Annotated in this window: 53 protein-coding genes, 1 other RNA gene and 1 riboswitch (2 of these 55 running past the window's edge); of the genes, 34 read left to right on the top strand and 20 right to left on the bottom strand. The window is 70.5% G+C overall.

The features are described from left to right. On the top strand, window positions 1–1,340 hold the 3' portion of the coding sequence (lepA, locus tag ABIE45_RS11200; protein WP_192706787.1) for a translation elongation factor 4. The gene continues 463 nt to the left of window position 1, outside the view; only the last 1,340 of its 1,803 coding nucleotides appear in the window; the start codon falls outside the window, past its left edge; the stop codon is at window positions 1,338–1,340. Between the two features lie 107 nt (window positions 1,341–1,447). Here lepA and ABIE45_RS11195 read toward each other — a convergent pair whose 3' ends face one another. The 3 genes from ABIE45_RS11195 to ABIE45_RS11185 form a co-directional block, all read right to left on the bottom strand. Beyond that, a complete protein-coding gene (locus ABIE45_RS11195; RefSeq protein ID WP_192706786.1) occupies window positions 1,448–1,765 on the bottom strand; it encodes a cytochrome c in 318 nt (105 codons plus the stop codon). 143 nt (window positions 1,766–1,908) lie between these two features. Then, window positions 1,909–3,192, bottom strand: a complete 1,284-nt coding sequence (locus ABIE45_RS11190) for a sorbosone dehydrogenase family protein (RefSeq protein WP_192706785.1) — start codon at window positions 3,190–3,192, stop codon at window positions 1,909–1,911. Between the two features lie 170 nt (window positions 3,193–3,362). After that, window positions 3,363–4,865 (bottom strand): NAD(P)/FAD-dependent oxidoreductase, encoded by a 1,503-nt coding sequence (locus ABIE45_RS11185; protein WP_192706784.1) that lies wholly within the window; start codon window positions 4,863–4,865, stop codon window positions 3,363–3,365. Window positions 4,866–5,108: 243 nt separating this feature from the next. Between ABIE45_RS11185 and ABIE45_RS11180 the strand changes: the two genes are divergently transcribed. Further along, window positions 5,109–6,896, top strand: a complete 1,788-nt coding sequence (locus ABIE45_RS11180; RefSeq protein WP_192706783.1) for a hypothetical protein — start codon at window positions 5,109–5,111, stop codon at window positions 6,894–6,896. A 3-nt stretch (window positions 6,897–6,899) separates the two neighbouring features. Here the strand turns inward: ABIE45_RS11180 and glp are convergent, their stop codons facing one another. The 7 genes from glp to ABIE45_RS11145 form a co-directional block, all read right to left on the bottom strand. Further along, window positions 6,900–8,129 (bottom strand): gephyrin-like molybdotransferase Glp, encoded by a 1,230-nt coding sequence (gene glp / locus ABIE45_RS11175; RefSeq protein WP_192706782.1) that lies wholly within the window; start codon window positions 8,127–8,129, stop codon window positions 6,900–6,902. Further along, window positions 8,126–8,617: a cyclic pyranopterin monophosphate synthase MoaC gene (gene moaC / locus ABIE45_RS11170; RefSeq protein ID WP_192706781.1), complete on the bottom strand. Its 492-nt coding sequence runs from the start codon at window positions 8,615–8,617 to the stop codon at window positions 8,126–8,128. Before moaC ends, glp begins: the two co-directional genes overlap by 4 nt. Window positions 8,618–8,620: 3 nt before the next feature. Then, window positions 8,621–9,523, bottom strand: coding sequence for an indole-3-glycerol phosphate synthase TrpC (gene trpC / locus ABIE45_RS11165; RefSeq protein ID WP_192706780.1), 903 nt, complete (start codon window positions 9,521–9,523; stop codon window positions 8,621–8,623). Beyond that, window positions 9,520–10,557, bottom strand: coding sequence for an anthranilate phosphoribosyltransferase (gene trpD / locus ABIE45_RS11160; RefSeq protein ID WP_192706779.1), 1,038 nt, complete (start codon window positions 10,555–10,557; stop codon window positions 9,520–9,522). Before trpD ends, trpC begins: the two co-directional genes overlap by 4 nt. A gap of 35 nt (window positions 10,558–10,592) precedes the next feature. Next, on the bottom strand, window positions 10,593–11,207 hold the full coding sequence (locus ABIE45_RS11155) for an aminodeoxychorismate/anthranilate synthase component II (RefSeq protein WP_192707357.1): 615 nt from the start codon (window positions 11,205–11,207) through the stop codon (window positions 10,593–10,595). Between the two features lie 227 nt (window positions 11,208–11,434). After that, the gene (gene trpE, locus ABIE45_RS11150) at window positions 11,435–12,955 is read right to left on the bottom strand and encodes an anthranilate synthase component I (protein ID WP_192706778.1); all 1,521 of its coding nucleotides are present in this window, start codon (window positions 12,953–12,955) and stop codon (window positions 11,435–11,437) included. Between the two features lie 3 nt (window positions 12,956–12,958). After that, complete coding sequence (locus ABIE45_RS11145; RefSeq protein ID WP_192706777.1) at window positions 12,959–14,860, bottom strand: peptidylprolyl isomerase; 1,902 nt, start codon at window positions 14,858–14,860, stop codon at window positions 12,959–12,961. A gap of 186 nt (window positions 14,861–15,046) precedes the next feature. Between ABIE45_RS11145 and tpiA the strand changes: the two genes are divergently transcribed. Then, the gene (gene tpiA, locus ABIE45_RS11140) at window positions 15,047–15,808 is read left to right on the top strand and encodes a triose-phosphate isomerase (RefSeq protein ID WP_192706776.1); all 762 of its coding nucleotides are present in this window, start codon (window positions 15,047–15,049) and stop codon (window positions 15,806–15,808) included. A 249-nt stretch (window positions 15,809–16,057) separates the two neighbouring features. On the opposite strand, the gene ABIE45_RS11135 is transcribed toward tpiA, so the two are convergent. Continuing rightward, on the bottom strand, window positions 16,058–16,504 hold the full coding sequence (locus ABIE45_RS11135; RefSeq protein ID WP_192706775.1) for a nuclear transport factor 2 family protein: 447 nt from the start codon (window positions 16,502–16,504) through the stop codon (window positions 16,058–16,060). A 251-nt stretch (window positions 16,505–16,755) separates the two neighbouring features. Between ABIE45_RS11135 and secG the strand changes: the two genes are divergently transcribed. The 13 genes from secG (at window position 16,756) to cobJ (ending at window position 30,759) form a co-directional block, all read left to right on the top strand. After that, the gene (gene secG / locus ABIE45_RS11130; RefSeq protein WP_192706774.1) at window positions 16,756–17,175 is read left to right on the top strand and encodes a preprotein translocase subunit SecG; all 420 of its coding nucleotides are present in this window, start codon (window positions 16,756–16,758) and stop codon (window positions 17,173–17,175) included. Between the two features lie 155 nt (window positions 17,176–17,330). Next, a complete protein-coding gene (locus ABIE45_RS11125; RefSeq protein ID WP_192706773.1) occupies window positions 17,331–18,959 on the top strand; it encodes a CTP synthase in 1,629 nt (542 codons plus the stop codon). Window positions 18,960–19,017: 58 nt separating this feature from the next. Further along, entirely contained in the window at window positions 19,018–19,470 is a 453-nt protein-coding gene (locus tag ABIE45_RS11120; protein ID WP_192706772.1) for a DNA polymerase III subunit chi, read from the top strand. Window position 19,471: 1 nt separating this feature from the next. After that, on the top strand, window positions 19,472–21,061 hold the full coding sequence (locus tag ABIE45_RS11115; RefSeq protein ID WP_373622300.1) for a S10 family peptidase: 1,590 nt from the start codon (window positions 19,472–19,474) through the stop codon (window positions 21,059–21,061). 75 nt (window positions 21,062–21,136) lie between these two features. After that, window positions 21,137–21,332: riboswitch (cobalamin riboswitch) on the top strand. A 33-nt stretch (window positions 21,333–21,365) separates the two neighbouring features. After that, on the top strand, window positions 21,366–21,548 hold the full coding sequence (locus tag ABIE45_RS11110; RefSeq protein WP_192706770.1) for a CbtB domain-containing protein: 183 nt from the start codon (window positions 21,366–21,368) through the stop codon (window positions 21,546–21,548). A gap of 16 nt (window positions 21,549–21,564) precedes the next feature. After that, window positions 21,565–22,302 carry a CbtA family protein gene (locus ABIE45_RS11105; protein WP_192706769.1) on the top strand — a complete coding sequence of 246 codons (738 nt, stop codon included), beginning with the start codon at window positions 21,565–21,567 and terminating at the stop codon, window positions 22,300–22,302. Continuing rightward, window positions 22,295–22,696, top strand: coding sequence for a DUF1636 domain-containing protein (locus ABIE45_RS11100; RefSeq protein ID WP_192706768.1), 402 nt, complete (start codon window positions 22,295–22,297; stop codon window positions 22,694–22,696). The genes ABIE45_RS11105 and ABIE45_RS11100 overlap by 8 nt, the downstream gene beginning before the upstream one ends. After that, entirely contained in the window at window positions 22,693–23,727 is a 1,035-nt protein-coding gene (gene cobW, locus ABIE45_RS11095) for a cobalamin biosynthesis protein CobW (RefSeq protein ID WP_192706767.1), read from the top strand. Before ABIE45_RS11100 ends, cobW begins: the two co-directional genes overlap by 4 nt. A 73-nt stretch (window positions 23,728–23,800) precedes the next feature. Continuing rightward, window positions 23,801–27,169, top strand: a complete 3,369-nt coding sequence (gene cobN / locus ABIE45_RS11090) for a cobaltochelatase subunit CobN (RefSeq protein WP_192706766.1) — start codon at window positions 23,801–23,803, stop codon at window positions 27,167–27,169. After that, entirely contained in the window at window positions 27,166–28,533 is a 1,368-nt protein-coding gene (gene cobG / locus ABIE45_RS11085; protein ID WP_192706765.1) for a precorrin-3B synthase, read from the top strand. The genes cobN and cobG overlap by 4 nt, the downstream gene beginning before the upstream one ends. Next, on the top strand, window positions 28,530–29,222 hold the full coding sequence (locus ABIE45_RS11080; RefSeq protein ID WP_373622298.1) for a precorrin-8X methylmutase: 693 nt from the start codon (window positions 28,530–28,532) through the stop codon (window positions 29,220–29,222). The genes cobG and ABIE45_RS11080 overlap by 4 nt, the downstream gene beginning before the upstream one ends. Then, window positions 29,222–30,001 carry a precorrin-2 C(20)-methyltransferase gene (locus tag ABIE45_RS11075; RefSeq protein ID WP_192706764.1) on the top strand — a complete coding sequence of 260 codons (780 nt, stop codon included), beginning with the start codon at window positions 29,222–29,224 and terminating at the stop codon, window positions 29,999–30,001. The genes ABIE45_RS11080 and ABIE45_RS11075 overlap by 1 nt, the downstream gene beginning before the upstream one ends. Continuing rightward, window positions 29,998–30,759 carry a precorrin-3B C(17)-methyltransferase gene (gene cobJ / locus ABIE45_RS11070; RefSeq protein ID WP_192706763.1) on the top strand — a complete coding sequence of 254 codons (762 nt, stop codon included), beginning with the start codon at window positions 29,998–30,000 and terminating at the stop codon, window positions 30,757–30,759. The genes ABIE45_RS11075 and cobJ overlap by 4 nt, the downstream gene beginning before the upstream one ends. Here the strand turns inward: cobJ and ABIE45_RS11065 are convergent. Next, entirely contained in the window at window positions 30,726–31,493 is a 768-nt protein-coding gene (locus ABIE45_RS11065) for a cobalt-precorrin-6A reductase (RefSeq protein ID WP_192707355.1), read from the bottom strand. The genes cobJ and ABIE45_RS11065 overlap by 34 nt on opposite strands. A gap of 28 nt (window positions 31,494–31,521) precedes the next feature. On the opposite strand from ABIE45_RS11065, the gene cbiE reads away from it, so the two are divergent. From cbiE to ABIE45_RS11045, 4 genes are read left to right on the top strand one after another with little or no spacing between them, the layout of a single operon-like run. Next, the gene (cbiE, locus tag ABIE45_RS11060) at window positions 31,522–32,754 is read left to right on the top strand and encodes a precorrin-6y C5,15-methyltransferase (decarboxylating) subunit CbiE (RefSeq protein ID WP_192707354.1); all 1,233 of its coding nucleotides are present in this window, start codon (window positions 31,522–31,524) and stop codon (window positions 32,752–32,754) included. Then, window positions 32,751–33,155 carry a cobalamin biosynthesis protein gene (locus ABIE45_RS11055; RefSeq protein ID WP_373622296.1) on the top strand — a complete coding sequence of 135 codons (405 nt, stop codon included), beginning with the start codon at window positions 32,751–32,753 and terminating at the stop codon, window positions 33,153–33,155. Before cbiE ends, ABIE45_RS11055 begins: the two co-directional genes overlap by 4 nt. Next, window positions 33,152–33,928 (top strand): precorrin-4 C(11)-methyltransferase, encoded by a 777-nt coding sequence (gene cobM / locus ABIE45_RS11050; RefSeq protein WP_192706761.1) that lies wholly within the window; start codon window positions 33,152–33,154, stop codon window positions 33,926–33,928. The genes ABIE45_RS11055 and cobM overlap by 4 nt, the downstream gene beginning before the upstream one ends. After that, on the top strand, window positions 33,925–35,250 hold the full coding sequence (locus ABIE45_RS11045; RefSeq protein WP_192706760.1) for a cobyrinate a,c-diamide synthase: 1,326 nt from the start codon (window positions 33,925–33,927) through the stop codon (window positions 35,248–35,250). The genes cobM and ABIE45_RS11045 overlap by 4 nt, the downstream gene beginning before the upstream one ends. Window positions 35,251–35,288: 38 nt before the next feature. Here the strand turns inward: ABIE45_RS11045 and ABIE45_RS11040 are convergent, their stop codons facing one another. Beyond that, window positions 35,289–35,696 (bottom strand): helix-turn-helix transcriptional regulator, encoded by a 408-nt coding sequence (locus tag ABIE45_RS11040; protein WP_192707353.1) that lies wholly within the window; start codon window positions 35,694–35,696, stop codon window positions 35,289–35,291. Between the two features lie 382 nt (window positions 35,697–36,078). Here ABIE45_RS11040 and ABIE45_RS11035 point away from each other — a divergent pair, with 382 nt between their 5' ends. Together ABIE45_RS11035 and ABIE45_RS11030 are read left to right on the top strand one after the other, a co-directional pair. After that, entirely contained in the window at window positions 36,079–36,426 is a 348-nt protein-coding gene (locus ABIE45_RS11035) for an antibiotic biosynthesis monooxygenase (RefSeq protein WP_192706759.1), read from the top strand. A gap of 369 nt (window positions 36,427–36,795) precedes the next feature. After that, window positions 36,796–38,301, top strand: a complete 1,506-nt coding sequence (locus ABIE45_RS11030) for an undecaprenyl-phosphate glucose phosphotransferase (protein ID WP_192706758.1) — start codon at window positions 36,796–36,798, stop codon at window positions 38,299–38,301. Window positions 38,302–38,385: 84 nt separating this feature from the next. Here the strand turns inward: ABIE45_RS11030 and ABIE45_RS11025 are convergent, their stop codons facing one another. Continuing rightward, window positions 38,386–38,871 (bottom strand): transcriptional repressor, encoded by a 486-nt coding sequence (locus ABIE45_RS11025; protein ID WP_192706757.1) that lies wholly within the window; start codon window positions 38,869–38,871, stop codon window positions 38,386–38,388. A gap of 126 nt (window positions 38,872–38,997) precedes the next feature. Between ABIE45_RS11025 and ABIE45_RS11020 the strand changes: the two genes are divergently transcribed. Genes ABIE45_RS11020 through ABIE45_RS11010 form a run of 3 tightly spaced genes read left to right on the top strand, consistent with a single transcriptional unit; the run spans window position 38,998 to window position 40,828 of the window. Then, on the top strand, window positions 38,998–39,132 hold the full coding sequence (locus ABIE45_RS11020; RefSeq protein WP_373622295.1) for a hypothetical protein: 135 nt from the start codon (window positions 38,998–39,000) through the stop codon (window positions 39,130–39,132). Then, a complete protein-coding gene (locus ABIE45_RS11015; RefSeq protein ID WP_192706756.1) occupies window positions 39,129–39,956 on the top strand; it encodes an ABC transporter ATP-binding protein in 828 nt (275 codons plus the stop codon). The genes ABIE45_RS11020 and ABIE45_RS11015 overlap by 4 nt, the downstream gene beginning before the upstream one ends. Before the next feature lie 47 nt (window positions 39,957–40,003). After that, window positions 40,004–40,828 carry a metal ABC transporter permease gene (locus tag ABIE45_RS11010; RefSeq protein ID WP_192707352.1) on the top strand — a complete coding sequence of 275 codons (825 nt, stop codon included), beginning with the start codon at window positions 40,004–40,006 and terminating at the stop codon, window positions 40,826–40,828. On the opposite strand, the gene ABIE45_RS11005 is transcribed toward ABIE45_RS11010, so the two are convergent. The 3 genes from ABIE45_RS11005 to ABIE45_RS10995 are packed head-to-tail and all read right to left on the bottom strand — an operon-like array spanning window position 40,829 to window position 43,553. Continuing rightward, entirely contained in the window at window positions 40,829–41,692 is an 864-nt protein-coding gene (locus tag ABIE45_RS11005; protein ID WP_192706755.1) for an SDR family oxidoreductase, read from the bottom strand. It lies immediately after the preceding gene. Beyond that, complete coding sequence (gene queG / locus ABIE45_RS11000; protein ID WP_192707351.1) at window positions 41,689–42,831, bottom strand: tRNA epoxyqueuosine(34) reductase QueG; 1,143 nt, start codon at window positions 42,829–42,831, stop codon at window positions 41,689–41,691. The genes ABIE45_RS11005 and queG overlap by 4 nt, the downstream gene beginning before the upstream one ends. Before the next feature lie 29 nt (window positions 42,832–42,860). Then, window positions 42,861–43,553 carry a glutathione S-transferase family protein gene (locus tag ABIE45_RS10995; protein WP_192706754.1) on the bottom strand — a complete coding sequence of 231 codons (693 nt, stop codon included), beginning with the start codon at window positions 43,551–43,553 and terminating at the stop codon, window positions 42,861–42,863. A gap of 255 nt (window positions 43,554–43,808) precedes the next feature. Here ABIE45_RS10995 and ABIE45_RS10990 point away from each other — a divergent pair, with 255 nt between their 5' ends. The 5 genes from ABIE45_RS10990 to ABIE45_RS10970 all read left to right on the top strand — a co-directional run bounded on the left by ABIE45_RS10990 (window position 43,809) and on the right by ABIE45_RS10970 (window position 48,423). Then, window positions 43,809–44,612: an undecaprenyl-diphosphate phosphatase gene (locus ABIE45_RS10990; RefSeq protein ID WP_192706753.1), complete on the top strand. Its 804-nt coding sequence runs from the start codon at window positions 43,809–43,811 to the stop codon at window positions 44,610–44,612. 150 nt (window positions 44,613–44,762) lie between these two features. Further along, complete coding sequence (locus tag ABIE45_RS10985; protein WP_192706752.1) at window positions 44,763–46,652, top strand: methylmalonyl-CoA mutase subunit beta; 1,890 nt, start codon at window positions 44,763–44,765, stop codon at window positions 46,650–46,652. A 40-nt stretch (window positions 46,653–46,692) separates the two neighbouring features. Further along, the gene (locus tag ABIE45_RS10980) at window positions 46,693–47,067 is read left to right on the top strand and encodes a hypothetical protein (protein ID WP_192706751.1); all 375 of its coding nucleotides are present in this window, start codon (window positions 46,693–46,695) and stop codon (window positions 47,065–47,067) included. 137 nt (window positions 47,068–47,204) lie between these two features. Next, window positions 47,205–47,654, top strand: a complete 450-nt coding sequence (locus ABIE45_RS10975) for a hypothetical protein (protein WP_192706750.1) — start codon at window positions 47,205–47,207, stop codon at window positions 47,652–47,654. A 49-nt stretch (window positions 47,655–47,703) separates the two neighbouring features. After that, window positions 47,704–48,423 carry a glutathione S-transferase gene (locus tag ABIE45_RS10970; protein ID WP_192706749.1) on the top strand — a complete coding sequence of 240 codons (720 nt, stop codon included), beginning with the start codon at window positions 47,704–47,706 and terminating at the stop codon, window positions 48,421–48,423. Between the two features lie 12 nt (window positions 48,424–48,435). Here the strand turns inward: ABIE45_RS10970 and ABIE45_RS10965 are convergent, their stop codons facing one another. Both ABIE45_RS10965 and ABIE45_RS10960 read right to left on the bottom strand, forming a co-directional pair. Beyond that, entirely contained in the window at window positions 48,436–50,196 is a 1,761-nt protein-coding gene (locus ABIE45_RS10965) for a bifunctional serine/threonine-protein phosphatase/kinase (protein WP_209578317.1), read from the bottom strand. After that, on the bottom strand, window positions 50,193–51,731 hold the full coding sequence (locus tag ABIE45_RS10960; protein ID WP_192706748.1) for a YifB family Mg chelatase-like AAA ATPase: 1,539 nt from the start codon (window positions 51,729–51,731) through the stop codon (window positions 50,193–50,195). The genes ABIE45_RS10965 and ABIE45_RS10960 overlap by 4 nt, the downstream gene beginning before the upstream one ends. Window positions 51,732–51,877: 146 nt before the next feature. On the opposite strand from ABIE45_RS10960, the gene ABIE45_RS10955 reads away from it, so the two are divergent. The 4 genes from ABIE45_RS10955 (at window position 51,878) to ABIE45_RS10940 (ending at window position 54,596) form a co-directional block, all read left to right on the top strand. Then, window positions 51,878–52,138 carry a PepSY domain-containing protein gene (locus ABIE45_RS10955; RefSeq protein WP_192706747.1) on the top strand — a complete coding sequence of 87 codons (261 nt, stop codon included), beginning with the start codon at window positions 51,878–51,880 and terminating at the stop codon, window positions 52,136–52,138. Between the two features lie 52 nt (window positions 52,139–52,190). Continuing rightward, window positions 52,191–52,289: signal recognition particle sRNA small type (gene ffs / locus ABIE45_RS10950), an RNA gene on the top strand. A 36-nt stretch (window positions 52,290–52,325) separates the two neighbouring features. Next, on the top strand, window positions 52,326–54,191 hold the full coding sequence (locus ABIE45_RS10945; RefSeq protein WP_192706746.1) for a DNA polymerase III subunit gamma/tau: 1,866 nt from the start codon (window positions 52,326–52,328) through the stop codon (window positions 54,189–54,191). A gap of 81 nt (window positions 54,192–54,272) precedes the next feature. Then, window positions 54,273–54,596 carry a YbaB/EbfC family nucleoid-associated protein gene (locus ABIE45_RS10940; RefSeq protein WP_192706745.1) on the top strand — a complete coding sequence of 108 codons (324 nt, stop codon included), beginning with the start codon at window positions 54,273–54,275 and terminating at the stop codon, window positions 54,594–54,596. Between the two features lie 240 nt (window positions 54,597–54,836). Here the strand turns inward: ABIE45_RS10940 and ABIE45_RS10935 are convergent, their stop codons facing one another. Next, window positions 54,837–55,551, bottom strand: the end of a protein-coding gene (locus tag ABIE45_RS10935) for a phosphoenolpyruvate carboxykinase (RefSeq protein WP_192706744.1). The gene runs 905 nt beyond the window's last position; only the last 715 of its 1,620 coding nucleotides appear in the window; its start codon lies beyond the right edge, outside the window; it ends in the stop codon at window positions 54,837–54,839.

The following is a 55,551-nucleotide window of genomic DNA, read 5'->3' as shown; positions in this document are numbered from 1 at the left end:
TCGGCCTCGACGCCTCCAACGCCGTGCCGATCTCCGCCAAGACCGGGCTCAACATCGAGGCCGTGCTGGAGGCGATCGTCACGCGCCTCCCGCCGCCGAAGGGCAAAAGCGACGCGCCGCTCAAGGCGCTCCTCGTGGACAGTTGGTACGACGCCTATCTCGGCGTGGTGGTGCTGGTGCGGATCATCGACGGCACCCTCAAGAAGGGTATGACCATCCGCATGATGGGCGCGGACGCGGTCTACGGCGTCGACCGGATCGGCGTGTTCCGGCCGAAGATGGCCGATATCGATGCCCTGGGCCCCGGCGAAGTCGGCTTCTTCACCGGCTCGATCAAGGAGGTGGCCGACACCCGCGTCGGCGACACCATCACCGAGGATAAGCGCCAGACCACCGAGATGCTGCCGGGCTTCAAGGAGGTCCAGGCCGTGGTGTTCTGCGGCCTGTTCCCGGTGGACGCGGCCGAGTTCGAGAACCTGCGCTCGGCTATGGGCCGGCTCCGGCTCAACGACGCCTCGTTCTCCTACGAAATGGAGAGCTCGGCCGCCCTCGGCTTCGGCTTCCGCTGCGGCTTCCTCGGGCTGCTGCACCTGGAGATCATCCAGGAGCGGCTGGAGCGTGAGTTCAACCTCGACCTGATCTCCACGGCGCCGTCGGTGGTCTACCGCCTCAAGATGCGCGACGGCGAGGTGAAGGAACTGCACAACCCGGCCGACATGCCGGACATCATGAAGATCGAGTCGATCGAGGAGCCCTGGATCCGCGCCACGATCCTGACGCCCGACGAGTATCTTGGCGGCGTGCTGAAGCTCTGCCAGGACCGCCGCGGCGTCCAGATCGACCTCAACTACGTCGGCAAGCGCGCCATGGTGGTCTACGACCTGCCGCTGAACGAGGTGGTTTTCGATTTCTACGACCGGCTGAAGTCGATCTCGAAGGGCTACGCCTCCTTCGACTACCACGTCTCGGATTACCGCGAGGGCGACCTCGTGAAGATGTCGATCCTGGTGAATGCCGAGCCGGTGGACGCCCTCTTGATGCTGGTCCACCGCACCCGCGCCGAATCGCGCGGCCGGGCGATGTGCGAGAAGCTGAAGGACCTGATCCCCCGCCACCTGTTCCAGATCCCCGTCCAGGCGGCGATCGGCGGCAAGATCATCGCCCGCGAGACGATCAAGGCTCTGTCCAAGGATGTCACCGCCAAGTGCTACGGCGGCGACATCTCGCGCAAGCGCAAGCTCTTGGACAAGCAGAAGGAAGGCAAGAAGAAGATGCGCCAGTTCGGGCGCGTCGAGATCCCGCAGGAGGCGTTCATCGCCGCCCTGAAGATGGACGATTGAAGCACGCTGTCGTTGCGAGCGGAGCGAAACAATCCAGCTGCGCGACGCTCGTCGACGGCCCGCTGCCCTGGGTTGCCTTGCTCCGCTCGCAATGACGATGGTGCCGCTTACCCCGGCGGTAGCACATCGATCTGGATGCCCGAGTAATACGCTGCGAGATTCGCGATATCGGCGTCCGACAGATCCTTCGCCACCACGTTCATGATCTCGTTCTGCCGCTTGCCGTCGCGGTAGTCGGTGAGTTGCTTGACGAGGTACGGCTCGACCTGCCCGGCGAGGTTCGGCGCCTCCGGCAGCTTCGAGAGCCCATCCATCCCGTGGCAGGTCTGGCAGGCGGTCGCGCGCTTCCTGCCCGCGGCGGCATCGCCTGCCTGGGCTGCGAGCGGAACGAGGGTGGCAATCAGGACGAGAAGCGGACGGATCATTTCGGGCTCGGATTGCGCGACGGCACTCTCCTCCCCCGTGTGGGGAGGAGTTGGAGGTGGGGGTGGTGCAGGAGACACCGCAGCGCCTTACCGGAACCACCCCCACCCTCGATCCCTCCCCGCAAGGGAGAGGGAAGACCCCCTTACTTCTCGTACGAGATCCGGTAGATCGCTCCGGCGGAATCGTCCGAGACCAGCAGCGACCCGTCGAGCATCACCGCCACGTCCACCGGGCGGCCGAGATACTCGCCGTCGCCGGTGAGCCAGCCCTCCGCGAACGGCTTGACCGACTCGACCTTGCCGTCGGCGCCGAGCTTGGCGAACATGACCCGGGCGCCCACCGGCTCGGTGCGGTTCCACGAGCCGTGCTCGGCGATGAAGATGCCGCCCTTGTACGCGGCCGGGAACTGCTTGCCGTTGTAGAAGGTCATGCCGAGATCGGCCGCGTGGGGCGGCAGTTCGGCCATCGGCGCGACCGCGTCGGCCGGCGGGGCCTGGTCCTTGTACTCGACCGTGCGGACCGAGCCGCCGCCGAACCACGGGAAGCCGAAGGTCTCGCCCGCCTTGGTGGCGTGGTTCAGCTCACCCGGCGGCTTGTCGTCACCCATGCCGTCGACCTGGTTGTCGGTGAACCAGAGCGTCTTGTCGGTATTGAAGTCCATCCCGACCGAGTTGCGGATGCCCGTGGCGTAGACCTCGCGGTTCTTGCCATCGGCATCGATGCGGATGATGCCGCCGATGCCGGTCTTCTTGTAGAGGTCCATCTTCTCGGCGGGCGGCACGTTGTAGGGCTGGCCGAGCGCGATGTAGGTCTTGCCGTCCGCCCCGACCCGGCAGACCCGGGCGGTGTGGTTGAAGCTCTCCTCGGCGGCCGGGATCAGCTCGCCCTGCTTGACCAGCACGCCGGCGGCGACGTCCGGGTTCTCGTAGAAGAACTCGGCGGCCGGGAAGGCGAGCACCCGGTTCTGCTCCACGACGGTGAGGACGCCGTCCTTCGAGAAGCAGACGCCGTTCGGGATCTTGAACTCGATGCCCGGCGCGAAGGGACGGACCTCGTCGGCGACGCGATCCTTGTCGCGGTCGGTCACCGTGTAGATCTTGCTCTTGCGCGTGCCGACGAACAGCACACCGGCATTGGGGCCGACCGCGATCGAGCGGGCATCCGGCACGACGGCGTAGAGATCGATCTTGAAGCCGTCGGGCAGCTTGATCTTCGACAGGTTCTTGCGGATCGCGTCGGCCCGCCGCCCGGTCTGCGGGACCTCGGCGGCGGCCTGGGTGTTGGTGCTATGGAAGCCCTGGAGCTTCTCCAGATCGTCGGTCTTGGCCTTGGTCTCGGCAGGGGCGGCGCCCTGCGCCAGGGCGGGCAGCACCGCCGCCGGCATGGCCACGCCCGCGAAAAGCGCAGCGAGAAGCAGAGATCGCATCGATGAATTCCTCCCGGCGGCCCTTGAACCAGGGCGTCGCCGAGAGGCAACGATAGAGGCGCGGCAGGGGCCGGCAAGCCGCAGCGGTGACGCGGCCCAAGCCCTGTCGCCTGCCACAGGGTTTCCGGATGGAGCCTCGGTGGAGCCGAGCCGGTCGAGCAGAACCGGCTTCAGGCGACCTTGCGCGGTACGAGGCGCTCGCTGCCCAGCGCGGCATCGGCCCCGGAGACGCCCGCCTCGGTGTACTCGGCGTCCTCGTTGACCCGCCAGACATCATGCCGGCGCCGACCGCAGAGGATGTTCTCCACGGTCAGCATCGCGGTCATCATCGCGTGGTCCTGGTTGTTGTACTTGTGCATGCCGTTGCGGCCGACGAGGTGCAGGCTCGGGAAATCCCGCTCCAGCTCCCGCCGCACGGTGGCGACGTGGGCCGCATAATCCTCGTCGTAGACCGGGTAGGCCTTGGGCTGGCGGACCACGCAGGCATCGACGACGTCGGCCGGGTCGATCAGGCCGATCTGACCGATCTCACGCTTGGCGAGCGCGACCAGCTCGGTATCGTCCGCGTTCCAGAGCCCGTCGCCCTCGAAGCAGAAATACTCCAGGCCGAGGCAGGTATGGTCCGCGTCCGGCACCATCTCGGGCGACCACGAGCGGAAGTTCTGGACGCGGCCGACCTTCACCGACGGATCGTGGATGTAGATCCAATTGTCGGGGAAGTTCTTCTGCGACTTGGCGATCAGCGCCACGGTGAGGAAGTCGCGGTACTTCAGCGCCCGGGCGTTGAAGGTGCTCAGCGGCCGAGGCCGGATCGCGTCGACCAGCTCCCGCACCGGCGCGGAGGAGATCACGTGCCGGGCCGTGAAGGTCTCGCGGCTGCCGTCGGCGCGGCGGGCCGCCACCGTCCAGATGCCGGTGCCGGCATCGTAGCTAAGGGAATCGACGCTGCGATCGAGGTGGAGCTTCCCGCCCTGGGCTTCAATCTTGGCTGCAGCCGCCTCCCACATCATGCCGGGTCCGCGGCGGGGATAGCGGAACGACTCGATCAGCGTCTTGATGACCGGACCGCCGGTCTTGACCGGCTTGCGCAGGCCGAGCGAGCGCTTGAGCCCGTCGCGGATGGCCGCGCCGAGATCGAGGCCCTTGATGCGCTGCGCGGCCCAATCGGCCGAGATCGCGTCGCACGACATGCCCCAGACCTTCTCGGTGTAGGTCTTGAAGAAGATCGAGAACAGGCGCTCGCCGAACTGGTTGCGGACCCAGGCATGAAAGGTCTTCGGGTCCTGCGTCGGCCGCAGCCGGGCATGAAGGTACGAGGCGACGCAGGCCGCGCTGGTGAGCAGGCCGAGGTTCCGGAGCGCCTCGAAGGCCTTCAACGGGTAGGCGTAGTACCGGCCACGATAGTAGATCCGCGACAGGCGCGGCCGCTCGATGAAGTCGTTGGGGAGGATCTCGTCCCAGAGATCGACCACGGCCTGCGACTTCGAGAAGAACCGATGGCCACCGATGTCGAACAGGTAGCCGTTGTACGAGACCGTGCGCGAGATCCCGCCCACCTGAGCGGGATCCCGCTCCAGGACGGTGACGGACCGACCCTGCTTCGACAGCAGGTAGGCGGCGGTGAGGCCCGCGGGCCCCGCGCCGATCACCAGCGTCTCGGTGTGGTGGCTCATCCCCTGCTCCGGCGGTTCGTGGGTCGCACGACGCGCGAAGCGCCGACCTGCCGGGAGCATGGGCCTTCGTGGTTAAGGAATCGCTGGCAGGATCATCAGTGTTGCGCCGACCGAGACGGTCTGCGGCCGCTCCGTACCGGGCTCGGGAGCGCGGCGGACAACCGTCATCCTTGACGCCGTGTTAAGTCCGCCTGACCGACGATGCGCGCCAAGGCACCCGCCGCCCGCTCAGGGTGATCCATCGTGACCGCCTCAGCGCAGACCAGCACCCGGGCGCTCCCCCGCCTCGACAGCCGCACCGCCCTCTGGATCGTCGTCGGACTGTGCGTCGCGACGATGAGCACGCCAGAGGCTGTCTGGGATACGATCCGGCACCTGCGCGTGCCCGACCCTGACGATGCCATGCGCCTCGTCGGGGTCCGTGATCTCGTGTCCGGCCAGGCCTGGTACGACACCGTGCAGCACCGCTTCCTGCCGCCGGACGGCGTGCCGAGCCACTGGTCGCGCCTCGTGGATGCGCCGATCGCCGGAATGATCCTGGCACTGACGCCGCTCGCAGGCCCGGCACTGGCCGAAGGCCTGACGGCCGCGCTGTGGCCGTTGCTGCTGTTCGGGCTGTATGGCTGGGTGCTCTACCGCGGCGTCCGGCACAGCTTCGGCGAAAGGGCGGCCCTTCTTGCGGTCATTGGCGCGACCCAGACATTCGGGGTCACGATCCAGTTTCAACCGGGACGTGTCGATCACCACAACGTCCAGATGATCGCGCTGCTCGGCTTGGCCGCTTGCATGATCCGCGGCGGCTTCCGGTGCGGGCTGATCGGCGGCGGTTTGGCTGCTCTGTCGCTGGCGATCGGGCTGGAAGGCCTGCCCACCGTCGCGATGGCGGCCCTGTATCTGGTCGGCGACTGGTGCCTGCGCGGCCGGCCCGCGCGGCCGACGCTGTCCGGGTTCGGCTTCGGGCTCGGGGCGGCGGCACCGCTCCTGTTCACCGCCCAGACCTCACCCGACCTGTGGGCCGTCCCGCGATGCGACGCGCTCTCGCCACCCTGGCTCTTCCTCGCGTCGGCCGGCCTGATCTTCGTCCTGGCAGCCAATTGGGTCGGCGACCGCCTCGCTACGATGGGCAAGCGCGTGACCCTGGCGGCGTTGTGCGGCGCGATCCTGCTCGGCGGCTTCGCCTTGGTGTTTCCGGCCTGCATGGGTGGGCCGTTCCCGGGCATGCCGCCCTTGGTGCGCGACCATTGGCTGCTGACGGTCAACGAGATGGCCTCGGTGCGGAAGCTCGTCGCGCAAGGCCAGTGGGAAGCGCTGGTCTTCCACCCGGTCGTGGCGCTCGCGAGCCTCACCGCCGCCTGGATGGCGTGGCGCGGCCGCGCGCGGCGCGCCTGGTCGGTGGCGGCCGTGTTCCTGTGGCCCGGCCTGATCCTCGGATTTTTCCAGTTCCGCGGCCTCTACATCGCCGCCGGCTTCGTGCCGCTGGTCGCGGGTGCCGTGCTCGACCGCGCCCTGACGCAGGCAGCCGAATCCGGAATCGGTATGCGCCGCTGGAGCTTCGCGCTCCTCGGCGGCGGGATGGTGAGCACGCTCTGGATGGCGCCCGCGCTCCTGGGTGAGGTTCTGCTCCCGGGCTCGCGCACGGCGCCCGATCCCGGCGGCGCCGCGGCGTGTCAGGGCGATGCGGCGCTGAGGCCGCTGGCCGCCCTGCCGCCGGGCACGGTGCTGGCGCCGATCTTCCTGGGACCGTCGATCCTGCTGCGCACCCCGCACAGCGTCGTGGCCGCTCCATATCACCGCGCCATCCCGGGTCTGACGGCAGCGATCGAGGGCCTGGGCGGCACCGAGTCGGACCTCGATCGCGTGCTGACGGCGTTCCGGATCCGCTATCTCGTCGCCTGCCCGACCCGGCCGGCCGACGACCTCCAGGCTGGGCCCGCCTTCGCGACGCGGCTCGCCCGCGGCGCGGCGGAATCCGACCGGCTCGCACCTGTGGCTGTGCCCGGTCCGCTCAAGGTCTGGGAAGTCGCGCGCTGAGCGTCAGAGCAGGCGGCGGTCGAGCCGGATGATCCGGCACGGATCGCCGGCCCGGGCGGGCGGCTCATGAGGAGCACGGATCAGCAGCGCCTCGGAGCGGCCGAGCACCGCCAGCATCGAGGAATCCTGACGCTGCTCGGGCGTCGCCACGGGCAGCCGGCCCGGCCCGAGGGCGAGGCTCGCCCGCATGTAATCGGCGCGGCCGTCATTGGCCGGGAGATCGCGGCCGAGCGTCGCCGGCTCGCTGCGATCGGCCCCGGCTTGCGGATCGCCCTGGAGCGCGCGGATCGCCGGGACCACGAACAGCAGGCCGCAGACGATGGACGAGACCGGATTGCCGGGTAGCCCGATCACCAGCATCTCGCCGAGGCGGCCGTGCATCAGCGGCTTGCCGGGCCGGAGCGCGACGCGCCAGAAGCCGAGTTCCAGCCCTTCCCGGGTGAGCGCCGCCTCGACGAGATCGTGATCGCCGACCGAGGCGCCGCCGAGCGTGATCAGCAGGTCGGCCCGCGCCGCGCGCGCGCGCCGCAAGGCATCCTCCAGGGCGCCGTGATCATCCGCCGCGATGCCCAGATCGATGATCTCGGCACCGGCCTCCGCTGCCAGGGCGGCAAGCGCGAGGCTGTTCGACGCGACGATCTGATCCCAGGCCGGCGTCGCGCCGGCCTCCACCAACTCGTCTCCCGTCGCCAGAATCGCGACCCGGGGCCTGCGCCGGACCGGCAGGCGCGGGTGGCCGGCCGCGGCCGCCAGGGCCAGGCGGCGGGCATCGAGGCTGTGACCCGCAGTCAGCAGGGTATCGCCCGCGGTGAAATCCAGGCCGGCACGGCGGATGAAGCGGCCGGGCTCGACCGCTTCGAGGACACGGACAATTCCGTCCTCGGCGCGCGCGTCTTCCTGGATCAGGATCGCGTCGGCGCCGTCCGGCACCGGCGCACCGGTGAAGATCCGCACCGCTTCGCCCGGCCCGATGCGCCCGGTGAAGCCGTGACCAGCCGCGCTAGCGCCGATCACTCGCAGGCTGGCCTCGGCACGATCGGCATCGGCGCTGCGCACCGCGTAGCCATCCATGGCGGAGGCGGGGAACGGCGGCTGGGTCCGCGACGCGACGATGTCGGCAGCGAGCGTGCGGCCGGCGGCTTGAGCCAGGGGTACCGTCTCGGCCTCTACCGGGCCGGTGACACTCGCCAGGACCCGCGAAAGTGCCTCGGCGACCGGGATCAGGCCGCTCATACGGCAGGGGCCCGGTAGGCGCCCGACCGGCCGCCATCCTTGGCAATGAGCCGGATGCCCTCGATCCGCATGCCGCGGTCCACGGCCTTCACCATGTCGTAAACGGTGAGACACGCCACCGAGACGGCGGTGAGGGCCTCCATCTCGACGCCGGTCGGGCCCTGGACCCGGACCTCGGCGGCGATGCGCAGGCCGGGCAGCGCGTCGTCGGGCTCGATCTCCACCCGGACCTTCGACAACAGCAGCGGGTGGCAGAGCGGGATCAGCTCGTGTGTGCGCTTGGCCGCCATGATCCCGGCCAGCCGCGCGGTGCCGATCACGTCGCCCTTCTTGGCGTCGCCCTCGCGGATCAGCGCCAGGGTCGTGGGCTCCATCACGATGCGGCCCTCGGCACGGGCGGTACGATCGGTGGCGGGCTTGTCGGTGACGTCGACCATGTTGGCCGCGCCACTGGTATCGAGATGGGTGAGCGTCGTGCCCGGCTGCATCGCTCAGCCCTTCTTCCGAGCCTTGCCGCCCTTGGTGTCGGCGCCTTTGGCCGCGCCGTCACCGAATAGCAGCGCCCGGGTCGCCTGCGTGACGTCGGCCTGACGCATCAGGCTCTCGCCCACCAGGACGACGCCGAGGCCGTTCTCCTGAAGGCGCGCGACGTCGGCATGGCCTCCGATGCCGCTCTCCGCCACCGCGATCCGGTCCTCCGGGATGCCGGGTGCGAGGCGGATCGCCGTCTCGAACGAGACCTCGAAGGTCTTGAGGTTGCGGTTGTTGATGCCGATCAGCGCCGTGCCGAGCGGGACCGCCCGCGCGAGCTCGGCCTCGTCGTGCACCTCGACCAGAACATCCATCCCGAGGAGATGCGCCGTCTCCACGAGCGCGACAGCCTCGTCGTCGTCGAGGCAGGCCATGATCACGAGGATGCAGTCGGCGCCCCAGGCCCGGGCTTCGTAGACTTGGTAGGGCTCGAACAGGAAATCCTTGCGCAGGACCGGCAGCCCGCAGGCCGCGCGCGCCTGCGTCAGGTATTCCGGCCGCCCCTGGAACGACGGCTCGTCGGTCAGGACCGACAGGCAGGTGGCGCCACCCGCCGCGTAAGCGGCGGCCAGGGTCGCGGGATCGAAATCGGCCCGGATCAGACCTTTCGACGGCGAGGCCTTCTTCACCTCCGCGATGAGCGCCGGGCGCCCCTCGGCGCGGTGGGCGCGGATCGCCGCCGCGAAGCCGCGGACCGGATCGGCCTGCGCGACCTTGCGCTCGAGCTTGGCGAGCGGCACGCGCAGCTTGGCTTCGGCGATCTCGCGGCGCTTGTAGGCCTCGATGCGGGCCAGCACGTTCGGCCGCTCGGGCGGCGCCTCCGCGCCGGTCTCGTGGGTCGCCTCTTGCGTGAGCGAGCTCATCGGCCCTCCTGCCCATTGGAGCGGTCGTTCGAGGCTTGGACGAGGCGGGCGAGAGTCGCCCGGGCCGCCCCGGAATCGACCGCATCCTGCGCCCGCGCGAGTCCATCCGCCAGGGTCGGCGCCCGACCCGCGACGACGAGTGCCGCCGCCGCATTGAGAACCGCGATATCCCGGTAGGCGTTGCGTGCCCCCGCCAGCACGGCTTCGAGCGCCCGGGCATTGTCGGCCGGATCGCCGCCACGCAGCTCCTCGGGCGCGCGCAGGGGCAGCCCGAGGTCACGGGGATCGATGGTGAAGCGGGTCAACCGGCCGTCCTCCAGGGCGACGACCCGCGTCGGCCCGGTGACCGTGATCTCGTCGAGCCCGTCGGACCCGTGGACGGTCCAGACGCGGCGGCTGCCGAGTTCGGCCAGAACCCGTGTCAGCGGCTCGGCGAGCGCCTCCTGGGCGACGCCGAAGAGCTGGTAGGCGACGCCGGCCGGATTGCTCAGCGGTCCCAGCAGGTTGAAGATCGTGCGGACCGGCAGCTCCGAGCGAACGGCGGCCACGTGGTGCATGGCCGGGTGGTGGGCCTGCGCGAACAGGAAGCACAGCCCGGCCTCGTCGAGGCAACGCGCCTGACTCTCGGCATCAAGCCCCAGCCGGACGCCGAGGGCCGCCAGCACGTCGGCCGCGCCGGAGCGCGACGTCGCCGCGCGGTTGCCGTGCTTGGCGACCGGCACGCCGCAGGCCGCGACCAGGATCGCCGCCAGGGTCGAGACGTTCACGCTCCCGGAATGGTCGCCGCCGGTCCCGACCACGTCGATGGCGTCCGCCGGCGCCGCGACGCGGGTCATGCGGGCGCGCATCGCCTCGGCCGCACCGACGATCTCCTCGACGGTCTCGCCGCGCACCTTGAGGGCGGCGAGGAACGCGCCGGCCTGAACGGGCGTCACCTCGCCCGACAGCAGGTCGTCGAAGGCCGCGCGCGCCTCGGCGCGGTCGAGGGCGAGGCCCCCGGCGACCTTCGCGAGATGGGGTCTGAAGCTGTCCATGGGTTCTATCGGAGGGCCGCCCCGGCCTCCGGGCGTCAATGCACGTCGGCGCGGGTCCTGTCACGCGCCGCGTTCCAGGCCGCGGCGAGATCCAGGAAGTTCTTCACGATCTCCGTGCCGTGCTGCGAGCGGATGCTCTCCGGATGGAACTGGACGCCGTGGAGCGGGCGCTCGGCATGCTCCAGGCCCATGATCAGGCCGTCCGCCTCGGCGGTGACCCGCAGCGTGTTCGGGCAGCTCGCGTGATCGACCACGAGGGAGTGATAGCGCGTCGCCTCGAAGCTGTCGTTGAGGCCGCGGAACAGGCCGCGCGCGCCGTGGCGGATGGTCGAGACCTTGCCGTGCAGCGGCAGGGGCGCCCGCACCACGTCGCCCCCAAAGGCCTGGCCGATCGCCTGGAGCCCGAGGCAGACGCCGAAGATCGGGATCTCCTCGGAGAGGTCCCGCACCACGTCGAGGCAGATCCCCGCCTCGTTCGGCGTGCACGGGCCGGGCGAGAGCACGATCGCATCCGGCGCCTTGGCGCGGATCTCGGAGACGGTGAGCGCGTCATTGCGCACGACATCGATCGCGCCGCACAGCGGTCCGATCAGATGGACCAGATTCCACGTGAAGGAATCGTAGTTGTCGATGACGAGGACGTTGGACATCGCGGCGGCACGCTCGGGCATGCAGGCGATGTGACCGCTCGGGACGATGGGGTCAACCGTGCACGGCGCACGGCGCGCCCCTCCGATCCGAAGACCTCATCGTGAGGTGCTCGCATCGGCGGGCGTCGAAGGCGGGATCCAGGGATCGCGGCGCTGTCCGGAGACCTCCGCAGCGCTTTAGCAGCTCAGGATGAGGGCGCGTTCGGGAAAGTCCGGAGCGCAGCCCGCTACTGACCCCGCTTCGCCTGTGCGGCGAACCGCACCGCCTCCTCGGCGGCCCGGAACAGGGCCTTGGCCTTGTTGACGCATTCCTGCTGCTCGGAGGCGGGATCGGAATCGTAGACGATCCCGGCGCCGGCCTGGACGTGCATCCGCCCGTCCTTCACCACGGCGGTGCGCAGGACGATGCAGGTGTCCATCTCGCCGCGCGCGCCGAAATAGCCGATGCACCCGGCATAGGGTCCGCGCTTCTCGCGCTCGAGCTCGTCGATGATCTCCATGGCGCGCACTTTCGGCGCACCCGAGACCGTGCCGGCCGGGAAGCCCGCCGCCAGGGCGTCGAGCGGGTCGTGACGCGGGTCGAGATCGCCCTCGACGTTCGACACGATGTGCATGACCTGGCTGTAGCGCTCGATGAAGAACGAGTCGGTCACGCGCACGCTGCCGATCCGCGAGACGCGCCCGGCATCGTTGCGCCCGAGGTCGAGCAGCATCAGGTGCTCGGCCCGCTCCTTCGGGTCGGCGAGGAGTTCCTCGGCCAGAGCCGCGTCCTCGGCCGGCGTGGCGCCGCGGCGGCGCGTCCCGGCGATCGGCCGGACCGTGACGGTGCCCTCGCGCACCCGCACGAGGATTTCCGGCGAGGAGCAGACGATCTGGAAAGCCTCGAAGTCGAGGTAGCAGAGGAACGGCGCCGGGTTGGTGCGGCGGAGCGATCGGTACAGGCTGAAGGCCGGGAGCGTGAACGGCGCCGAGAAGCGCTGGGACAGCACCACCTGGAACACGTCCCCGGCGACGATGTACTCCTTGGCCCGCGCCACCATGGCGAAGAACTCGTCGGGCGACGTGTTCGAGACCGGCTCCGGATGGGCCACCGCGGAGAGGTCGATCCGCGCCTCGATCGGGAGCGGCCCCTCAAGCGCGGCCGCCACCCGGTCGAGGCGCTGGAGCGCGTCCTCGTAGGCCGCCCGGGCCGCAACGCCCCCTGAGGGCCGCACCGGCGAGACCACGGTGATGAGGTCGCGGATCGAATCGAAGACCACCATCACCCGGGGCCGGATCAGGATCGCGTCCGGCACCCCGAGGGGATCGGGGTTGGGCTCCGGCAGCCGCTCCATGGCGCGGACCATGTCGTAGCCGAGATAGCCGAACAGGCCGGCGGCCATCGGCGGCAGATCCTCGCCCTCCGACGCGCCGATCGCGCTCTCGGCGATCAGGGCCCGCAGGCTCGCGAGCGGCGCCCGGTCGTCGGGCTCGAAGCGCGTCAGATCGGCACCGCGCGCGATGGCGGCGGCGCCGTCCCGGCAACGCCAGACGAGGTCCGGATCGAGGCCGATCATCGAGTAGCGCCCGCGGACGGCGCCGCCCTCGACCGATTCGAGCAGGAAGGCCGATCCCGCGTGCCGGGCACGCAGCTTCAGGAACGCCGCCACCGGCGTCTCCAGATCGGCCACGAGGCTCAGCGCGACGAAGCTCGGCTGGCCGGCCTCGTAGCGTTCAGCGAAGGCAGCGTAATCGGGAGCCTCGGCCATGCCTCAATACTCGCCGCCGATCGCGCGGCGCAGGGCCGGCGCATCGATCTTCACGCCCGCGTTCTTCTGGACCTCGGCGATGTACTGGGACAGCACATCGTCGGCGAGCGCGGCCTGGAAGTTCTGCGTGATCGTCCGGTCGCTCGGGCTGTCGGCGACGAAGGCCGGCATCGTCGCGGCCGTGACCTTGAAGACCGCCCGGGAATCGTTCGCCGCCGCGGTCCCGGCCTTGCCGACGGGCGTGGCGAAGATCAGGTTGACGTCATCGGTCGTCAGCATGTCCTTGGCCTGGTTGCGGGCCAGATCCTGCACCTCCTGCGGGTTGACGCCGACGTCCTTGGCGACGTCCTCCAAGGACTCGCCCTTGTTGAGCTTCTCCGTCAGCTCGCGCCCCTTGGCCTGCAGGCGCTTGGCGATCTCGGCGGTGGTCCAGCCGGCCTTCACGCCGTCCTTGACCTGATCGAGCGGCTTGTCGTGGGCGGGGTCGATGTTGGTGACGTCGTACCAGACATAGCCGCCGGCCTTGGTGCGCAGGGGCTCGTTGTCGCCGCCGATTTCGGCGCGGAACAAGGCCGGGAGGGTCGTGTCGGGATCGGGGATGTCGCCGACCTTCCGGCCCTCCGGATCCTTGCCGTTGGGATCGACAGCCTTCACGGACACGAGCTTGAGCCCGCGCTCGGCCGCGATGTCGGTGAGCGGCTTGGCGCCGGCGCGCTGATCCTCAATGGCGTCGCGGGTCGTCTCCATCGCGTCGCGGGCGCGGGCCAGGGCGAGGCCCTTGCGGATCTCGCCTTCGACCTGCTCGAACGGCTTCACGGTCCCCGGCTCGATCTTGGTCACACGCAGGAGCACCGTCCCGAAGCGGCCCTGGACCGGCTGGCTCACGCCGCCCTCCGGCAGCGCAAAGGCGGCATCGCCCACCGCCTTGTCGAACAGCTCGCTCTTGGTGAGCGTGCCGAGGGTCAGATCCTTCTCGTCGGTGCCCCGCTCCGTCGCGACCGCCTCGAAGGTCTTGGAGCCGTCCTCAATCGCCTTGCGGGCGGCCTCGGCGGCGGCGCTGTCGGGGAACACGATCTGCTGGATCGTGCGCTTCTCCGGGCTGCCGTAGCGATCCTTGTTCAGCCCGTAGGCGGCGCGGGCATCGGCGTCGGTGATCGCCTCGGGCTTGGCCATCGCTTCCGGATCGACCACCAGGAGATTGGCGGACCGGAATTCGGGGGCGCGGAAGCCGGACTTGTTGGCCTCGTACCAGGTCTTCAGCTCCTCGTCGGTCGGATCTGGGATCTGGCCCGCCGTCGAGGGCGTCAGCATCAGGTAGGACGCCGCGCGGCGCTCGGTCGTGTAGCGGTGGACCGCTTCACGCAGGGCCACCGGCACGTGCAGGTCGGACGACACCGCCTCGGCGAGCTGGAGCCGCGCGATCACCGAGCGCTGTTCGCGCACGAACATGCCCTCGTTCAGGCCGGCGCGCTGCAGGGTCTGGTAGAACAGCTGCGGCTCGAACTGGCCCTGCTGGTTCTGAAAGCTCTTCTCGTCGTGGATCGCCTTGATCACCGAGGAATCCGGCACGGCGAGGCCCAGATCATGGGTCTTCTGATCGAGGGCAGCCTCGGTGATCAGCTGCGACATCACCTGCCGGTCGAGGCCGAGCATCCGCGCCTGGTCGGGGGTGAGCGCGCGCTTCAGCTGCGCCTGATAGCGCTGCATCTGATTCTGATAGGCCGACCGCACCTGCTCGGCGGTGATCGGCGTGCTGCCGACGGTCGCCACGTTGTTGCTGGCGCCGCCCCGGAAGAACTCCTCGACGCCGTAGATGCCGACGCCGGCGATCAGCAGCGTGAAGACGACCGTCAAGACGATCTTGCCGAGCCAGTGCTGGCTCGCGTTGCGGATGCCCTGAAGCATGGTCTGTGATCGAATACCTTCAGCGGCCGATCCGTCGCCGGACCGGCACTCTCCCTGAGAGCCGACCGCGATAGACCATTCGCGTGCACAGGCAAAGGCTCGGGCGCCGCACTCCGTTTGCGCGCTCAAGCTCGCTCTGGTAGGCCGCGACAACTTCGGAACAGCCGCGGCGGAAAGAGGGCGGGAATGACGCAGTCGGGGCGCAGGCCGCTGGTCGCCGGCAATTGGAAGATGAACGGCACGCGGGCGTCGATCCAAGTGGTCGAGGCGATTCGCGAGCGCCTCTCGCCGGACCTCGCCGCCCGCATCGACGTGCTGATCTGCCCGCCCGCGACCCTGATCGGCTCCTGCGTGGCGGCCGCCGCCGGCTCCCCGATCGCCATCGGCGGCCAGAACCTGCACGCCCGCCCGAGCGGCGCCTTCACGGGCTCGATTTCGGCCGAGATGCTCGCCGATCTCGGCGCCAAGTACGTGATCGTCGGCCATTCCGAGCGGCGGGCCTACCACCACGAGACCGATGACGGCGTCCACGCGAAGGCGCTGGGCGCGCGCCGCGCCGGCCTGTGCGGCATCATCTGCGTCGGCGAGACCATCGAGGAGCGCGAGCAGGGCCGCGCCCTCGACATCGTCCGCGCCCAGCTCGCCATCGGCCTGCCGAAGGGTGCGACCGCGGCCGACACGGTGATCGCCTACGAGCCGGTCTGGGCGATCGGCTCCGGCCGCACCCCGACGCCGCGCGACATCGCCGAGGTCCACGCGTCGCTCCGGGAGATGCTCGACAAGCTCGTCGGCGACGAAGCGCAGAAGATCCGCATCCTCTACGGCGGCTCGGTGAAGCCCGGGAACGCGAAGGAACTCCTGTCCGTCGACAACGTCGACGGCGCCCTGGTCGGCGGTGCGAGCCTCGTGGCCGAGGATTTCCTGGGGATTTGCGCCGCCTATTCGTGAGCGCGCCTGCGCGCCGCGATCATGAAGCAAGATGCGGCGTGCGTTACAGATTCATCTTCCGATCGATTGTTAATCCGCGCCGTCATTCCGGGTCGCCGAAGGCGAGCCCGAAATCCAGTCTCGCTGTCGGTGCACGTTCTCGGCGCGCCGGCGGTTCTGGATCCCGGGCTCCGCTGCGCGGCCCCGGGATGACGGGGCGCCGCTGAAACGCCCGGCTCCGTTCGGGATGACGGTCGAACCGAGGCGCCGTCAGATCTTGAATGCCTGACGGGCCATCAGCCGCCAGCGCCCGCCGTCCCGGCGCCAGACCTGCATCACACCGATATGCACCGGGGAGGTCTTGCCGTTCGCGGTGGACTCGCCGGTGAAGACGTGGCGCGCGATGGCATCGTCACCGACGATCGAGACCGACCGGTCGGACAGGGTGATGCTCGGAAAGGAGGCGCGCTTGGTCGCGAGCGGCTCGATGAAGGCCGCCTTGTCCTGAACCAGCCCGCTCGAATGGCCGTAGCTCAGCCCGTCGAGGGTCAGGGCTTCCAGGGCCGGCCCGTCGCCGGCGAGCAGGGCCTTGGTCAGGGCGTCCACCGCCTCCTCCACGGCGGCGGCGTCCGAACCGGCGGCCGTGCCGGGACGCGTCCGCAGCAGGACAGGCGTGGCGAGGGCAGCGGCCAGCGCTGCGCGGCGTGAGATCGGCATGGCTTCCTTCCCGGATGGGGCGGCGGATTGGGTGCGCCGTCCTACGATCCGAGACAGAGCACAGCTCGCCGCCGCGCGCGAGGCCCGCGGGCGACACGTGCGACCGGATCATAAAGTTGGCGCCGGACCGCGAGTGGTGTATGGCCGGCGCAGATTTGCGGCCGTTGCCCAGAGCACCGGCCGTCGCGCGCTTTCGCCGGTCCCCGCGACCGGCCGCCCCGCGCGAGCCTGAAGACGTTTTCGGAATCCCGATGCAGACCGTCCTGATCGTCGTCCACCTCATCATCGTGCTCGCACTGATCGGCGTCGTGCTGCTCCAGCGCTCCGAGGGCGGCCTCGGGCTCGGCGGTGGCGGCAGCGGCGGTGTCGCGGGCTTCATGACCGGCCGGGGCCAGGCCAACGCCCTGACCCGCGCCACCGCGATCCTGGCGGCCCTGTTCTTCGCCACCAGCCTGATGCTCGCGATCCTGTCCCACCGCTCCGCGGCGCCGAAGTCGATCCTCGACACCGGTGCGCCGCAGACCTCCGGTCAGCCCGCCAAGCAGCCGACCGGTGCCGACAACCTGCTCGACACGCTCCGGCAGCAGCAGGACCGGGTCCCCGCGACGGCCCCGGCCCAGCCGGCCACCCCGGCGCAGCCGGCGGTTCCGGACGCGCCGCAGTCGCGCTGACGGCGCGCGCCGGGAGCGGCGCAGCGTCTCACTCCTTCCCGCTGGATCGGCGCCATGCCGATTCGTCCCATGCGCGGCGCGATCCCCAGTCCATACACGGGCCGGGGCATTCGCCGTTTGGCAAACGCCAGCACCTTCTTTATGGACCGAGGCCCATGACGCGGTACGTTTTCATCACCGGCGGCGTGGTTTCCTCTCTCGGTAAGGGTCTCGCTTCGGCGGCCCTGGCGGCGGTGCTTCAGGCCCGCGGCTACCGGGTCCGGATGCGCAAGCTCGACCCCTATCTGAACGTCGATCCGGGCACGATGAGCCCGACCCAGCACGGCGAGGTGTTCGTCACCGACGACGGCGCCGAGACCGACCTCGACCTCGGCCATTACGAGCGCTTCACCGGCGTTCCGGCGAGCCGGGCCGACAACATCACCACCGGCCGGATCTACCAGGACATCATCGCTAAGGAGCGGCGGGGCGACTATCTCGGCGCCACGATCCAGGTGATCCCGCACGTCACCAACGCGATCAAGGACTTCGTCCTCGACGGCAACGACAGCTTCGACTTCGTCCTGGTCGAGATCGGCGGGACGGTCGGCGACATCGAGGGGTTGCCGTTCTTCGAGGCGATCCGCCAGCTCGGCCAGGAATTGCCCCGCGGCACCTGCTGCTACGTGCACCTGACGCTGCTGCCCTACATCCCGTCCGCGGGCGAGCTGAAGACCAAGCCGACGCAGCACTCCGTGAAGGAGCTGCGCTCCATCGGCATCCAGCCCGACATCCTGCTCTGTCGCTGCGACCGGGACATCCCGGTCGACGAGCGGCGCAAGCTGGCGCTGTTCTGCAATGTCCGCGAGACCGCTGTGATCGAGGCGCGGGACGTGGCGTCGATCTACGAGGTGCCGCTCTCCTACCGGACCGCCGGCCTCGACCGGGAAGTGCTCGGCCATTTCGGCCTGGAGCACGGCGAGGAGCCGGATCTCGGCCGCTGGCGCACCATCGCCGAGCGGGTGCGCAACCCCGAGGGCGAGGTCTCGATTGCCATCGTCGGCAAGTACACGGGGCTGAAGGACGCCTACAAGTCGCTCACCGAGGCGCTGACCCATGGCGGCATCAGCCACCGGGTGAAGGTCAACCTCGAGTGGATCGAGGCGGAGGTGTTCGAGCGCGAGGACCCGGCGCCGTTCCTGGAAGGTCTCAACGGGATCCTCGTGCCGGGCGGGTTCGGCCAGCGCGGCGCCGAGGGCAAGATCCGGGCGGCTCGCTACGCCCGCGAGAAGCGCATCCCCTATCTCGGCATCTGCTTCGGCATGCAGATGGCGGTGATTGAGGCCGCCCGCTCTCTGGCCGGGATGCCTGAGGCGAACTCGACCGAGTTCGGCGAGACCTCGGAGCCGGTTGTCGGCCTGCTGACCGAGTGGCTGCGCGGCAACGAGCTCGAGCGGCGGGCCGCGGCCGGCGACCTCGGCGGCACCATGCGGCTCGGTGCCTACGAGGCGAAGCTCGATCCGACCTCCAAGATCGCCCAGATCTACGGGTCCGAGCAGATCTCCGAGCGGCACCGCCACCGCTACGAGGTCAACATGGCCTATCGCGAGCGGCTGGAGGCCAAGGGCCTGCGCTTCTCGGGCGTCTCGCCGGACGGGCTCCTGCCCGAGACGGTCGAGCATGTCGGGCATCCGTGGTTCATCGGCGTCCAGTTCCATCCGGAGCTGAAGTCGCGCCCGTTCGAGCCGCATCCGCTGTTCAAGGGCTTCGTCGGCGCGGCGATCGAGCAGAGCCGGCTGGTCTGAGGGCGCGGCGGCGCGCCGCTCCTCGCGCCGTGGTTCCGGACCCTATATTGACCGGACCGTGACCGAGATTCTCTTCTACCACATGCAGCGTCAGCCCCTGGAGAAGGTGCTGCCGAACCTCGTCGAGCGCTCGCTCGACCGGGGCTGGCAGGCCGCGATCCAGGCCGCCACCGAGGAGCGCCTGCAGGCGCTCGACGACCACCTCTGGACCTACTCGGACGAGAGCTTCCTGCCGCACGGCACCGATCGCGAGCCGGATGCAGGGAGCCAGCCGGTCGTGCTGACCCTGCGCGACATCAACCCCAACACCGCCTCGATCCGCTTCCTGGTCGAAGGTGCCGACCTGCCGCCGGATGCCGAAGCCTACGAGCGGATCTGCATCCTGTTCGACGGGACCGACCAGGATGCGCTGCTGCGCGCCCGCGAGCAGTGGAAGCAGGCCAAGGAGGCGGGCCACGCGGTCGCCTACTGGCAGCAGGACGATTCGGGCCGCTGGAACAAGAAGGCGTAACGTGCTCCTCAGCCAATGCCTCGGGCGTGCCGCTCTCGCCGCCGCTCTGACCCTCGGGGCGCCGCTGGCAGCGGGCGCACAGGATGCGCCGCACGATCCTCGGCCGTCGGAATCCAGGCAGGCGCCGAGAGGGCCGGAAGGCCGCCGTCTGCCGCCGGACTCGACCACGCGGCACAGCCTCACCCTGGCGAACGGCAAGAGCCTCGACTTCACCGCCACGGCCGGCAGCCTGCCCCTCGTCGACGAGGCCGGGAAGCTGCAGGCCGAGATCGCCTACGTGGCCTATACGGTGGCGCCGGAAGTCGGTCGCGAGCGCCCCGTCACCTTCGCGGTGAATGGCGGGCCCGGCGCGGCTTCCGCCTATCTCAACATCGGCGCGATCGGACCCTGGCGACTGCCCACGGGCGGCGACAGCATCAGCCCCTCGCAGCCTGTGGCGCTCACGCCCAATGACGGGACGTGGCTCGGCTTCACCGATCTGGTCTTCATCGACCCGGTCGGCACCGGCTACAGCCGCGCTGCGGACGGCAACGGCAAGGCCTATTGGAACATCGATTCCGACGCCTCGACCCTGGCTGCGGTCATCGCTCGCTACCTGCGCGTCAACGACCGGATGGCGAGCCCGAAATTCTACGTCGGCGAGAGCTACGGCGGTTTCCGCGGGCCGCTCATCACCGAGAAGCTTCAGGACGATATCGGGGTCGGCCTGTCCGGGATGGTGCTGCTCTCGCCGGTTCTGGACTTTGCGTGGCTGGAAACGCCGCGTGCCAACCCCTGGGGCTACGTCCTGAAGCTGCCCTCCCTGGCGGCCGGCGCCCTGGAGCGGTCCGGCACAATCCCGACCCCGGCGCTCCTGAAGGACGCCGAATCGTACGCCTCGGGCGCCTATCTGGCGGACCTGCTCAAGGGGCCGAGCGACGCGACCGCCGTGGCACGCATGACCGAGCGGGTCGCACCCCTGGTCGGGCTCGATGCCGCCCTGGTGCGGGCGCAGGCCGCGCGCCTGTCGACCCGCAGCGTCCAGCGCGAGATCGACCGCGCCGAGGGTCGCGTGACCAGCGCTTACGATACCGGCATCACCGGCTGGGATCCCAATCCGGACGCGGCCCAATCGAGCTTCGACGACCCGCAGCTGACCGCGCTGCAGGCGCCGCTGACCAGCGCAATGCTCGACCTTTACGCGCGCACTCTGAAATGGCCCGTGCCCAATATGCGCTACGAACTCCTGAACAATGCGGTGAACCGCGGCTGGAGCTGGGGGTCGGGCCGGCAGGCGCCCGAGGTGCTGTCGAACCTCAAGAGCACCCTGGCGCTCGATGGCCGTCTGCGGGTGCTGGTGGCGCACGGCTTCACGGATCTCGTGACGCCCTACTACGCCTCGAAGCTCCTGCTCGCGCAGGTCCCGGCCTACGGCGCCGGTCGCGTCAGCCTCGCGGTCTACCCCGGCGGCCACATGTTCTACACGCGGCCGGATTCCCGCGCCGCGTTCAAGGCGGATGTGGAGCGGCTCTACGCGGATGCCATGAAGGCGCGCGACGCCGGACCGGCACCGGCGGGAGCGCCCGCGGAGCGCCTCAAGGATACGCCCTGAGCGATGAGAGGCGCGCGCTCTGGATAATCCGGATCTTACCGCTCGCCACTCCGTTGTGCGCAAGCCGCCATGCGTCTACAACGGCTCCGTGACGGTGCCCCGGCAACGGGGTGAAAAGGGAATGCGGTGAGGGGCGCGAGCCTCGACTCCGCGGCTGCCCCCGCAACTGTGAGCGGCGAGCGCCTGCCAGAGCGCCACCGGAGCGATCCGGGAAGGCGGCAGGCGCGCAGAGCTGCGAGCCAGGAGACCTGCCGTCACGCCAGGATCCCGGAATGCCGCCGGTGGGGCGGCTGGAGACATGTTGATGACCACCTCGACCCTCGCCCCCGTCGCCTCCGGCACCCGCTCGTCCGAGCGTTCGGTCGCCGTCGCGCTTGCGGCCTTCCTGGGCCTCGGCCTCCTGTTCATGGCGGGCTTCTCGCCGGCGATCGCGCTCCACAACGCGGCGCACGACTTCCGGCACACCCAGAACTTCCCCTGCCACTGACGCCTGCGTCGCAGGGATGATCATCCGGCTTCTGTCGGCGGCGCTCGCCGCCGGCTTCCTCGCGGCTGCGGTCGTGACGGGGCTCGAACTCACGCTGACCTCGCCGCTGATCGTGGCGGCCGAGCGCTACGAGCACAAGGAACCGACGCATCAGGCGACGATCGGCCTGCCGATCGTGCTGGCGCATGCCGGGCACGACCATGCCGCGCCCGACGCCGCGCCGGAATGGCAGCCCGGCGAAGGCCTCCCGCGCATGGCGTTCACCGCGCTTGCGACCCTGGTCGGCGGCGTGGGCTACGCCCTGCTGCTCGGCGCCGTGATGCTCGCCTGCGGGCGCGATCCGACGCCGCAGGTCGGCCTCGCCTTCGCGGTGGCGGGTTTCGCCAGCGTCGCCCTCGCCCCGGGTCTCGGCCTGCCGCCGGAACTGCCCGGCAGCGAGGCCGCGCCGCTCGCCGCACGGCAGCTCTGGTGGGTGATGACCGCCGCCGCCACAGGGATGGGCCTGTACTTGATCGGGATCCGGCGCTCGCTGATCGCGATCCTGGGCGGACTCGTCCTGATCGTCGCGCCACACGCCGTCGGCGCGCCGCCGGCACCGGAGGGCGCGTCCGAGCTGCCCGCCGCGCTGGCCGCACAGTTCGCGGCCCGCTCGCTGGCGATCAGCTTCGTGTTCTGGATGCTGATCGGACTCGGCCTCGGCTGGGCGTGGCAGGCCTTCTCGCGCGAGACGGCAGCGGGGACCGCCCGTGTCTGAGACCGTCCTGTACGTCTGCACCACCTGCCGCCGCGAGGGTGACGACGCGGCCGGTCCCCGGGCCGGCGCGCGCCTGCTCGAGGCCCTGCGGGACCGCGCCGGCGATGCCCCGGATCTGCGGGTCGAGCCGGTCGAGTGCCTGTCGGTGTGCAAGCGCCCCTGCACGGTGGCGGTCGCCTCGGCCGACCGCTGGACCTACGTGTACGGCGACATGGATCCGGCGGCCTCCGCCGAGACCATCCTCGCCGGGCTCGCGGCCTACGCGGCGACGCCGGACGGCATCGTGCCCTGGCGCGAGCGCCCGGCCGAGTTCCGCAAGGGCGTGATCGCCCGCATCCCCCCTTTTCCCGAACCCCGCCCGCGCACCGCCGGCACCCTGGAGGCCGCGGAATGACCCTCGTGAACAAAATCCCCTGCACCATCGTCACGGGCTTCCTCGGTGCCGGGAAGACCACGCTGGTCCGCCACGTGGTGGAGAACGCCAAGGGTCGTCGCCTCGCCATCCTGGTGAACGAGTTCGGCGATGTCGGCTTCGACAAGTCGTTCCTGGCCGCCTGCGGCGTCGAGGGCTGCACTGAGGACTCCATCGTTGAGCTGCCGAACGGCTGCATCTGCTGCACCGTCGCGGACGATTTCGTGCCGGCGCTGGAGACGCTGCTGTCCCGCGCCGAGCCGCCGGAGCACATCCTGATCGAGACCTCGGGCCTCGCCCTGCCGAAGCCCCTGGTCCAGGCCTTCCAATGGCCGGCGATCCGCTCGCGGGTCACGGTCGATGGGGTCGTCGCGGTGGTCGATGGGCCGGCGGTCGCGGCCGGCGCCTTCGCGGAGGATCCGGAAGCCCTGGCCGCCCAGCGCGCGGCGGACCAGTCGGTCGATCACGACAATCCGCTTGAGGAGGTGTTCGAGGATCAGCTCCTCTGCGCCGATCTCGTGGTGCTCAACAAGACCGACCTGATCGATGCCGCGACCCGCGCCCGCGTCCGCAGCGAGGTCGAGGGTCACTTGCCCCGCGCCGTGAAGGTGGTGGAGACCGAGAACGGCGTTATCGATCCCCTGGTGCTGCTGGGCCTCGGCGCGGCGGCCGAAGACGATCTGGCCTCGCGGCCCTCGCACCACGGCGAGGGCGAAGATCACGACCACGACGATTTCGAGACCGTGGCGCTGCCGGTCCGCCCGGCGGTGACGGCGGCCGATCTCGCCGCCCGCGTCGAGAAGGCGGCCGAGGCCGAAGGCGTCCTGCGGATCAAGGGCTTCGCCGAGGTCGAGGGCAAGCCGATGCGCCTCGTGGTGCAGGGCGTCGGCCGGCGGGTCGCTCACCATTTCGACCGGCCCTGGCGGTCGGGCGAGTCTCGAGACGGCAAGCTCGTGGTGATCGGGCTCAAGGGCTTCGACCAGGACGCGGTCGCCGCGGCGTTGGCGGGATGACGGTGACCGCGCGCGCCCTGACGACCCGCGTCGGCGCGCGGTCGCGCGCGGTCACGGTCTAGGGGCCGTCGCGATGCATCTCGTCCGCATCGATACCGTCTCCCTCGACGAGGGCGAGGCGGCGGTGGACCTCGGGCAGGAGCCCGGCGATCTCGTCGTCCTGTCCTTTACCGACAGCGACCTCGCGGGGATCGGGCAGGCGCACGCCGCCGAGCCCGGTCTGCCGAGCCTGCGCCTCGCCAAGCTCGCCAAGCTGCGCCACCCGCTGTCAGTCGACCTTTACGTCGAGCGTGTGGTGTCGAAAGCTAAGGTGGTGGTGATCCGCTGCCTCGGCGGGCTGGATTACTGGCGCTACGGCGTCGAGCGCTGCGCCGAGGCGGCGCGGGCGCACGGCGTCGTGCTGGCGGTGCTGCCGGGTGACGACCGGCCAGATCCGCGGCTTGCGGCCTTCTCCACGGATCCGGACCTAGCCGAGCGCCTCGATCGCTATTTCCGCGCTGGCGGTCCTGACAACCTGCGCCGGATGCTGCGGCTGCTGGCCACCAGGACGGGCGCCGATCTGGCGGTGGAGCCGCCCGAGCCGCTGCCGCGTGGTTTTCCCTGGTGCGCAGGCTGCGGCGTTCTTCCCCTCGATCGAGCTGTCGCGGCCGCTGCGAGCGCCGTGCCGCTCGCGGATTGCAGGACGCCGAGCACACCTCTGGCCCTGCTCCTGATCTATCGATCTGCCGTGCTCGGCGGCGACACCGCGCCGTTTGTTGCGCTCGCCGAAGCCCTGCGCGCCCGCGGGATCGGCGTGCTGCCGATGGCGGTATCGAGCCTCAAGGAGCCGGTCGCCGCCGCCGCGGTCGCGGAGGCGGTGCGGGCGCGCAGGCCCGATCTCGTGATCGCCGCCACGGCCTTTTCGGCCCGCGAGGACGGCCTCGATTTCGTGCTCGACGGCGCCGATTGTCCGGTGCTTCAGGCCTTTACGGTCGGCGCGTCGCGGGCGGCCTGGGAGGTCTCGGCCCGGGGCATGGGCGCGGCCGATCTTGCCATGCAGGTGGCCCTGCCAGAATTCGACGGACGACTCTCGGGCTTCCCGATCTCGTTCAAGGAGGAGGCCCCGGAGGTCGCCGGCTTCGCCGAGCGCCGGGCCGTTCCCTACGCGACCGGGATTGCGGCGCTCGCCGAGCGGGCCGCCGGATGGCTGCGCCTCGCCGCCCTGCCCCGCACGCAGCGACGCGTGGCCCTGGTTCTGTCCGACTATCCGGCCCGCGGTGGCCGGGCCGGCTTCGCGGTCGGACTCGATACGCCCGAGAGCGCGCGGATGATCGCCGCCGACCTCGCCGAAGCCGGCTACGCGGCGACCGGGCTGCCGGATTCCGGCGCCCTGATGACCGCACTCACGCAGGGCCCGGCATCGTTCCGCGTGCCGCTCGCCGACTACGCCGCTTGGCTCGCCGGGCTTCCCACGGAAACGTGCGCCGCGCTCACCGACGCGTGGGGTCCGCCCGACGCCGACCCCGGCTGCGTGGATGGCGCGTTCCGGTTCCGCGTGGCCGAGGGCGCGCCGGCTGCGGCCGAGGGTCGCCTCGCCGTCTTCCTCCAGCCGGACCGCGGGCGCGATCCCGACCGGAAGGCCGGCTATCACGATCCGGAGCGCGTCCCGGCCCACGCCTACCTGGCTTTCCATCTCGGATTGCGGCAGCGCTTCGACGTGCTGGTCCAGCTCGGCACGCACGGAACGACCGAGTGGCTGCCCGGCAAGGCCGTGGCGCTCGCGCCCACCTGCTTCCCTGCCCTCTGCGTGGGCAGCCTTCCAGTGGTCTACCCGTTCATCGTCGATGATCCGGGCGAGGCGGCCCCGCTGAAGCGGCGCCTTGGCGGGATCGCGCTCGGTCACCTGACCCCGACGACCGCGGCGCACGACCTGCCGCCCGAGGCTGCGCGCCTGCGCGAGTTGGTGGAGGAGTATTCCGCCGCGAGCGTCCTCGATCCGCGCCGGGCCGCGCTCATCGCCCGTGCCATCCTGGAGGATGCCGAAGCGGCCGGGCTGCTCGACGGCGCCGGCATCGGCCCGGAAACCCCGATGGACGAGGCGCTGACACGGCTCGACGCTCATCTCTGTGACCTCGGCGAGACCGTCTTTCGTGACGGCCTGCATGTCTTCGGACGCGCGGCCGATGTCTTCGGACGCGCGGCCGACGGGGCCGCGGACGCGGCTTCGTCCTGCGCGACCGGCGAGCGCACCGGCCTGCTGGCAGCCCTCGACGGCCGGTTCGTCGCGCCCGGTCCCGCCGGCTCGCCGTCGCGCGGGCGTGCGGACGTGCTGCCCACCGGCCGGAACCTTGCCACCCTCGATCCCCGCGCCATCCCGAGCCGTGCCGCGGCGCGTCTCGGCGAGCAAGCGGCCGCAGCGGTCGTCACCCGTTACCTCCAGGACGAGGGCACCTATCCCGAGCGGATGGTCATGGATCTCTGGGCCTCCCCGACCCTGCGCACCGGCGGGGAGGACGTGGCGCACGCCCTGGCGCTGATGGGCGTGCGGCCGGTCTGGGACCATGCCAGCACCCGGGTTACCGGTTTCGAGGTGCTGCCGCTCGCCCTGCTCGACCGGCCGCGGATCGACGTGACGGTGCGAGTCTCCGGCGCATTCCGCGATACGTTCCCCGACACACTCGCGCTGCTCGACCGGGCCGCGCGGGCGGTCGCAGACCGTGACGAGCCGGATGACGAGAACCCGCTGGCGGCAGCCCGGCGACGTGGAAAGACCGCGGTCAGGGTCTACGGCGCGGCTCCGGGCCGGTACGGCGCGGGAGCGGCGGCCGCCGCGCTCGACGGCGGCTGGGATGCGCGCAGCGATCTCGGGCGTGCCTACCTGGCGGCCAGCAGCCACGCCTACGGCGACCGCGAAGGCCCCGACGCGGATTTCGCCGCCCGGGTGGCGGCGGCGGACGCCTACCTGCACGCCTTCGACGTGGCCGAACGCGATCTCTTCGACGGCGATGCCGCAGTCGACGCGATGGGCGGCTTCGCGGCGGCCGCCTCCCTCGGGGGCGCCAGCCCGAAACTCTACAGCCTCGACGTCTCCGTGCCGGAGCGGCCGAAGGCGCGCACGGCCCGAGAGGATGCGGCACGCCTCATCGGCGGCCGGCTCGCCGATCCGCGCTGGATCGCCGCGCAGCTGCGCCACGGCTATCGGGGCGCGCAGGAACTGGCGCAGGGTCTCGACGCGGTCTTCGTCCTCGCCGCGACGAGCGACGCGGTGACCGATGCCGGCTTCGACCGGCTCTACGCCGCCTGGATCGCCGATGCGGAGGTGTTCGAGCGGCTGCGCGCCGCCAATCCGGCGGCGACCCGGGCGATCCTGGAGCGCTTCGACGAAGCGCGAGACCGCGGCCTCTGGCAAAGCCGCCGCAACGCCCTGCCTGCCGACGCGCTGATGCCGGAGGCGGCCGAATGAGCGCCCCGGCGCGCCAGCACCGCCGCGCGCTGCCGGAGGCCCCTACCCGCCGGGGTTGGTGCCCAGGTCTCGCCCGCCCGATGCCCACCGGCGACGGTCTCCTCGCGCGCGTGCACCCGCCGCTCGGGATGCTCTCCCGCGATCAGGCGCGGGCCGTGGCGGAGGGCGCGCGCCGGTTCGGCAACGGCCATCTGGACCTCACGGCCCGCGCCAATCTGCAGATCCGCGGCGTGTCCGACGTGACCCGGGCGCCCCTTGCCCGCCTGCTGGAAACGGCTGGGCTCGGCGACGTGCGCGCCGATGGCGGTCCGCAGCGACTGACGCTCACGAACCCGCTCGCCGGCCGCGACGCCTCTGAAGCGATCGATGTGACGGCGCTGGCCCGCGCCATCGAGGCTGCGGGCCTTGCCGTCCCAGGTCTGCCGGCCAAGACCCTCGTCGTCGTCGAGGGGCGCCCGGATGTGGCGCTGCCGGACGCCGACTGCTTCGTGGTCGCCAGCGGCGCCGGTACGGTCGCGATCGCGGCCGGGACCGCCGAGGGCCGGCGCGACCTCGTCACCTGCTCCGAACAGGAGGCCCCTGCCCTGGTGGCGGCATTCCTGGCCGCCTTCGCGCGCACGGGTCATCGCCGGATGCGCGACCTGTCGGACGAGAGACTCGAGGACCTCACGGACACTCTGCGCGCGCTCTGTCGCGTGCGGGATCTACCTTGCGCGGTGGACCGTCGGAGCGGAAACGTCGCCCAGGGCTACAGACCCTTCGCCCCAGCCGCTGGCCTTCGCACCGTGTCGGGTCATTACATCCTCGCCATCGACGCGCCGTTCGGCCGGTGCACCGCGGACTCCCTCGATCGTGTCGTACAGGTGGCGGATGCGGTCGGCGCGGACGCGATCCGCCTCTCGCCGACGCGCGGTTTCGTCCTTCTCGCGGCACCCGGCACGGATGCCGCACCGGCACTGGCCGCACTCGCGGACGCGTTCATCGTCGCACCCGACGATCCCCGGCGCGGGATCGATGCCTGCACGGGCGCGCCGGGCTGCGCTTCCGGATCGACGCCGACGCTGGCAGATGCCGCGCGTCTAGCTGAGGCGTTGAGATCATTGGACATGTCGCCGCTCGCAGCGCACGTCTCCGGCTGCGCCAAGGGCTGCGCTCGGCCGGGTCCGGCCGACCTGACCCTCGTCGGCCAGGATGGCCTGTACGGCCCGATCGTCGGGGGTGCGCCCGGCGATGAGCCGGCGCTCTATCTCTCTATCGAGGCGGTGCTGGAGCGGTTAGGAAGGGCCAAGACTGTCGGGCTCGCCGCCGCGTTCGCGCCGGATACAGACCTGACGATGTCCGGGAGGACCAGGAGACCGGCATGAGCGCGAGCCAGAACGCCCTGCGCCAGACAGGATCGGAGCCGGCCGCGGCCCACGAACCCCCGTCCCGCTACGATTACATCCGTGACGGCGGCGCGATCTACGCCCGCTCCTTCGCGATGATCCGGGCCGAGGCCGACCTCGCGCGCTGGTCCGGCGCGGCCGAGCGCGTCGTCGTGCGCATGATCCACGCCTGCGGCATGACCGACCTTCCTTCAGACGTGGAGATGTCGCCTGATTTCGCCGAGGCCGGCGTGGCGGCACTCCTGGGCGGCGCACCGATCCTGTGCGATGTGCGCATGGTCGCCGACGGCGTCACACGGGCGCGGCTTCCGGCCGCGAACCCAGTGATCTGCACGCTCGGCGACCCGCGCGTGCCGGATCTGGCGAAGCAGCTCAACACCACCCGATCCGCCGCCGCCATGGAGCTGTGGCGCGAGCACCTTCCGGGCAGCGTCGTCGCGGTGGGCAACGCGCCGACCGCCCTGTTCCGCCTGCTCGAATTGCTCGATGCCGGGGTGAAGCCCCCGGCTGCCGTGATCGGGATCCCCGTGGGCTTCGTGGGGGCTGCCGAGTCGAAGGACGCGCTCGCCCGGGACGGCCGCGTCCCCTTCGTGGTGGTCCACGGGCGGCGGGGCGGCAGCGCCATGACGGCCGCCGCGGTCAACGCCCTCGCCAGCGAGGTCGAGTGATGGACGGGTTCGAACGCCTGGACGCGCCCGCCGAGGAGATCCCGGCCGTGGCGGTGACCGGTACGCTCTACGGGGTCGGCATGGGTCCTGGCGACCCGGAGCTGCTGACCGTGAAGGCGCAGCGGATCCTGATGCGCGCGCCGGTGCTGGTGCATTTCTGCAAGCGCGGGAAGCGCGGCAACGCCCGCACCATCGCGGACGCGATCCTGCGCGATCCCGCCCGCGAGATGCCGCTGGCCTATCCCTACACCACCGAGATCCACCCGGAGCATCCAGACTACGTCGCGGCGCTCGCGGCGTTCTACGACGATGCGGCCGGGCAGCTCGCGGACCATCTCGGCGCCGGACGCGACGTGGCGATCCTGTCGGAGGGCGACCCCTTCTTCTACGGCTCGTTCATGCATCTCTGGCGGCGCCTGAAGGACCGCTTCACCGTGGAGGTGGTGCCGGGCGTGACCGGCATGTCCGGCTGCTGGACCCGGGCGGGGACCCCGATCACCTGGGGCGACGACGTTCTCACGGTTCTGCCGGCGACTCTGTCGCTCGATGCGCTCACCGAACGCCTGCGCGGGACCGACGCCGCGGTCGTCATGAAGCTCGGACGGCACCTGCCCAAGGTGCGCGCCGCGCTGGCGGCGGCCGGGCTGCTCGAGCGCGCGGTCTATGTCGAGCGCGGCACGATGGCGGGCGAGCGCGTCGTGCGGCTCGCCGACAAGGCAGACGACGACGCCCCGTACTTCTCGATGGTGCTGCTGCCCGGCGAGGGACGGCGGCCTTGAGCGGAAGCGTCACGGTCGTTGGCCTCGGCCCGGGCGACCCGAGCCTGCTCACCGAATCCGCCCGCCGTGCCCTGGACGCGGCCGAGGATCTGATCGGCTACTTTCCCTATGTCGCCCGCGTGCCCGAGCGTCCGGACCTCGTTCGGCATGCCAGCGACAACCGGGTCGAGGTCGACCGCGCCCGCCACGCCCTGCAGCTCGCGGCCGAGGGCCGTCGGGTGGCGGTCGTCTCCGGCGGCGACCCCGGCGTCTTCGCCATGGCGGCGGCCGTGTTCGAGGCGGTGGAGCACGGCGAACCCGGCTGGCGCGACCTCGCGATTACGGTCGAGCCGGGGATCACCGCCATGCTGGCGGCCGCGGCGCGGCTGGGGGCACCGCTCGGGGGCGACTTCTGCGCCCTGTCGCTCTCGGACAACCTGAAACCCTGGCCGGTGGTGATCGCCCGTCTCGAGGCTGTGCTGCGGGCGGATCTCGTCGTCGCGCTCTACAACCCGATCTCGTCGGCCCGGCCCTGGCAGCTCGGGGCCGCGCTCGAGATCGCGGCCGGGATCCGCGCTCCGGAAACGCCCGTGATGTTCGCCCGCGCGATCAGCCGGCCCGACGAGGCGATCCGGGTCGCGACGCTCGCCGAGGCCCGCGACGTGCCGGCCGACATGGCGACGATGGTCATCCTGGGCGCCTCGACCACGCGCCTGATCCCCCGGGACGGCCGTCCGCCTTTCGTCTACACCGCGCGCAAGGTCGAGGGGACGGCGTGATCGCCGAAATCCAGCCAGCGGCGCGCGCCCTCGGCATCCGGGACGCTCGGCACGTCGGGCTTCTTGGGCCGGCGAACCATGATGACGGGAATCGCCAGATCGCGCGCCGCCGCGATCTTGCCGTAGGTCGCCGCGCCACCGGAATTCTTGCTGACCACGATCTCGATAGCGTTGGCGCGCATCAGGGAAACCTCGGAGTCCGCGTCAAAGGGGCCGCGCGCCTCGAGCGCGGTCAGATGCGGCACCGGCAGCAGGTCGCCCAGCGGCTCGACGGTACGCGCCAGATATCTGTGCTGCGGAGCCGCCGCGAAGGCTCCGGCTTCCTGGCGACCGATCGTCAGGAACACGCGCCGGGGTTCCGGCCCCAGGGCGGCAACGGCCTGCTCCATTGTGTCGACCTCGTTCCAGAGGTCGCCGGCGCCGCGGTACCAGGGTGGACGGCGGATCGCGAGGAGCCGCACACCCGTCAGCGCGGCCGCGCGTGCGGCGTTGGCGGAGATGGTTGCGGCGAAAGGATGAGTCGCGTCGATCAGGCGATCGACGCCCTCGGCGGCGAGGTACCGGGCCAGCCCCTCGGCCCCGCCGAAACCGCCGAGGCGGGTCGGCACGGGCTCGGCCTTCGGCGCGGTGGTCCGGCCGGCCAGCGACAGCACCAGGGACAGGTCGGACCGACCGGCGAGAGATCGCGCAAGGGCGCTCGCCTCGCCGGTCCCGCCGAGGATCAGGATCCGCATGCCGCCGTTCGTCATGGGCACCTTGTCCATGAGCGCTGAGCAACTGTCGAGCCGGACCAGCCCAACCCCCTGGTTGTCGATCGTGGGCATCGGCGAGGACGGGCGGGCGGGGCTCGCGCCCGCCGCCGCTGCCGCGCTCGACGCCGCCCGCGTCGTCTATGGCGGCCGGCGCCATCTTGCTCTCGCGGGCCCGCTCTACGCCGAGATGCGACCTTGGCCGAGCCCGATCCACGCGGCCTATCCGGGCATCCTCGATCGTCGAGGCGAGCCCACCTGCATCCTCGCCACCGGCGACCCGTTTCACTACGGCATCGGCGCCGAGATCGCCCGGCTGGTACCGGCGGCCGAGATCCGCGCGTTTCCGCAGCCCTCGGCGTTCAGCCTGGCCTGCGCACGGCTGGGCTGGCCACTGGCCGAGTGCGGCCTGGTCACCCTCCATGGTCGGGCGCTCGCCCGGATCATCCCACATATCCAGCCGGGCGCCCGGCTGCTCGCGCTGTCATGGGACGGATCGACCCCGGCGGCGCTCGCCGGCCTGCTCCGCGAGCGCGGCTTCGGCGCGTCGCTGCTGACCATCCTCGAGGCCATGGGCGGCCCCCGGGAGCGCGTCCGTGCAGCTCGCGCCGACGCCTTCGATCTCGGCATCATCGACCCGCTCAACACCGTGGCGATCGCCGTCGCCGGCGAGGGCCGCAGCCTCCCGCTCGCGCCGGGGCTCGACGACAGCCTGTTCGAGAATGACGGGCAGCTCACCAAGGCGGAGATCCGCGCCATGACGCTCGCGGCCCTGCGCCCCCATCCGGGCCTGCACCTGTGGGACATCGGAGCCGGCGCGGGGTCGATCGCGATCGAGTGGATGCTCCGCCATCCAAGCCTGAGCGCCACCGCGATCGAGGCGCGGCCCGATCGGGCCGAGCGCATCCGGCGGAACGCCGAGGCTCTGGGCACCCCCGATCTCGCGGTGGTCACCGGTGCAGCCCCCGAGGGGCTCGCCGGCCTGCAGGCGCCGGATGCGGTCTTCATCGGCGGCGGCGTTTCGGAGCCGGGCCTCCTGCCGGCGGTGCTGGCGGCGCTCAGGCCGGGCGGGCGCTGCGTCGCCAACGCGGTGACGCTCCAGGGCGAAGCCGCCCTGCTGGCGGCTTTCGCGCAACAGGGCGGCAGCCTGCGACGCTATTCGGTCGACCGGGCGAGCCCGGTGGGCGGCCTGCACGGCTGGCGCCCGGCGATGCCGGTGACCCAATGGGCCTGGACCAAGACATGACCGGTCGTCTCGTCGCCGGCATCGGATTCCGCCGGAATACCGGCCCCGACGAGATCGCGGCGCTGATCACCCGCGCGCTCGGGCAGGCCGGCGTCGACGGCACGGCGCTCGCCGCCGTCGCCACCGCGGCAGACCGCGCCGGCGAACCCGCCATCGCCGCGGCCGCGGCCGGGTTCGGTTTGGCGCCCTGCCCGGTCGGACCCGACGCCCTGGCGGCCTCCGACGCACGGGTCGTCACACGCTCCGCGCGCATCGAGAATCTGCGCGGGATCGGCTCGCTGGCGGAAGCGGCCGCCCTGGCCGTGGCGGGACCAGAGAGCCGCCTCGTTCTTCCCCGGATCGCGAGCGGCGGCGCCACCTGCGCGCTGGCCCTCTGGCCCAACACGAATCCTGCCTCATGACGGTTCACTTCATCGGCGCCGGCCCCGGCGCGGCGGATCTCATCACCGTGCGTGGCCGCGACCGGATCGCGGCTTGCCCGGTCTGCCTCTACGCCGGATCCCTGGTGGCGCCCGAGATCCTCGGCTGGTGCCCGCCCGGCGCGCGGATCATCGATACCGCCCCCCTCGACCTCGACGCCATCATGGCGGAAATCGAAGCTGCGCATGCCAGCGGACAGGATGTGGCGCGCCTTCATTCGGGGGATCTGTCGATCTGGAGCGCGCTGGCCGAGCAGATGCGGCGGCTCGACGGGCTTGGGATTCCCTACACGGTGACGCCGGGCGTCCCAGCCTTTGCAGCCGCGGCCGCCCTGCTGCGGCGCGAACTCACCGTGCCGGGCGTGGCCCAATCCGTGGTGCTCACCCGCACCTCCGGCCGGGCGAGCGCCATGCCGGAGCGCGAGACGCTGGCGGCCTTCGCGGCCACCGGCGCGACGCTCGCGATCCATCTGTCGATCCACGTGGCCGAGCGGGTGGCGGGCGAGCTGATCCCGTTCTACGGGCCGTCCTGCCCGGCGGCGGCGGTGTTCCGCGCGTCCTGGCCGGATGAGCGGGTGCTGTTGGGCGACCTCGCTACGTTGCCCGGCCTGGTCGCGGCGGCGGGCCTGGAGCGGACCGCGCTGATCCTCGTCGGGCCGGCGCTGGGCGCCGAGACCTTCCGCGAGAGCGCCCTCTACGCCCCCGACTATGATCGGCGCTACCGCCCGGGCGGCAACGTCGGGACCGCGTCGTGAGCGCGCCCGGACTCCTCGTCGCGGCGCCCCGCTCCAGCTCCGGCAAGACCACCGTGGCGCTCGCCCTGATGCGGGCGCTGACCCGGCGCGGCCTGCGGATCCGGGCCGCGAAATGCGGACCGGACTACATCGACCCGGCCTTTCACAGGGCCGCGACCGGCCGGCCGAGCTTCAACCTCGACAGCTTCGCCATGGCGCCGCCCCTGCTCGACGCCCTCGCCTCGGCCACGGCGACCGATGCCGACCTGGTGATCGCCGAGGGCTCCATGGGCCTCTTCGACGGTGTGCGGGCTGCGGAGAGCCGGACCGGGGCCAATGCCGACATCGCCGCCCGCTTCGGGTGGCCGGTGGTGCTGGTGGTCGATGTGTCCGGCGCGGCCCAGTCGGCTGCCGCGGTCGCGCTCGGCTGCAAGCTCTACGACCCGCGGCTGACGATTGCCGGGGTGATCCTGAACAAGGTCGCGAGCGCGCGCCATCGCCGCTTGGTCGAGGCCGGGATGGAGCGGGTTGGCTTGCCGGTCCTCGGTGTGTTGATGCGCGACGCACAACTCGTCTTGCCCGAGCGTCATCTCGGCCTGGTTCAGGCCGGCGAGACCACCGATCTCGAGACGCGCCTCGACCGGCTGGCCGATCTGGCCGAGGCGGGAATCGATCTCGACGCCGTGACAGCCTGCGCCGGTGGCGCCGTACCGGTCACGACGGGCTCGTTGATCGCTCCGCCCGGACAGCGCATCGCCGTCGCACGGGATGCGGCTTTCAGCTTCCTCTATCCGCACATCGAAGCCGGGTGGCGCAAGGCCGGGGCTGAGCTCGTCCCGTTCTCGCCGCTGGCCGACGAGCCACCCCGCGCGGATTGCGACGTGTGCTGGCTGCCCGGCGGATACCCGGAACTGCACGCGGGCCGGCTGGCGCGCGCCAGCCGGTTCATGGAAGGGTTGCGCAGCTTCGCGCAGGCGCGCCCCGTCCACGGTGAGTGCGGCGGTTACATGGTCCTGGGGCAGAGTCTCGAAGATGCGGACGGCGCGACTCACGCAATGGCGGGCCTGCTGCCGGTCCGGACCTCATACCACCATCGCAAGCTCCACCTCGGCTACCGTGTCGCGCGGCTCTGCGGCGACGGCGTTCTTGGCAGGCGCGGCGCGCGCTTGGTCGGACACGAGTTCCACTACGCCAGCGAAGTGTCGCCGGTGCCGGATGTATCGGCGGCGCTTGCCCAGGTCACGGATGCGGAGGACGTCGCGCTGGGCCTCGCCGGGCATCGACTCGGCACGGTTACCGGAAGCTTCTTCCATGTCATCGCCGCAGACCAGGCGCAGGCTTGAGACCTACGCGGTGACGGGTTTGCGGAGGACGGCTTCGGTCAGGTCGGGTTGGCCGGAGGCGGGACGTTGCGCGCCTGGGCGAGGCGCGCAACGCTGCGGACCAGCGCCAGCACGTCGCGGCGCATCTGCTCGTCCTCGATCTGCGCGTAGGCCCGCAGCAGTTCGATCGCTCCATGTGAGCTGAGGAAGCCGAACACATCCTCCCGGGAATTTTCGCGGGGCTCATTCTCCTCGAAGAACGCCGAGACAGGCACCTCAAGTAGTCGTGCGATCTCGCGCAGCCGCCCGGCGCCGACCCGGTTCTGGCCCTTCTCGTATTTCTGCACCTGCTGAAAGGTCACGCCGACCGCGTTGCCCAGCGCGGTCTGGCTCATGCCCCGCGCCTTGCGCAACGCCGTGATGCGGATACCAACGAGGCGGTCGACGTCGGTGGTCTGCTTCGGCATCGCCTGACCGGACAGATCCTTCTCCGCGGAAGAGATTGCGTCCTGTTGCGGACGCGGTGTCTTCGCCTCGCTGTCGCGCCGCTTCACCGTCCGCCCCTGCGTCCTATGTCGTACGAGTCGATCTACCCGCTCAAGTGCTCGCAGCCGGCAAACGCCAGCCCCGCGACACAATCGAGCGACGCCGCAGTAGGACACCAAGTTGTCAGGCTTCGCAAGTCTAAGGTTACAGCTTCTAGTTTAACCTTATACATCTTTGCAACATTGTTGCTGAAATGTCGATAGCGAAACTCTGCGCAGTTTCTGTGGTGCGCCTTGTCGCCGCGCCGCGGGTCACCCCAGAGACAGCGACGCTTGTATGATTAACGCCGAAAAGGAGAAACGCATGTTCATCGCGATGAATCGCTTCAAGGTGGTCAAGGATGCGACCGACGATTTCGAGGCGGTCTGGCTAGGTCGCGACAGCCATCTGGGCGAGATGCCGGGCTTCGTCGAGTTCCACCTGCTTCGTGGTCCGGAGCATGAGGACCACGTTCTGTATGCGTCGCATACCATCTGGCGCTCGCGCGCAGATTTCGAGGCGTGGACGCGTTCCGAACAGTTCCGGAAGGCTCATGGCCGCGTTCCCTCGACCAAGCCTCTCTATCTCGGCCATCCGCAATTCGAAGGCTTCGAGGCGATTCAGACCGTCGGCTCCTCAAGTGCAGACCCGGAGAGCGTCGAGGCCAGCTGATCAAGCTTGGCTTGCACAAAAGGTCGCGGCCACCGTCTCAACGGCGTGAGGCTCTGCCATCAGCGGGATCGATCACCGTCCGCCGCAACCCCGGCCAACGCGATTGGATGAAACCGGCGCAGGCCCAAACGGTCCTGCGCCGGACCGTTTGGGTGCTGAGAGCGCGATACAGCCGCTCAGCATTAGTTCAGCATTAATCATGTATTGCCGTGGTTCAGGTTGCGCACTAAGTCGCGCCGAGCTCGAAATCCCGGAATCGTGAGTCGTTCGGGCCCACGGCTTGCTCCGTCCCGGATACAGGCCGGCGCTGAAACCTTGCGCGTTTCAGACTGGTACAGAGTCCGATCAAGACGGGACGTGGCGCGGCAAATGTTTCACGATCGGCTTCCGGAAACGTTCCAGGCCCTGCCCGAGACGGCGGAGCACCGCCGCAACGCGTGGTCGGCGGTGCTTCCCCGTCGCGGTCGCGCCGTGGCGCGGATCGGCTTGTCATCGGCGCTGGCCTTCACCGACGTCCTGGCGATCCTGGCGGTCACACTCTGCATCGAATTCGGCTACCATGTCGCGTACGAGGACGGCCCGCTCTGGCTGGGCAGCCTACGCGGGCTAAGGCTTTCGGCGCTGCTGAGCCTGGTCATCGTCGCCACGACTGCACTGCGCTCCGAATACAATCTCGACAACGTGATCGCGCGAAAGGCGAATCTTCAGCTCGTGGCGTCGCTGTGGCTGGTGGCCTGGGCGGCTCTGCTCGTGGTCAGCTTCATGACCAAGACGACCAACGACTACTCGCGGATCGTGTCGATCGGGATCTTCCTGCTCGGGCTCCCCACGTTGATGGCGACGCGGGACCTGATGACACGCGTGGTGCGCAGGCGTCTGACGGCCGGATCGACTTCCGTCAGCCGCGTCCATCTGGTCGGGTACGAGGACGACATCACCCGCTTCTACGCCGCCAACGAGTCCGAGAGTCTCGGCCTGCGGATCGTCGGCACGAGCTACCTCCGCCGGGTCGATCCGGGCGCCGACACAGCGACCCGCCATGATCAGTTGCAGGAAGACCTCGACCTCGCCGTCTCGGTCGTCCGCTTCCTGCGGCCGGACGATGTGTTCGTGCTCGTGCCCTGGGCCGACACCGCGGAGGTCGAGCGCTGCATCGACGCATTCCTGCGGGTTCCCTCCGCCCTGCATCTGCGCCCCGGCACGGTGCTCGACCGGTTCCCGGATCTGCAGGTCGCGCGGGTCGGCGGCGTCGCGGGGATCAACATCGGCCGTCGCCCGCTCAATCTGGGCGAGGTGTTGCTGAAGCGCGCGTTTGATCTCACGGTATCTGCGATCGCGCTGGTCTCGCTGTCTCCGTTGCTGGTCGCGATCGCCGTGGCGATCAAGCTCGACAGCCGGGGGCCGGTCTTCTTCCGTCAGAAGCGGTACGGGTTCAATCAGCAGCCGTTCGGTGTGTTCAAGTTCCGATCGATGCGGGCTGAGCCGGACGCGGCGTTCCGTCAGGCGACCCGCAACGACAGCCGCATCACCCGCGTCGGCGCGTTCCTGCGGCGGACCAACCTCGACGAGCTACCCCAGCTGATCAACGTCCTGCGGGGCGAGATGTCGTTGGTCGGCCCCCGGCCCCACGCGCTCGCCCACGATCGCAGCTTCGAGCGGCGGATCGCGCTCTACGCCCGTCGCCACAACGTTCGGCCCGGGATCACTGGCTGGGCGCAGGTCAACGGCTTCCGCGGCGAGACGCTCACCGACCTCGACATGGAGCGGCGTGTCGCCTGCGACCTCCACTATATCGACAATTGGTCGATCTGGTTCGACATCCAGATCATGGTCCAGACCATCGTGTCCCGCCGCGCCTATCGGAACGCGTTCTGACGGGCTGCTGAGACCGCGCCGCGCGCTTGGCATCGCACGACCCGCGCGGCGTTGTCGCGGCGATGGCGCCGGGATCCGTCGGCGTCAGGACGCATGCTTCCCCTGGCTGCAGGCGTCGCAATCGCCTTCGACCTCGAGGATGCTGTGCGTGGGCGTGAAACCGGCCCGCTTCAGCGTGCGCCCGAGGCCACCCTCGACTTCCTCCGACGAGGTCTCGTCGACGCCGCCGCAGGTGCGGCAGATCAGGAAGATGACCCCCTCCCCCGGCGCATGGCCATGCGCGCAGGGGATGAAGGCGTTGCGGCTGGCGATCCGATGGACCAGCCCCTGCTCCATGAGAAAATCGAGCGCGCGATAGACCGAGACGGGTGCCACGCGCCTGCCCGGTGCGCTGAGGCGCTCGGCGATGTCGTACGCGCCCTGCGCCTTGCCGGATTCGGCCACGGCCTCCAGCACGTCGCGGCGCAACGGCGTGAATTGCAGCCCGCGCTCGCGACAGAGGGCTTCCGCCCGCGCGAGCATGTCACCCGCGCCGGCATGGCACGCGTCGTGACCCTCGTGACGGTGCATGATGGCTCCAGTGGACTAATCCGCAGGTTGTCCCGCGGGTTTGTTACAGTGTATCACCGCCACCCTGGACCGCACCAGTAGCCCTGCACGGTCCCCGCGCCGGCCCGAGCGCGCGACGAGGACGCCTTGCCGATCACTCCCAGCCCGAGACACGCGGCCCGGCGATCCCTGTTTCAGAGCGGGTTCGGGCTGCGCCTGGCGCTTGCCGGAGCTCTCTCGGCCTTCGTGTGGCTGACGATCGCCTGGGCGCTCACGGCATGAGTGTTTCGCGGCAGCAGCCGGCCCCGATCCGGCTTGTCGGCCTGACCCTCGGCTACGACCGGCATCCGGCGGTCCACCATCTCGATGGGACGGTCCGGGCCGGGGATCTGCTCGCGCTGGTCGGGCCGAACGGGGCCGGCAAATCGACCCTGCTGAAGGGCATGGCCGGGGAAATCCGCTGTCTGGAAGGGCGTATCGAGCGCGCGGGCGCCCTCGCCTACATGCCGCAGGCGGACGAGATCGACCGGAGCTTTCCGCTCAGCGTCATGGACCTTGCCGGCATGGGGCTCTGGCGACGGTCCGGCGCCTGGCGGAGCCTCCGCCGGAATAGCCGGGCGATCGAGGCGGCCCTCTCGGCGGTCGGTCTCGAAGGGTTCGAGGCGCGGCCGATCGGCACGCTTTCCGGTGGCCAGTTCCGACGCGCCCTGTTCGCCCGGCTCATCCTGCAGGATTGTCCCGTGGTGCTCCTCGACGAGCCGTTCACAGGCATCGATGCCCGGACGGTGGACGATCTTCTCGCGCTGATCGCGGCCTGGCACGCCGAGGGCCGTACGGTAATTGCCGCCCTCCACGACCTCGCACAGGTGCGGGCGCATTTCCCGTCCACGTTGCTCCTCGCGCGGGAGCCGGTGGCCTGGGGGCCGACCGCACGGGTGCTGACGCACGAGAACCTGGCACGGGCGCGCAATCTCTCCGAGGCCTGGGACGAGGGCGCGCCGATCTGCGCCGGCCGGCAAGCCGCAGGCGCGCACGACCATGCGCACGCGCATGACCACGCTGCGCATGGCCCAGGCGCACACGGTCATCACGAGGACGCAGCGTGATCGATCCGTTCGGAACATTCCTGGCGCCGTTCGTCGAGTTCGGCTTCATGCGCCGGGCGCTGGCCGGCTGCCTGGCGCTGTCGGTGTCGGCGCCGCCGGTCGGGGTGTTCCTGACCCTGCGCCGGATGAGCCTGATGAGCGACGCGATGAGCCACGCCATCCTGCCGGGCGCGGCAGCCGGCTTCCTGGTCGCCGGCCTGTCGCTGCCGGCCATGACCCTCGGCGGCCTTGTCGCCGGCCTTGCGGTGGCGCTGCTTGCCGGCGCCGTGACCCGCGCCACGGTGGTGCGCGAGGATGCCAATCTGGCAGCCTTCTACCTCATCTCGCTGGCGGCCGGCGTGCTGCTGGTCTCCCTGCGCGGTTCGCAGATCGACCTGATGCACTTCCTCTTCGGCTCGGTCCTGGCGCTGGATGATGCCGCGTTATGGCTCCTCGGCGGCATCAGCACGCTCACCCTCCTGGCGCTCGCGCTGATCTACCGGCCGCTGGTCATGGAATGCGTCGACCCGCTGTTCCTGCGCACGGTGAGCCGCAGCGGCGGCCCGGTGCATCTCGCCTTCCTGGCTCTGGTGGTCGTGAACCTCGTCGGCGGCTTCCAGGCGCTGGGCACCCTACTGGCGGTCGGGCTGATGCTGCTTCCTGCGGTCGCCGCGCGGTTCTGGGCCCGCGACCTCGGCGGTCTCATTCCGGTCTCGATGCTGATCGCCGCGACGGCGAGCATCTCGGGGCTCAGCCTGTCCTATCACTTCGATTTGCCGAGCGGTCCGGCCATCGTGCTGGCGGCCGGGGCGCTGTATGTCGCCTCGATGATGGTCGGGCCCCGCGGCGGCCTGCTTCGCCGCCTCGTCCGGACGCGCCACCTCGAAGCCTGATCAGGGCCGGTCCTTCAGGGACGCCAGCCCCTCACGGTAGGTCGGGTGGGCGAGCGTCACACCAAGCTCATCGCGGATCAGCGCGTTCCGGACACGCTTGTTCTCGCCGTAGAAGCTGCGCGCCATCGGCGACAGGTCGGCGGTCTCGAAATCGATCTCGGGCGGCAGCGGCAATCCGGTAAGGGCGGCGGCGTGCTCGGTGACCGTCTGCGGCGCGGCCGGCTCGTCGTCGGTGACGTTGTAGATCGCTCCGGCGCGCGGCCGGTCGATGGAGGCGAGCAGCGTCGTGGCGATGTCGTCCACGTGGATCCGGTTGAAGACCTGACCGGCCTTGACGATGCGCTGGGAGCGGCCCTCCCGCAGCTTGACGATCGGGTTGCGGCCCGGCCCGTAGATGCCCGACAGCCGGAAGACCTGCACGGCCTTGCCGGTCTCGGCGCCGAGCTTGAGCCACGCCGCCTCCGCATCCAGGCGGATCCGCGACCGGGCACTGCGCGGCGCGGCCGGCGTGGTCTCGTCGATCCAGGCCCCGCCCTGGTCGCCGTAGACCCCGATGGTCGAGAGATAGCCGATCCAGCCGATCCGGCTGGCCCGGACCGCCGCCTCGTAGCGGGCGAGGACCGGGTCGCCCTCCTCGCCCGGCGGTGCCGATACCAGGAGCGCGTCGGTGTCGGCGAGGTCGTCGGCGATCCGGGGGTCGTCAGCTTCCGGGCCGAAGGCGCGCATGGTGAAGCCGGTCTCCGCCGCGATGCGGTCGGCGGACGCCATCTCGGTGACCGTGGCGCGCACGATCGCGAACCGGTCGCGCGCGCGCTCGGCGAAACGGCGGCCGGTGAAGCCGAGCCCGAAGACGAAGAGATTCATGCGGCGGATGTCTCGCCCACCCCCACTCCCGTCAAGCCGGAAGCCCGCCACTCGTCGCGGACATGCACGTCGGTCTCTCCGACGCCGAACCTACGATAGAGGGATTCGACCGCCTCTTGCCCGAGAAGCCGGCCGCATGCCCAGACCGCCATGCCGCGCACCAGCGGCGACGCATCCGCGAGCCGGGCCATGGCCGTCTCGGCCAGATCCGGATCGCCGGAATTGCCGATCGCGATCATCACGTTGCGCAGGAAGCGGTCGCGGCCCGTGCGTTTCACGGGCGTGCCGGCGAAGAACCTGCGGAACGCCGCATCGTCCAGAGCCGCGAGATCTTTCAGGGCGGGCGCCGCCAGATCCGCCCGGGCGGCTAGCCGGTTCTCCGCGGCCGTGCGAGCGAACTTGTTCCAGGGGCAGACCGCGAGGCAGTCGTCGCAGCCGAACACGCGATTGCCGATCGCGGGCCGGAACGCCTCGGGGATCGGGCCGGGATGCTCGATGGTCAGGTAGGAGATGCAGCGCCGGGCATCGAGGCGGTAGGGCGCCGGGAACGCATCGGTCGGGCAGATGTCGAGGCAGGCCCGGCAGGAGCCGCAATGATCGCGCCCGGGCGGGTCGGGCTCGAATTCTGCGCTGGTATAGATCGCTCCGAGGAGCAGCCAGTTGCCGTGCTCGCGGGAGATCAGCACCGTGTGCTTGCCCTGCCAGCCGAGCCCGGCGGCCTCGGCCAGGGTCTTCTCCATCACCGGGGCGGTGTCGCAGAACACCTTCACCCGCACGTCGCCCTTCGCCGATAGGTAGCCGCCGAGTTCCTTGAGCCGGCCCTTCAAAACCTCGTGATAATCCCGGCGTTGCGCATAAGCCGCGACCGCGCCGCGGTCGGTCCTCGCCGTCAGCGCCAGCGGATCGTCGTCCGGCCGATAGCTCATCGCCAGAACCAGGATGCTGCGCAGGCCAGGCCACAGGCCGGTCGGCCGGGCGCGCTGATCCGCCCGCTCCGCCATCCAGTCCATGGTGCCGTGCGCGCCCTCCGCGAGCCACGTCGAGAGGCGGCTCGGCAGATCCGGGAGACGGTCCGGACGGGTGACGCGCAGGCCGCAGAAGCCGAGCGCCCGGGCCCGGGTCTCGACGAGGCGGCGCAGATCGGCGCCGAAATAGGTCCGTCGGTGGCTCAGAAATCCAGATCCGCGTAATGGGCGGCCGGCGCCATGCCGGGCACCCGGTCGGCGAGCAGGCCGCGGAACGAGGGCCGCGACTTGATCCGCGCATACCAGTTTCGCGCCATCTCGTCCTCGTCCCAGGGCACGTCGCCGAGATAGTCGACGCACGAGAGATGGGCAGCCGCGGCGAGATCGGCATAGGTCAGGTTGTCGCCGGCGATCCAGCGGCGGCGCGCGATCAGGTAGCCGATGTACTTGAGGTGGTAGCGCACGTTGCTGCGCGCGGCGCGAATCGCGTTCATGTCCGGCGGGCCGCCGCCCTCGTGGGCCGACATGAAGCGCTTCGAGATCTTCTCGTTCACGAGATAGGCCGTCACCTCGGAATCGAACTTGACCAGGAACCAGTCGAGCAGGCGCCGCACCTCGACGCGCTCGACGGTATCCTCCGGCAGCATCCGCCGCCCCGACAGACCGAGACCGCGGGTCTCGTCGAGATACTCCGCGATGACGCCGGCACCGGGGATGACCAGACCGGTCTGCTCCAGCAGCACGGGCGTCACGCCCGCCGGATTGATCAGCAGGAAATCGTCGCGCCGCTCCCAGGGCCGTTCCTCGAACAGCGTCGGCTCCATGCCCATCTCGGCGAGCACGAGACGGATGAACCGGGAATTCGCGCAGAAGGGGAAGTGGTAGAGGGTCGCCATCGAGGCCGTGCGGGACGTTCGGTCTGCCAGCGCGGCCGGTCCCGCGCTCGTCGAGGGCCCTGAAACGCAGATCTTCGGCGCGCAGGACTTCGGACCGAGCGTTATTGCCCGACCGTTGCCGAGCCCTTAACACGCGCAGCCGGCTCCGGTAACCGCCCGTCAACCCTGATCGGCGAAGCCACCGGCACAACTATTCAGGTGGTTCGCGGCGTGCCCGGCACGGGTCGACGCGTGCCCGCGGCACAAGGCTTCGCGATGGATCCGGCAAGCATCGGCAAGGCAGTCCTGCTCGCCCTGGTTGAGGGCGCGACCGAGTTCATCCCGGTCTCCTCCACCGGCCACCAGTTGCTCGTCGGCCACTTCATCGGCTTCCACTCGCCCAACAACACCTTCGAGGTGCTGATCCAGCTCGGCGCGATCCTGGCCATCCTGGCGGTCTATTTCCGCCGCCTGCTGGGCATCGCCACCGCCCTTCCCAACGATCCGAAGGCGCGCCGCTTCGTTCTCGGCATCCTGGTGGCCTTCCTGCCGGCGGCGATCATCGGCGGCATCTTCTCGAAGATGATCAAGGCGTACCTGTTCAACCCGTGGATCGTCTGCGCGACCCTGGTGGCGGGTGGCTTGGTGCTGCTCGTCATCGACGACACCGATCTGCGGGTGAAGAAGACCGACGTCTACGATTTCTCGCTGCCGATGGACCTGAAGATCGGCATCTTCCAGTGCCTTGCGATGATCCCCGGCGTGTCGCGTTCGGGCGCCACGATCGTGGGCGCGATGCTGATGGGCGCCGACAAGCGCTCGGCCACCGAGTTCTCCTTCTACCTGGCGATGCCGACCATGGCGGGTGCCTTCGCCAAGGATCTGCTCGACAACTACAAATACCTGTCGAGCAACGATGTCGGCCTGATCGTGATCGGCTTCATCGTGTCGTTCATCTCGGCGCTGTTCGTGGTGCGCGTGCTGCTCGACTACGTGTCCCGGCACGGCTTCTGGCTGTTCGCATGGTGGCGGATCATCGTCGGCGCACTCGGCTTCGCGGGGCTGATCATCTTCGGCTGACCCGCAGGCCTTCGCGGCGGCGCTCGATCAAAATTCGGTCACCCGCGGCTTGAGGTTTCCTAAACCTTCGGGCGATTGCCTCCGGCGGAACGGCATGCGAGGCAATCCCATGAAAGCGGCGCAGCAGACGCCGCGCCCTGGGACGCTCCGATGGAAGACACACCGCTCGCCGACCTCTTCGAGCCCGCCGACCGGGCGCGCTGGCTCGGCCTCGTCGAGGGTGTCCTGAAGGGCGCCGATTTCGAGAAGCGGCTCGTGTCCCGGACGGCAGACGGCCTGCGGATCGAGCCGCTCTACGGTCCGGCCGAGCCGGCAGCTCAGCCGGTCCGCGAGCCCGGCCCGTGGCGGATCGCGCAGCGCGTCGATCATCCGGACATCGCCGCCGCCAACGCGCTGGCGATGACCGACCTCGAGGGCGGGGCCGACGCCCTCGTCCTGGCCTTCGCGAGTGCGCCCGCCGCCCGGGGCTACGGCCTGACCGCCGCGACCGTCGAGGCCCTCGACGCGGTCCTCAAGGGCGTGATGCTGCCGCTGATCGCCTTGCGCGTCGATGCCGGCGGCCAGGGGCTCGAAGTTGCTCGCCTCGTGAAGGCCCTGGCGGAGCGTCGGGGCGAGGATCTCGCCACCTACGATCTCGATCTTGGCATCGACCCGGTCGGCGTCCTGGCCGCCACCGGCAGTCTCGGCGCCGTCTGGAGCGAGATCGCGCCGCGCCTCGCCGAGACCGTCGCGGAGCTGGGCGCCGCGGGTTTCCGCGGGCGGGCCTTCCTGGCCGACGGACGGCCCTACCACGAGGCCGGAGCCGGAGAAGCGGCCGAGCTCGGCGCCGTGCTGGCGACCGCCGTCGCCTACTTGCGCGCGCAGGAAGCCGCCGGCCACGACCTCGACAGCGCCCGCGACCGCATTGCGGTGCTGCTGGCGGCCGATGCCGACGAGTTCGTCACGGTCGCGAAGTTCCGCGCCGTGCGGCGCCTCTGGGCACGGGTCGAGCAGGCCTGCGGCCTCGATCCGAAGCCGCTCCGGGTCCACGCCGAGACCGCATGGCGGATGATGACGAAGCGCGATCCGTTCGTGAACATCCTGCGCACCGGCATGGCTGCGGCGGCGGCCGGGATGGGCGGGGCCGACAGCGTGGCGGTCTTGCCCTACACGCAGGCTCTGGGCCTGCCCGATGCCTTCGCCCGGCGTGTGGGCCGCAACAGTCAGATCGTCCTGATCGAGGAATCACACCTCGCGCGGGTCAGCGATCCGGCGGCGGGCGCCGGCGGCTTCGAGGCGCTCACCGCCCAGATCGCCGAGGCCGGCTGGGCGGCGTTCCAGACGATCGAGGCCGAGGGCGGGATCGTCGCCTCGCTGAGCGTCGGCAAGCTGCAACGGCGGATCGAGCTCACCCGGGAGGCACGGTCAAAGGCGGTCGCGACCCGGCGTGAGGCGCTGACAGGAGCCAGCGAGTTTCCGAACCTCGCCGAGAAGCCCGTCACCGTGCTCGACGTGGCGCCGGTCAGCGCGCCGCGGGGATCGAATTTCGGATCGGGCGCGGCGGTCGCCTGCGACGCCCTGCCCTCCCAGCGCCTCGCCGAACCTTACGAGGCATTGCGCGACGCCTCCGACGCCTTTCTCGCCAAGACCGGGCGCCGGCCGGCGGTCTTCCTCGCCAACCTCGGCGCGGTGGCCGCCTTCAACGCCCGGGCGACCTTCGCGGCCAACGCCTTCGCGGCGGGCGGCATCGAAGCCCTGTCGAACGACGGATTCACGGACGCGGACGCGCTCGCGGCCGCCTTCCGGGAGTCCGGGGCCGTGCTCGCCTGCATCTGCTCCACCGACGCGATCTACGCGGAGCGCGCCGTCGCGGCCACTGAGGCGCTGGCCCGGGCCGGTGCCGGCACGGTGTACCTCGCCGGCAAGCCCGCGGATCTCACCGAGCCGCTGAAGCAGGCGGGCGTTGACGCCTTCCTGCATGCCGGCTGCGACCTCCTCGCCCTGCTGAATGCGGCGCTGCGCACAGCGATGCGCGCGCCGACCCAGCAGCCGGCGACCTGACCCGTCACCGGATCGCGTGATCCCCCCGGACCGGAGCCGCATGACGCGCCTGATTGCCGCCGCCCTGCTCGTCGCCTGTACGGTTCCCGCCGCGGCCGCGTCGCGCAGGCCGCTGGTTCCGGACCGGTTCGACGGCACGTGGAGCGTCGAGATCATCACCGAGGCGGGCACGTGCGACCGGGCCTACCGCTACCCGATCCGAATCGAGCACGGCCGGGCCCGCTTCATCGGCGCCGCCTTCACGGTTCAGGGGAGCGTCGCCGGAAACGGCGCTGTCCGGGGCTCGATCTCGAACGGTATGGCCACGGCCGTCGTCAACGGACGCCTCGGCGCGAACGGGTTCGGCGCCGGGACCTGGGTCGCCTCCGGATCCCTCGAATGCCGGGGCCGCTGGAATGCCGAACGCCGGGGCTGAGCTCCGGTCGGAAGCCGTCGCAAAACGGTCTGGATCTTGCCCGGAATCGGGCACGCCGAAAGACCGATCAGCCCCGTTCCCGACGCAATCATGAGGGAATGCTGAACGTGGTTCGGATACCCGACGAGGCCGCCCGCATGAAGTCTTCGATCCTCGCCTCCCTCACCGTCCTCGCTCTCGTCTCCACGGCGCAGGCGCGCCCGCACCGGCAGCCCGCGGCTCCGGCGGTGAACGCGGCGGAGGCCGAGAAGGTGCTGGCGCCGCTGCGGCAGGCCGCCACCGAGTGCTTCGCCGATACGGTGCTATCGAACCCGAAGGCGACCGCTGAGGCGCGGGCGGGCCACTGGTACGAGGCCGTCGGCATCACGGGCTTCCTCTGCCGTCCCGAAGTCGCCGCGATGATCAAGGCCCATGATCGGCTCTACGGTGCGAAGACCGGGGAGCGTTACTTCAAGGGCGCCTACGCCAAGCATCTCGATCAGCAGCTCGCCGAGCGGCTCCAGCCGATGCTGGCCCACAAGGCCGTGGCCAGTGCCGAGCCGCCCGCCGAGAAGGCGGCCGCCGAGGACGCCGCGGCCGGCAACTGACGCGGGAACGGCCTCTTCGGGTACCGTCTTCGCCAGCGAGGAGGCGGCTGTGGCCTACGAGCTTCATTATTGGCCGATGATCCAGGGGCGCGGCGAGTTCGTCCGCCTCGCCCTGGAAGACGCCGGGGTCGACTACGTCGATGTCGCCCGGCAGGACGACGAGGCCGGCGGCATCGAACCGATGCTCGGTCGCCTTTCCGATCCGGCGAACGCGCGGCCGCCGTTCGCACCGCCGTTCCTGCGCGACGGGGACGTGGTCGTGGCTCAGACGGCCGCGATCCTGCTCTATCTCGGCCCGCGTCTCGGCCTCGTCGGCGCGTCGGAGCGCGACCGGATCTGGACGCACCAGCTTCAGCTCACCATCGCAGACGCCGTGGACGAGGCGCACGATACCCACCATCCGCTCGGGGTCGGCCTATACTACGCCGAGCAGAAGCCCGAAGCCCTGCGCCGGGCCAGGGGCTTCCGCGAAGAACGCATTCCCAAGTTCCTCCGCTATTTCGAGCGCGTGCTTGAGGCCAATAATGGCGGCGGGCTGGTCGGCTCCGATCTGTCCTACGCGGATCTGTCGCTGTTCCAGCTCGTCGAGGGACTGCGCTACGCCTTCCCGAAGTCGGCGGGCGCGGCCTTGCGCGACACACCCCAGGTCGTGCGCCTCCACGAGGCCGTGGCGCAACGACCGCGGATCGCCGCCTATCTCGCCAGCGAGAGGCGGATCCCGTTCAACGAGGACGGCATCTTTCGCCGCTATCCCGAACTGGACGTCTGAGGAGGCGGCTCCTCACCGGGGCGGATGGGCGACGAGGATGCCGGCGAGGATCAGGGCCACGATCCCCAGCGTCAGCGACAGAAGTCGCCAGAACAGCAGCGGATCCCGCTCCAGCAACGATGTCCGTCTCCCGTCCAAGAAGGCCGGGTTGGGATACCTGAGATCCTGGATGAACTCCGAGAGGGCCTGATAGCGCCGGGCCGGATTCGGATGAACGGCCTTCCGCAGAGCGCCATCGACCCAGACCGGCAGCAGCGGGCGCGTCGTCAGGGCCGAGACGTAGCGGAGCCGGCGCTGCGCCGCCGGCGTACGCGCCCGGGGCACCGCATCGCCGTAGGGAAGCCGGCCGGTCAGCATCTGGTAGGCCATGACGCCGACCGCGAACACGTCGGACCCGGCCGTTGACGGCACGCCCAGGAAGCATTCCGGCGCCGTGTACTGCACCGTGCCGAGGATCTCGGCCGGGTCGATCCGCGGATCGCCCTCGACGACGCCGGCAACCTTCGTGGCACCGAAGTCGATGACCTGAACGGTCCCCGAGGCGTCGATCAGGACGTTGTCGGGCCGCAGGTCCTGATGGACCATCTCCCGCCGGTGAAAGGCCTGGACGCCCTTCGCGAGCTGCTCGACGAGGCTCCGCACGGCTTCGAGCTCGGGCGCGGCGTGATCGCGCATCCACTGCGTCAGGGTCTGACCCTCGACGTAGCGCATCACCGTGTAGAGGTGACTGCGGCGCCGGTTCTGCGGATGGGCCTGGAGGACGTGCGGATTGTCGATCCGGCGGGCGATCCACTCCTCCATGACGAACCGTTTGCGCTGGGCGGGATCATCGCGCAGGTCCAGCGACAGGACCTTGAGGGCGACACGTGCCCCGGTCTCCAGATCCGTCGCGAGGTAGACGCGGCTCCGGGGACCGGAATGGAGCGTGCGCAGGAGGCGGTAGCCGTCGAACTCGGCAGGCGGGTCGAGCAGGGGCGCCGGGTCGAGACCCTGAACATCCTCGAGGAGATCGACGGCTTCACCCGCCGGCACCGAATCGACCCGAACGATCTGGATCGTCAGGTTGTCCGTGCTGCCGGCGGCGAGAGCCGCCTCGACGATGGCCCTAGCGGCCGCATCGAGGTTCTCCGCCGACGCGATCGCCGAGACCATATCGCGCGGCGTGACATGCTCGTGCACGCCGTCCGTGGTGAGCACGAAGGTGTCGCCCACGTCGATGCTGAGCGTGTGGTAATCGATTTCGACCCGGCCGTTCACGCCCAGAGCGCGACCGAGATAGGATTCCGCCGCGGAGACGATGACGCGGTGGTCCTCGGTGAGCTGCTCGAGGGATCGTCCCGCCAGACGCCAGATCCGGGCATCGCCGGCGTGGAAGAGATGCGCGGTGCGCGACTTCAGGATCAGGACATCGAAGGTCGTGACGTAGCCACGGTCGGCATCGTTCGGATCGAGGCCGCGCCGGGTCTGGGCGTGGAGCCAGGAATTGGCCGCCGCGATCACCTTCTGCGCCGAGTTTTTCACCGACCACGTATCGGGGGTCGCATAGTAGTCGCTGAGGAAACTCTTGATCGCGGTCTCGCTGGCCGCAGCCCCCGCCGCGCTGCTGCTGATCCCGTCGGCCAGCGCCACGGCGATGCCTTTCAGGCCGAGCTCCGGCTGCTGCGGCACGAGGGCGCCGTGGAAATCCTGATTGGCGTCCTTGTGGCCGGCGGTGCTGTGCTGGCCGATCGATACGGCCAGGTCCGAACCCGGATTGCTGGGGGCCGTACTCAAGCCGCGACCGCCGTGCCGTCGCCGCGGCCGCGATACGAGAGGGCCTCGGCCAGATGCAGCCGACGGACCTGCGTCTCGCCGTCGAGATCGGCGAGCGTCCGGGCGACACGCAACGTGCGATGGAAGCCGCGGGCGGAGAGCCGCATGCTCTCGGCCGCCTGCCGGATCAGCGCTGTCCCGTCGGCATCGGGGCCGGCGACCTCTTCGATCAGGTTCGCCGGGCAGGTGGCATTGGTGGTGGCGGGCGACAAACCCCGGCCGGCATAGCGGGCACTTTGCAGGGCGCGCGCCGCAGCAACCCGGGCGGCGGCCTCGGGCGACCCTTCCGCGGGCGGCGGCAGTATCAAGTCGGCCGCCGTAACTGCCGGGACCTCGATGCGCAGGTCGATCCGGTCGAGCAGCGGGCCCGAGATCCGCGCCTGATACTGCGCCATGCAGCGGTCGTTCGGGCCCCGCCGGCAGGCGTAGCCCGGCTCCAACCCCTGGCCGCAGCGGCACGGATTCATGGCCGCCACAAGCTGGAACCGGGCCGGATAGGTAACCCGGTGATTGGCGCGGGCGATCATCACCTCGCCGGTCTCCATGGGCTGACGCAGGCTGTCGAGGACCTGCGGGGCGAATTCGGGAAGCTCGTCCAGGAAAAGCACGCCGCCATGGGCGAGGGAGACCTCGCCCGGGCGCGCGCCGAGCCCGCCGCCGACCAGCGCGGCCATCGAGGCGGAATGGTGGGGCTGTCGAAACGGTCGGCGGTTCGAGAGCGCGCCGTCCTTCAATTCGCCCGCGACCGACTGGACCATGGAGATGTCGAGCAGCTCGCGGGGGCCGAGGGGCGGCAGGATCGAGGGCAGCCGGGCGGCGAGCATCGACTTGCCCGAGCCGGGCGGCCCGTTCATCAGCAGATTGTGGCCGCCCGCGGCGGCGATCTCGAGGGCGCGCTTGGCCCCCTCCTGTCCCTTGATGTCGATCAGGTCCGGCAAGGGTCCCGCGAGACCGGCCACCGAGGCCTCCGGGCGCGCCATGACCTGGCTGCCCTTGAAGTGATTGGCGAGCTGGATCAACGAGCGCGGGGCGAGCACGTCGAGGTCGCCGCCGGCCCAGGCCGCCTCCGGCCCGGTCGAAGCCGGGCAGATCAGGCCGAGGCCGCGCGCGCCCGCCGCGATGGCGGCCGGCAGCACGCCGTTCACCGCGGTGATGCTGCCGTCGAGGGCGAGCTCGCCCAGGACGCAGTAGCCGGCGAGAGCATCCGCCGGAATCGCGCCGATCGCCGCCATGACGCCCAGCGCGATCGGCAGGTCGTAATGCGAGCCCTCCTTGGGCAGATCCGCGGGGGCGAGATTGACGGTGATGCGCTTGGCCGGAAGCGCCAGCCCCGAGGCGATCAGAGCGCCGCGCACCCGCTCGCGGGACTCGGCCACCGCCTTGTCGGGCAGACCCACCACCGTGAACACCACCGAGCCCGGGATGATCTGGACCTGCACGTCGACCGCGCGCGCCTCGATGCCCTCGAAGGCGACGGTGGCGACGCGCGTGACCATAGGTGAAGAATCCTCGACGCCGCAGGCTTGGGCGTCCCAGATCTGCGGGAGAATTGTAGGGGACTCAAGAGGATCCACGGCGCGAGGGAACCCCTCTGCTGCATTCCTGTTCACAGCCGACAACTCGTGATGGATTGGAGACTGCCTTGCGCCTCGCCACGCCACTTCTCGCGCTGACCTTCGCTCTCGGCCTCGCAACCGCGGCCCAAGCCGATGAGAAGCTTCCGCCCGACCAGCAGGCCAAGGTCGAGGCCATGCTGAAGCAGGAAGGCTTCACCAAGTGGAAGGAGATCGAGCTGGACGACGGCATGATCGAGGTGGATGACGCGATCGACGCCAGCGGCAAGCAGTTCGACCTGAAGCTCGATCCCAAGACCCTGGCGATCGTGAAGCGCAAGGCCGAGTAGGCGGCGTAGAGGCAGCGCTTGCGTTCGGGGCGAGGCCCGGCCATATAGCCGGCGGGGGGTTGGCGAGGGACGTTTCACTCGCCAACCGGGTCAGGTCCGGAAGGAAGCAGCCCTAACGAGACCGAGCGGGTCTTCGTCCAGCCTCCCACCTCATTCCCTGCGCGCGGCAGCCCGATTCTGACACGGCATGGATGCTTCGACCGGCACGCCTGACGACGAGCCGGGCCTGCCCGGGTTTCCAGCGCCCGCAGCCGCGGCGACGCCCTACCGGGTGCTCGCGCGAAAATACCGCCCCACCAATTTCGGCGACCTGATCGGCCAGGATGCGATGGTCCGGACCCTGGCCAACGGGTTCGCGGCCAACCGCATTCCGCAGGCCTGGATGCTCACCGGCGTCCGCGGGGTCGGAAAGACCACGACGGCGCGCATTCTCGCCCGCGGCCTCAACTACGCCCGCGCCGGCCAGCCGGATACCGGCCCGACCGTGTCGATGCCGGAACTCGGCCTCCACTGCGCGGCGATCATGGAATCCCGGCACATGGACGTGCTGGAGATGGATGCCGCCTCGCATACCGGCATCGACGACGTCCGGGCGATCATCGACGGCATCCGCTACGGGCCGGTCTCGGCGCGCTACAAGGTCTACATCGTCGACGAGGTCCACATGCTCTCCGAGAAGGCGTTCAACGCCTTCCTGAAGACGCTCGAGGAGCCGCCGCCGCACGCCAAGTTCGTCTTCGCCACCACCGAGATCCGCAAGGTGCCGGTGACGATCCTGTCCCGCTGCCAGCGCTTCGACCTGCGCCGGGTCGAGGCGCCGACGCTGCACGCCCATCTCGCCAAGGTCTGCGCGGCCGAGGGCGTCTCCGTCGAGGACGAGGCCTTGGCCGCGATCGTGCGCGCCGCGGAGGGCTCGGTGCGCGACGCGCTCTCGCTGCTGGATCAGGCGATCGCCCACGGAGCCGGCACGATCACCGCGCAGAGCGTGCGCGACATGCTGGGCCTCGCCGATCGCGCCCGGATCCTCGACCTGTTCGAGGCTGTGATGCGCGGGTCGGTCCCGGCCGCCTTCGCGGAGTTGCGGGCGCAGTACGATTCCGGCGCCGACCCGTCGGTCGTCCTCTCGGATCTCGCCGCCTTCACCCATCTCGTCACCCGGCTGAAGGCCGTGCCGGAGACCGCGTCGGATCCGACGCTGAGCGAGACCGAGCGCGTCCGCGGCGCCGAGTTTGCCGAGAAGCTCTCGATCCGTGCGCTGTCGCGGGCGTGGCAGATCCTGCTCAAGGCCATCCCGGAGGTACAGGCCGCCCCGCGCCCGCTCGCGGCGGCCGAGATGGCGATCGTGCGCCTCGCCTACGCGGCAGACCTGCCCACGCCGGACGAGGCCCTGCGCCAGCTGAAGGCCGAGGCGGCCGCCGCACCACAGGACGATCCGCCTGCGCCGTCGGGACGTCCGCCTCTGCCACCGATCCCCGATCTGCGCGGCGGCGGCTCTGCGGCTCTCGCGGCTTCACCCCGAACCGAACTCGCGCAGCCCAATCCCGCGGCCGTGCCGATGGCGATGGCCGTCGCGGCCCCGCGGCCCGCAGCCGTGGCGCCGCCGACGCCGCGTCTTGGCCGTTTCGAGGATCTGATCGCGCTGGCCGATGCCAACCGGGACATCCTGCTCCGCACGGCGCTGGAGCGGGACATCCACCTCGTGCGATTCGAGGAGGGCCGCATCGAGTTCCGGCTCGCGTCCGGCGGGCGTCCGAGCCTCGCCACCGACCTCGCAGCCGCCATCGAGCGTTGGACCGGACGGCGCTGGGTCGTCGCCCTCTCGAAGGAGGAAGGCGCGCCGACACGCGATGCCGCGGCCCGTGCCGCCACCGAAACCCGCCGGGAGAACGCGGCCGCCGATCCGTTCGTGCGCGAAGTGCTCACCCGCTTCCCTGGGGCCGAGATCGTCGACGTGCGCGAGACTGCGCCCGAGGCTCTCCCCTCGGCCGAGCAGGAGATCCTCGGGGCGGGAGACGCCGCCCCGGTGGACGAGGTCGAGGACGACGAAGCCTGAGGCCTCGGCCCGTTCGCCCATGGCGGGCGGCGGCCGGCATCCCCAGATCACACCACGACAAGGTAACGGGAAGAGAGCCGCATGCGCGACCTGATGGGCATCATGAAGCAGGCCCAGGCCATGCAGGAGAAGATGGCCAACCTGCAAACCGAGATGGACGGGATCGAGGTCACCGGCGCCTCGGGCGGCGGCTCCGTTCGGGTCACGATGACCGCCAAGGGCCAGATGAAGGGCGTCAGCATCGACCCGTCCCTGATGGTGGCGGACGAGCGCGAGATCCTCGAGGATCTGATCGTCGCCGCCTGCAACGACGCCCGCGGCAAGGCGGAGGCGACCATGCAGGAGCGCATGGCCGAGCTGACCAAGGGCCTGCCGCTGCCGCCGGGCATGAAGCTGCCGTTCTAGGGCTTGTCGACGCGGAGGGGTCTCCAGCCTGCGGGCCGATCATCTCCGCGCCCCGTCATCCCGGGGCCGCGCAGCGGAGTCCGGGATCCAGACCCGCCGACCTGCCAGACACGCGCACCACCGGTGCGTCTGGATTCCGGGCTCGCCTGCGGCGCCCCGGGATGACGGGCCGTCTGGCCCGTGCGCGACCCCTTGGATCGGGCGATCACGGGCGGCCCGACGGGCCGCCCGATCTCATTGTCAGGCTGCGATCGCCTGCGCGGTCGGCCCGGCGGCGCGCACGTCGGCGTCGACATGGGCCTCGAACCGCTTGAAGTTGTCGTCGAACATTTTCACGAGGCGCGCCGCCGTCTCCACGAAGGCGCCCTTGTTGGCCCAGGTCTTCACCGGGGTCAGGATGTGCGGCTCGACGCCCGGAACCGAGACCGGCACCGCGAAGCCGAAATACGGGTCGCGGCGGAACTCGGCCTGTGCCAGCGAGCCGTCGAGGGCGGCGCTCAGCAGGCGGCGCGTCACGCGGATCGGCATGCGCCGGCCGGTGCCGACGCCGCCGCCGGTCCAGCCGGTGTTGACGAGCCAGCAATCGACGCTGTGCTTGGCGATCAGATCGCGCAGCAGGTTGCCGTAGGTGCTCGGATGCCGCGGCATGAACGGCGCGCCGAAACAGGTCGAGAAGGTCGCCTCGGGTCCGGTCAGGCCGCGCTCGGTGCCGGCCACCTTGGCGGTGTAGCCCGAGAGGAAGTGGTACATCGCCTCGGCGCCGGTGAGCTTGGCGATCGGCGGCATCACCCCGAAGGCGTCACAGGTGAGCATCACGATGTTCTTCGGATGCCCGGCCCGGCCCGTGGCGCTCGCGTTGGCGATGAAGTCCAACGGGTAGGCGCAGCGGGTGTTCTCGGTGAGCGACGCGTCGTCGAAGTCTGGCACGCGGGTGACCGGATCGATGATCACGTTC

Origin of the sequence: Methylobacterium sp. OAE515 (genome assembly GCF_041806315.1) — a bacterium.
GTDB classification, from domain to species: domain Bacteria; phylum Pseudomonadota; class Alphaproteobacteria; order Rhizobiales; family Beijerinckiaceae; genus Methylobacterium; species Methylobacterium tardum.
Note: the sequence above shows the minus strand (reverse complement) of the source record. Positions and strands in the feature narration are given on the sequence as shown.

Bases quoted from the DNA above. Each gene is read 5' to 3' on its own strand.
- ABIE45_RS11195 (WP_192706786.1), bottom strand. From the start codon at position 1,765: ATGATCCGTCCGCTTCTCGTCCTGATTGCCACCCTCGTTCCGCTCGCA.
- ABIE45_RS11190 (WP_192706785.1), bottom strand. From the start codon at position 3,192: ATGCGATCTCTGCTTCTCGCTGCGCTTTTCGCGGGCGTGGCCATGCCG.
- ABIE45_RS11185 (WP_192706784.1), bottom strand. From the start codon at position 4,865: ATGAGCCACCACACCGAGACGCTGGTGATCGGCGCGGGGCCCGCGGGC.
- glp (WP_192706782.1), bottom strand. From the start codon at position 8,129: ATGAGCGGCCTGATCCCGGTCGCCGAGGCACTTTCGCGGGTCCTGGCG.
- moaC (WP_192706781.1), bottom strand. From the start codon at position 8,617: ATGCAGCCGGGCACGACGCTCACCCATCTCGATACCAGTGGCGCGGCC.
- trpC (WP_192706780.1), bottom strand. From the start codon at position 9,523: ATGAGCTCGCTCACGCAAGAGGCGACCCACGAGACCGGCGCGGAGGCG.
- trpD (WP_192706779.1), bottom strand. From the start codon at position 10,557: ATGGACAGCTTCAGACCCCATCTCGCGAAGGTCGCCGGGGGCCTCGCC.
- ABIE45_RS11155 (WP_192707357.1), bottom strand. From the start codon at position 11,207: ATGTCCAACGTCCTCGTCATCGACAACTACGATTCCTTCACGTGGAAT.
- trpE (WP_192706778.1), bottom strand. From the start codon at position 12,955: ATGGCCGAGGCTCCCGATTACGCTGCCTTCGCTGAACGCTACGAGGCC.
- ABIE45_RS11145 (WP_192706777.1), bottom strand. From the start codon at position 14,860: ATGCTTCAGGGCATCCGCAACGCGAGCCAGCACTGGCTCGGCAAGATC.
- tpiA (WP_192706776.1), top strand. From the start codon at position 15,047: ATGACGCAGTCGGGGCGCAGGCCGCTGGTCGCCGGCAATTGGAAGATG.
- ABIE45_RS11135 (WP_192706775.1), bottom strand. From the start codon at position 16,504: ATGCCGATCTCACGCCGCGCAGCGCTGGCCGCTGCCCTCGCCACGCCT.
- secG (WP_192706774.1), top strand. From the start codon at position 16,756: ATGCAGACCGTCCTGATCGTCGTCCACCTCATCATCGTGCTCGCACTG.
- ABIE45_RS11125 (WP_192706773.1), top strand. From the start codon at position 17,331: ATGACGCGGTACGTTTTCATCACCGGCGGCGTGGTTTCCTCTCTCGGT.
- ABIE45_RS11110 (WP_192706770.1), top strand. From the start codon at position 21,366: ATGACCACCTCGACCCTCGCCCCCGTCGCCTCCGGCACCCGCTCGTCC.
- ABIE45_RS11105 (WP_192706769.1), top strand. From the start codon at position 21,565: ATGATCATCCGGCTTCTGTCGGCGGCGCTCGCCGCCGGCTTCCTCGCG.
- cobW (WP_192706767.1), top strand. From the start codon at position 22,693: ATGACCCTCGTGAACAAAATCCCCTGCACCATCGTCACGGGCTTCCTC.
- cobN (WP_192706766.1), top strand. From the start codon at position 23,801: ATGCATCTCGTCCGCATCGATACCGTCTCCCTCGACGAGGGCGAGGCG.
- cobG (WP_192706765.1), top strand. From the start codon at position 27,166: ATGAGCGCCCCGGCGCGCCAGCACCGCCGCGCGCTGCCGGAGGCCCCT.
- ABIE45_RS11080 (WP_373622298.1), top strand. From the start codon at position 28,530: ATGAGCGCGAGCCAGAACGCCCTGCGCCAGACAGGATCGGAGCCGGCC.
- ABIE45_RS11075 (WP_192706764.1), top strand. From the start codon at position 29,222: ATGGACGGGTTCGAACGCCTGGACGCGCCCGCCGAGGAGATCCCGGCC.
- ABIE45_RS11065 (WP_192707355.1), bottom strand. From the start codon at position 31,493: ATGCGGATCCTGATCCTCGGCGGGACCGGCGAGGCGAGCGCCCTTGCG.
- cbiE (WP_192707354.1), top strand. From the start codon at position 31,522: ATGAGCGCTGAGCAACTGTCGAGCCGGACCAGCCCAACCCCCTGGTTG.
- ABIE45_RS11055 (WP_373622296.1), top strand. From the start codon at position 32,751: ATGACCGGTCGTCTCGTCGCCGGCATCGGATTCCGCCGGAATACCGGC.
- cobM (WP_192706761.1), top strand. From the start codon at position 33,152: ATGACGGTTCACTTCATCGGCGCCGGCCCCGGCGCGGCGGATCTCATC.
- ABIE45_RS11040 (WP_192707353.1), bottom strand. From the start codon at position 35,696: ATGCCGAAGCAGACCACCGACGTCGACCGCCTCGTTGGTATCCGCATC.
- ABIE45_RS11035 (WP_192706759.1), top strand. From the start codon at position 36,079: ATGTTCATCGCGATGAATCGCTTCAAGGTGGTCAAGGATGCGACCGAC.
- ABIE45_RS11030 (WP_192706758.1), top strand. From the start codon at position 36,796: ATGTTTCACGATCGGCTTCCGGAAACGTTCCAGGCCCTGCCCGAGACG.
- ABIE45_RS11025 (WP_192706757.1), bottom strand. From the start codon at position 38,871: ATGCACCGTCACGAGGGTCACGACGCGTGCCATGCCGGCGCGGGTGAC.
- ABIE45_RS11015 (WP_192706756.1), top strand. From the start codon at position 39,129: ATGAGTGTTTCGCGGCAGCAGCCGGCCCCGATCCGGCTTGTCGGCCTG.
- ABIE45_RS11010 (WP_192707352.1), top strand. From the start codon at position 40,004: ATGCGCCGGGCGCTGGCCGGCTGCCTGGCGCTGTCGGTGTCGGCGCCG.
- ABIE45_RS11005 (WP_192706755.1), bottom strand. From the start codon at position 41,692: ATGAATCTCTTCGTCTTCGGGCTCGGCTTCACCGGCCGCCGTTTCGCC.
- ABIE45_RS10995 (WP_192706754.1), bottom strand. From the start codon at position 43,553: ATGGCGACCCTCTACCACTTCCCCTTCTGCGCGAATTCCCGGTTCATC.
- ABIE45_RS10990 (WP_192706753.1), top strand. From the start codon at position 43,809: ATGGATCCGGCAAGCATCGGCAAGGCAGTCCTGCTCGCCCTGGTTGAG.
- ABIE45_RS10985 (WP_192706752.1), top strand. From the start codon at position 44,763: ATGGAAGACACACCGCTCGCCGACCTCTTCGAGCCCGCCGACCGGGCG.
- ABIE45_RS10980 (WP_192706751.1), top strand. From the start codon at position 46,693: ATGACGCGCCTGATTGCCGCCGCCCTGCTCGTCGCCTGTACGGTTCCC.
- ABIE45_RS10975 (WP_192706750.1), top strand. From the start codon at position 47,205: ATGAAGTCTTCGATCCTCGCCTCCCTCACCGTCCTCGCTCTCGTCTCC.
- ABIE45_RS10960 (WP_192706748.1), bottom strand. From the start codon at position 51,731: ATGGTCACGCGCGTCGCCACCGTCGCCTTCGAGGGCATCGAGGCGCGC.
- ABIE45_RS10945 (WP_192706746.1), top strand. From the start codon at position 52,326: ATGGATGCTTCGACCGGCACGCCTGACGACGAGCCGGGCCTGCCCGGG.
- ABIE45_RS10940 (WP_192706745.1), top strand. From the start codon at position 54,273: ATGCGCGACCTGATGGGCATCATGAAGCAGGCCCAGGCCATGCAGGAG.